This window comes from Flavobacterium cheongpyeongense (assembly GCF_003202435.1).
In the GTDB taxonomy this organism is placed as follows: domain Bacteria; phylum Bacteroidota; class Bacteroidia; order Flavobacteriales; family Flavobacteriaceae; genus Flavobacterium; species Flavobacterium cheongpyeongense.
The window spans coordinates 1-57,671 of sequence record NZ_QJHK01000021.1; the positions used below are offsets into that span (position 1 = coordinate 1).

The window sequence follows — 57,671 nt, forward strand, 5'->3', positions numbered from 1 at the left end:
GGTACCGTTATCGGCAACCGAGAATGTTCTGACACCCGTAAAGGCACCTCCCTGGAAACTATATGTATAGGGTGCAGTTCCTGTAGTTGGTACATCGATCGTAACATCTGAGGACTGCTTAACATTATTAGTAGCATTACATTTAAAAGGCGTTGCTGAAGCTGTAGTAGTTAATGCTGTTGGCTGGGTAATGGTTACATTAACCAAACCTGTACAGCCTTTGCTGTCTTTTACATAAAAAGTATAAGAACCTTGGGATAATCCCGTAAAGGTAGCTGTCGTGCTAAAGCCTGTAGTGGCATTATTACTGTAAGTATAACCACCTGAACCGTCTGCTCCTGTTAAGATAACAGAACCGTTTGATCCGCCATTACAGCTCACATTCACTTGTGAAGCTGTAACCGTTGGATTTGTAATCGTATTGACTGTAGTAGTAGTGGTAACTGTACAGCTATTTGCATCTGTAATTTTGAATGTATAAGTACCTGCTGCTGATGCTGTATAAACGTTAGTAGCCATACCTGTGTATGAAGTACCGCCATTTGTTGAAACCTCATAAGTATAAGACGTTCTGCCTCCCGAAGCTGTAAGAGTAATTTGTGCCTGAGGAGTAGTTGGTGAACAGCTAAGCTCTCTGGTTACAGCTGCACTTGCTGTCAGCTGTGGATAAACAGTAACTGCTGCCGATGGCATTATACAGCCGTTGGCATCCTTAACATGAACTGTATAAGTACCCGCTGAAACACTAAAAACAGGGCTTGACTGGAATGCACCAGTAGTTCCTCCTATTCCATAAGTTAATGGAGCCAAACCTCCTGTACCTGATGCAACAATCTGGAAGGTGCTTCCTGATCCAGTACACTGGTTGCTTACCAAAGCTGTTACTGATGGGAGGCCATCTGATGTGATATTAACTGTTCTTTTTGCCGGACAGCCGTTAGCATCCTTTACATAAACATCCCAAACCAGATTAACACCTGAATTAGTATCAACTGTCAAAACTGAACCTGAAGCATAAGCGGACGTAGGAACTGTAGAAGGACTTACTGCATAAGCATAACTATAAGAAGCGGTACCCCCTGTAGCGGTTACCGTAATTTGTGAATTGTCATTGTTACAGTTTACATTAGTACCAACTGCACTTGTAATAGATAATGAAGAACTTGGCTGAGTAAGTGTAATAGTATATGTTGCCGTACAATTCGTTTTTCTATCTGTTACTGTAATGGTATAACTACCCACAGGCAAGTTATTCACATTAACAGTACTTGCTGTTTGGTTAATATTAGAATCAACAGTTACATTTCCTGAATTTTTAACTACATAATCATAACCACTTGTACTTATACCTGAAACGGTGAACTGAATGTTTCCTGTTCCTTCAAAACATTTAATTGTACTTATCACAGAACCTCCCGCTGTAATAGCAGGTATTCCACTAATTGTATGAGTCTTAGTAAATGTACAATTTGTTTTAGTATCAGTAGCCTGGAAAACATAACTTCCGGCAGCTAAGCCTTGGAAAATTCCTGTAGAATTAGCTGTTGCGTTATATCCAGACGGACCTGAAATAATTTGATAACTAATCGGATTTAATGTTCCTGTTTTTACAACAGTAAGACTTACCTGACCTCCTACTGGAGTAGTTGAACAATCATAACCATTATCAACAATTGTTATATTAGTTATTGGTTCTAATGCTCCAATTACAACGGACAATGGTCCAATTTGACAACCATTAACATCCTTAATATATGCTGTAACAGTTCCTGCAACTGAAGTAGAGTAAGTGTTAGTATTTGTAAAATTGGTAGTTCCATTAAAACTATACTGGTAAGATCCAGAACCTCCTGATGCTACAACTGTAACAACAGCTGGTACGGTTCCTGTACTGCTACATCTTAAATCGGTAGCACTAATTGTTCCTCCAACAGTAGTTGGGTTTATAATAGTAACATTACTTACAGCAGATTCACAACCTTTACTGTCAATAACTTTGATATTATAAGTACCAGCACCTAAACCTGTAAATTGATTTGTTGCTTGGGTAGTATAAGCTGCAGCTGAACTTAGTTTAATCGCATAAGTATAAACCGATGTAAATCCATTTGCAGCGGTCACTGTAATAGTACCATTATTTGCATTATTACAGGTAATATCTGTTTTATTAGTTGTTAAAGTTGGTGTTGTTTTTAGAGAAACCTCAATAGTATTACTTGTTGCAGTACATCCTTTGCTGTCTGTAACTGTAAATACATAATTTCCAGCTTGAGTTGCTGTATAAGGGAAAGATGCAACAGTAGTAGCTGTTCCTCCATTACGGGAAACTGTATAAGTATAAGGTGCTCCATAACCACCAGCCACTGCTGTTGTAATAGAAGCATTAACCAAACATGTTAAATCTTGCACCAAAGTTGCATCTAATTGCAACTGAGGTTCAATAACAATATTCGTAATTGCAGGCGCAGTACAATTATTACTGTCAGTCACTAAAATAGTGTGTGTACCTGGCGTTACATTATTAAATGTATTCGTATTAACTGCAGCATTACTGTCTAATTTATAAGTATAAGGAGGTAACCCTCCGGTTGCCGTAACAACCAAACTAGCAGGATTTGATGGCGTATAACACCAATCTGTACTTGCTGCTAAACTCGCAGATGGAGAAGTTATTGCGCTTATTGTTATAGGTAAAGATTCAGCAGACAAACAATTATTGGTATCTTTTACCATAACTGTGTACGTTCCTGGTGCTACATTCGTAAACGTTTTACTTGACTGGAATGGTTTTACAATTCCTGAAGCATTACTTAGCTGATATTGATAACTTCCTGTACCTCCTGTAACAGTAGTAACAGTTATAGTTGCTGGTGTTGTACAAGTTGGTGCTGTTTTATCAGCCTGAACAAATATTGGCTGAGGTGCTTTAATTTCTGAATCAAATGTAAACTTACATGTTCCTGCAGCATCATATTTTACAATTACCTTATAAGTACCTGCACCTAATCCAGAAACTATTACTGGTGAAGTTGTTGAAGAAATCCAATTTGAGCCATTATCAATAGAATAATAAAATCCTGTCGTAGTATTAAAATTAGCTACATTAATGGTTATACTTCCATCGTTTGAAGTGCTACATTTTGTATCCTGAATTCCAGGAGTTGGTACATTAAAAGCGCCGTTTGAATCAATAACAATTGGGAAACTTTTTTCGTTACCACATGATTTAGGTATCTGACGAACCCAGATATCATCAAGCAGTACATCATTACCACTAAAAGCTGTATTATAAGAGCGAATAACAAAACTAAGATTTTTATAAGTACCCGGATTTAAAGACAATTCTTTATACTCCCATTTTTCATTTCTAGGAACATCCCAAGGATTTGCGGTGTCAGTTGTTGCAACAATAGTACCCCCGCCTGTTACTGGATCTAAATTATCAACCAATTGAATTGTCAATTTGGGATTAGAATATTCGGATCCTGTCGAACTCTTCATTAAATTTTCTGCCCATAATGAAATAAGTACTGGCTGGTTTTCAATAACATCCTTAATTGGTTTACTGTATATAATACCTCCAACCCCGGCTGAACTTCCAATATTTACACATAAAAATCTTCCTAATGCGTCTGTTGGTGTGGTATGATCTTTAGCTACAATCCAAGTACCTCCAAAATTGGTTTTAATAGAACTAGCTACTGCATATTTACCATCATTGATTTGGTAATCAGTAATGGGTCCGCATGTTGCTACTGGCCAACTGGCAGGGTGAGGCGTTGATTCATCCTCGAAACAGTAAACAGGACTAATTCCAGGTGTTGTAGTGTAACCACCTTTTCCAAAATCTTCCTGTAGTAAATTACTATAGGTAGAAACTGTTGAAATATTATATTTAACTTTTACCGTATGTGACCCTGATGGTACATTTAAAAAAGTATTACTAGGTGTATTTGTATTTAATACCCCATCTAAATAGTACTCATAAGTATAGGTTGTTGATCCGGAAGTTGTTGGAGTATTGACTACAACAGTAGCTGTAGCGGTACCATCACAATTAAATACCGGATTAATATTACTATCAATAACCGGATCCTCTGGTTTAGGATCTAAAACAACATTATAAGGAATTTTATAAATACATCCTTTACTGTCTTTTACACGTAAATCATAAGAAACAGTAGAAGATACTACATATTTTTGAGCAGAAGCCTGCCATGTTGCACCACCATCAAAACTATATTGATAAGGAGCTGTTCCTCCTTCAACATTGGTAAACCTGATTAACCCTGTTGGCTGACCTCCTTGTAAAGGCCCACAGCCGGCTAATTCAGCCACACCTGCAGAAGCAGTTATTGCAGAACTTGGTCCTGTTATGATAACAGTTTGTGCAGGATCAGAGCATTCTTTTGTTTCAGTATACGGCCAGTTTGAAATTGGATAAGTAACACTATATTTAACTTTAACGCTATAAGTACCTGGGGTCAAATTTGAAAAAACAGGGCTTGTCTGATAAGTTCCTCCGCCATTTATACTATAACCCATAGTATAACCCGCAGTAGAACTAGTTACATTAATAGTTATTTGTGCCGGATCCCCATAACAGTTAATAGTACTGCCTGACGAAATTGTATAAGTTGGTTTAGGTGTTTTAGGAACATTAATTGTAATTATTTTTTCACAATTATTTGTTCCTACAACTCTAATAGTATAAAGGTCTGGTGTAGTAACCTCAATTTCATTTGAAGTCTGAAAGGTAGATGATCCATTAACAAAATAATAAAAAGAATTACTATAATTTCTATCTTGCGTAGCTGTTATTTTTATGATACCTGTAGTACAATCGGTTAAAGGTCTGCTAATTGCAGCTGTTGCCTTTATCTCACCGGCGGAATCATTTATAGGGATATAGTAATTATTAAAAATACATCCGTCTTCTGTTTTTACTTCTACTCTATAACCTCCTGCATCTAAATTATTAAAAAGATAATCAGCACTCGTAACTGGACCCACTTTTTGAACTGAAGATCCGTTTTTGAAAAGTTCATAGTAATACTGTCCTCTTACTCCAGATGTATTAACCTTTATACTTCCTTTATCTCCATAACATATTGGAGAAGTAGGAATTATTTCTACATCTAACTTTCTGTCTACAATATTAACGGAAACCTCAAATATACATGGATTTGTTGTAACGTTTTTTTGTTTAATATATACGGTGTAATTTCCAGCCGTATTAATTGGAGAAAAAACATTACTATCCTGATAAGTCCCTGTTTTTGTTAAACTATACTCATATCCAGCAGGAACCCCATTAACGGTAATTTTTCCTTTCGTGTTACAATAAATATCATTATAACTTATAGTCGGATTTAATTCATTTTTATAAACATTGAAATAAAACTGATTAAAACAATTATTTTGATACGTAATAGTTAAACGATATTGTCCTTTTGTATCCGCTTTGTAATCAGGTCCTGTGGCTACTTGTGTCCACGAACAGGATGTGCTCTCATTAGCACATTTATCATTTACAACAGCAGTACAACTCGCTTCATTTAGCTTTTCCCACACTATTGTAGTCCCCGTTGCAGATATACCCGTTTTGATGTCTCTAAAATCATTGGCACCACATAAAAACAAGTTAGGCAAAAATTTACCACTATCCGGACATTGGGTAATATTTCCAGCATAGGGAGCCCTTGCATAAGGTAATACCGGATTTTCCATTAATCCGTTTGGAAGTGTTACTGTAAATTTTTCAGCTATTGATAAACAAGGTGCCGGAGCAGTATTTTGAACATAATACACTCCTTCTTTTACAACTGTTAGCGTTTGGCCTGTTGCTATAACAGGAGTTCCTGTTGGACTTGTTGACCAGGAGTAACTGCTGTATCCATTAGCTGCTTTAATTTGAATACTGGTTCCACATAAAATTTCAGTTTTTTCAAACTTACAGTCATCAACGTCTACCAAGAAGTTTGTAGATTGTGGAATACCAATGTTACAGCTTGTATAAGAATCTAAACTTTTATCGCCAAAAGTACTTGTATTATAAGTACCTGAATAATTTGATAAAGCCGTATTCTGAACAATATTAGAACACACATCACTTATTTCACTACAAGATTCTACTACTTTAACTTTAAATCTGATAGTGTATCTTGGATCACTTACTTCAACAAATTGCTTTGGAATAGTAAATGTAATAGTACGGGTTGCTGCATCATAAGTATGAGTCACTTTGTAAGTTACACCACTAATAACAATATCAGCTGGTAAGGAAACAATATCAGCCGGATAATTAAATTTAGTGTTAACAGGTAAAATATCCGTAATCGTAAAATTGGTTGCATTATCATTACCCTGATTCTGAAAACCAATTACATAATTTAACTCCTTGCCTAAAGTAACATCCTTGTTAATCATATTGGTAGGAGGTGTCGTAGAATAATCAAAAACTTCTTTTGTTAATGTTATCTTAGGCTCAATAATATCTACAGCAAAAGTTGCTAAGAAAGCTGCATAACCATCTCCACCAGTAGTATTGGTAAACATTCTAAAAGTTCCATTAGTCGCTCCATTAGGTATAACCGAATTTGAAGGATTTGGAATTGCTAAATAATCAATATCAAAACCTAAGTTATTTTGGTTTGTTGGATTACGATTTGTAACCTGAGCATTATCAACCGTAATTGAAGCATTGAAAAAGTTAGAATTTTCTTCCGGGGTAAGTGTTGTTGGATTAAGTGTATTGGTTATTGGTGTAAATGCACTGTTTGCTGTAACTGCTGCGCCGTTTTTAAATAATAAACCATCTCCGTTTTTACTATAATCTCCATCTAATGCAGCTACTCCAACTTTTGCCAGTACTGGAAGTGGGCTAGGTAAAGTTTGAAATCCACTAATTGGAATATCAACTTTTAATAATAGATTTGCTGCATCCACATTGGTCATTTGGGCACCATCAAAAATCGAAATATATTTACTTGAAACTGTTGGACTTTCATAAATAACAGCTAATGTCCATCCACCAGCACTACCCCCTTGTCTGATACCTGTTGTTGCTCTTAGATTAGCTACAGTATAAGTACCATCAGCATTGGTCAATGCTTGCAACATAGATGTTACATCTTTAAAACAAACGTAAACACCATTGTTGAAATCATTAGTATTGGCTCCCTTAAAAATTACTTCGTTTGGACCAGTTGCCGTTAAAGTTTGATAAGTACCTCCTGGAACCTTAAACTTAACCTGATTCCAATCGTTTCGTGGTGCTGTACCGCAATTAAAACAATTACGATCTGTACTGGCTTCATTAGGATACATCGCTGACCAATACAAACCGGCAAAAACAATCCTTTTACAGCCATTATTAATTAATAAATTGGCACTACTTGAACTTACTGTGCTGTTATCACCATCAATATCTACATAAACAGCATCCAGATCATTATTGTTCCCCGCATCATTAAACGGTAAACGTTTACCATTTGGAGTCAGAATTGTATTTCCGATTAATTTTATATCTCCCTGAACTTTAATGTATTTATTACCTTTTCCATCATCAAGTCTTGCTGAAAACTTTGTTCCAACCTGTGCCTGTCCAATATTAAAAGCAAAAAATAACAAAAACACAAGAATAGCAGTACTCTTGATTTTTATTGCTTTTAAATACTTTACTTCTTTTTTGTGTGAAAAAAGAGCACTTAAATCATTATATTGGTTTTCTGCAAATAATACAAAATTTGTAATCATTGCTAAAACCAACTCTGCAGGTTTAAAAGTAGTAGGGTTTTTCATGGTATTTACTTTTTTTGGGCTTTAGTTTTATAATCTAAGGGGCATTAGAAAATAAAGTTTAGGCGCTATAAAAATATTTATTTGTTAGTCCTTTTTAAAATTAAAAAGGACTGTATTCCTTATTCTATTATTAATTTTCAACTTTTACAATAACCATTCTGCTATTGTAAGGTTTACTTCCTTTTGATTCTAATGCATTCGTGGCTCCGGATAAATCTTCATGCTTTTCATAATAAATATAATATTTACTAGTCGTCACATTATAAAAGAAATTAACATCTGAAAGTCCAGCAGCAACGGCTTTAGTTAAAAATTCATCTCGTTTTTCAACACTGTTGTGAACCGCAATAATTAAATAATAACCGCTATCAGAATTTTTAATATTCTTAATAATCTGCATATTTGACTGATCCTCTCCAAAATCAAAATCGCTTTCTGTCAATGGCGTACTGCTTAATTTTGTCGTTTCTTTTATACGTTTAAGAGCAGCGAGATCCTGTGCATATCTTCCTTCATCATTTTCATAAGCTGCACGTTTAATTCGACGTTTTCTTTCAATTTCCGTTTCAGTCTTAATACGTTCTAAATTTGCAATTAATGCAATATTTTCCTGTTCTGCTTTTAATTGTGCTGCTTTTAATTGATTAATTTTCTCTAAATAAGCTCTATTTAAAGCGTCATTTTTATTAGGAACCTTTTTAAGTCTTTCATTATATAGGTTTGTCAAATTGGTTATAGCATCTTTTTGAGTTCTGTTTGCATCTGCAATTTGAATTTTTAGCGATTCTATCTGAGCATTCTCTGCACTAACACTCTTAAATGGTTTTGGCTCTTTATAAATTCCTTTTTCACTCAAATCATTTTCCTCCTTCATATCATTCAGATCTTTTTGCTTATTAGCTACAGTAACATTAAACTGAGCAATTAAGTCTGTTTGAGCCTTACCTGAATTTTCAACTAGTTGAGTTAAGTTATCAAGCTCTTTAGCAGTTTCGTCTTTTTGATTTGCAGCTGCTAATGCATCTGCATCAGCTTTGGCTTTAGCTTCAGCGGCTAGTTTTGCCTGTAAGGCTTCTGCATCAGCTTTAGCTTTAGCTTCCGCGGCTAATTTTGCCTGTAGGGCTTCTGCATCAGCTTTGGCTTTAGCTTCAGCCGCTAGTTTTGCCTGTAAGGCTTCTGCATCAGCTTTGGCTTTAGCTTCAGCGGCTAGTTTTGCCTGTAAGGCTTCTGCATCAGCTTTAGCTTTGGCTTCTGCTGCTAATTTTATTTTAAGAGCTTCTGCATCGGATTTAGCTTTGGCTTCAGCGGCTAGTTTTGCCTGTAAGGCTTCTGCATCAGCTTTCGCTTTGGCTTCCGCTGCCAGTTTTGCCTGTAGGGCTTCTGCATCAGCTTTGGCTTTGGCTTCAGCGGCTAATTTTGCCTGTAGGGCTTCTGCATCAGCTTTGGCTTTAGCTTCCGCTGCTAATTTTGCCTGTAGTGCTTCTGCATCAGCTTTAGCTTTAGCTTCCGCTGCTAATTTTGCCTGCAAGGCTTCTGCATCAGCTTTAGCTTTGGCTTCTGCGGCTAATTTTGCCTGCAAGGCTTCTGCATCAGCTTTAGCTTTGGCTTCTGCGGCTAATTTTGCCTGCAAGGCTTCTGCATCAGCTTTAGCTTTAGCTTCCGCAGCTAATTTTGCCTGTAAGGCTTCTGCATCAGCTTTAGCTTTGGCTTCAGCGGCTAGTTTTGCCTGTAGGGCTTCTGCATCAGCTTTCGCTTTGGCTTCTGCGGCTAATTTTGCCTGTAGGGCTTCTGCATCAGCTTTCGCTTTGGCTTCTGCTGCTAATTTTGCCTGTAGGGCTTCTGCATCAGCTTTCGCTTTGGCTTCTGCTGCTAATTTTATTTTAAGAGCTTCTGCATCCGCTTTAGCTTTAGCTTCCGCGGCTAATTTTGCCTGTAAGGCTTCTGCATCGGCTTTAGCTTTGGCTTCCGCGGCTAATTTTGCCTGCAAGGCTTCTGCATCAGCTTTAGCTTTGGCTTCTGCTGCTAATTTTATTTTAAGAGCTTCTGCATCGGCTTTAGCTTTGGCTTCCGCGGCTAATTTTGCCTGTAAGGCTTCTGCATCGGCTTTAGCTTTGGCTTCCGCTGCTAATTTTGCCTGTAGGGCTTCTGCATCGGCTTTGGCTTTAGCATCAGCGACTAATTTTGCCTGCAAGGCTTCTGCATCAGCTTTCGCTTTGGCTTCTGCGGCTAATTTTACCTGTAAGGCTTCTGCATCGGCTTTAGCTTTAGCTTCGGCTGCTAGTTTTATTTTAAGAGCTTCTGCATCAGCTTTCGCTTTGGCTTCGGCTGCTAATTTTACCTGTAAGGCTTCTGCATCGGCTTTAGCTTTGGCTTCGGCTGCTAGTTTTATTTTAAGAGCTTCTGCATCAGCTTTCACTTTGGCTTCTGCGGCTAGTTTTGCCTGTAAGGCTTCTGCATCGGCTTTCGCTTTGGTCTCTGCGGCTAGTTTTGCCTGTAAGGCTTCTGCGTCGGCTTTCGCTTTGGCTTCTGCGGCTAATTTTATTTTAAGAACTTCTGCATCCGCTTTCGCTTTGGCTTCCGCGGCTAATTTTGCCTGTAGGGCTTCTGCGTCGGCTTTAGCTTTGGCTTCTGCGGCTATTCTGGCTTGTCTTTCTTCTGCATCCGCTTTTACTTTGGCTTCTGCTGCTAATCTCTCTTTTTCTGCAGCTAATGCGGCTGTTCTTGCTTTAGCATCTGCAGCAGCTTTAGCTTTGATAGCAGCATCTTTTGCGGCTTTTGTTTTAGCCTCTGCAGCTGCTTTAGCTTTGGCTTCGGCTGCTAATCTTGCTTGCAATGCATCTGAATCGGCTTTTGCTTTTGCATCTGCAGCTATAATAGATTCTAAATCGGCAGCCTCTGTTTTTGCTTTTGCTTCAGCTTTACGTTTTGCTTCCTCTGCATCTGCTTTTGCTCTAGCCTCAGCTAACAATTTTGCTTTTGTTGCTTCGGCATCTGCTTTTACTTTTGCATCGGCTGCTAATTGCATTTTTAATGCTTCAGCATCTGCTTTTGCTTTTTCTGCTTCAAGTTTCGCTTTTGCGGCTGCTTCAGCATCTGCCTTAACTTTTTCAGCCGCTGCTAATCTTGCCTGTAATGCTTCTGCATCTGCTTTTGCTTTTGCATCAGCAGCTAATTTTGCTTTTGTTGCACCATCGACTCTCGTAATTGGAGTAGTTGATTTTTTTGCAATTACTTGTTTTGGTTTAGAAGTATCTACTAGAGAACCTTCTTCATCGTCTCCATAATAGTAATTTGTATTTTTAAACTTATAAGCAATGACAAACTCATGGGAGGAGCCCAGATTTGTAAAATTTCCTAAACCCCTTTCATAGTTATATTCTATAGCGATATTAGATGTAATGTTAAGTCCTAAACCTGCTGAAACTCCATGTAAAGTATTATAACCCGCCTGCGCCCAAATTCCTTGTGGAATAGTAAGCATTGCAAGTCCTGAAATTATAGTATTATCCTTTTTAATTTCTGTTTTCACAATACCGGAAAATCTACTTTGATCAAAAAAACCATAGGTATCAATATAACCTGTATACATAGCGTGTAATTGAATCGCTTTTTCGGGATCTTCTTTTATCATTCCTGAAGCAAAATTATACAGAATCAAATTGTTCATAGATAATCCAAAATCAAGAAAGGCGGTTCCGTAATTAATACCCGGATTAACAGCAATTAAAGTATTTGAAGGGAAATCTCCTTCAATGCTGCTATCAGAAATTATTTTTCCTTTATTTAAGGCACTCTGATAAGCACCCACGTTTAATCCAAAAGTTAAATTGCTGTCTTCCTGTAAAACAATATTATGGGCATAATTGAGAACTCCTCCAAAAACAGTCATTAAACCATAATTTTGCTGAAATAAACCAACGGCGTAACCATCATTTTCTTTTAAACGACCTGAATAATTAAAGAGATAAGTATTTGGGGCGTCGTCAAATTGTACATATTGGCGCTTATTATAAAAACTGATCATTGGGTTTTGCTCACGCACAAAACTAAATGTTGGGTTGATTAAATATCTATTAAACTTTAATGAATTTCGGACAGGTAATGAAAACGAAACAACTCCATTCTCATTTGTATCCTGAGAATAGAGTAATTGTGATGTACCGTGTAATAAAGTTAAGAATAGTAAAAATTTCTTCATATTATTTCAGCACTGTTATTGATCCTTTTTTTTCACCTGCATCGCCTTTAATAACATAGTAATATACCGGATTTACATTTTTAATATCTAATCCTGTCTGAGGCCAGTCACCCTGATAATTGACAACATCCAGAACTTTTTCGCCATTAGAACTGATAATTATGACTTTTGTGTTTTCGTTTTTATATTCTTCAGGAATATTCCAATAGGGAACCGAATTATTACCACTCAATTTAATAATATTTGGAATAACTAACGACGGACTCAGATCTCCTATAACCTTAAAACTAAATTCTTTTGTAGAAATACATCCGCCTGACTGAGAAATCTTTACTCTGTAATTTCCTCCAAAAGAAACTAAATAAGTATCAGTAGTAGCTCCTGCAATTGCATTACCATTCAAAAACCACTCGTAAGTTGGACTTGCAGCATCATCAGTTACAGTTACACTGCGGGTTTCACCTTCTTCAAGTTTAAATCCTTCATTTACATCAACATCAATACTTGCATCAAAACTATTGCTTAGCAGGTTGATACTTCCAGATGCTGTACAACCTCCAAAATTAACATCCACAGTATAAAGACCAGCTTCACTGGTTGCATAAGTACGGGTTGTTACACCACTAATTACTACGTTATCTTTTTTCCATACATAGCTGTTTCCAGAAGTTGCCGTTAAAACTGTATTACCTCCATTAGCACAAAAAGGGTTTCCTAAACTTGAAGTGATAGTAGTTGTAGATCCTGAACCTGATATGCTCGTTACATTCACACGATTTGAACTGAAATTATTATCAGAGCATGGACCATAATCAATTTTTGCATAGTAAAGGCCAGGAGTATTTACAGCTAAACTGGCTGCGTTTTGCCCTGAAATAAGAACATCATCTTTATACCAGAGGTATTTTAAATTTGGATAGTTTATTGGGGAAGACTCTTTAATCGAAGGAGTGGGATTGTCAATAGAAAGAGTTAGACTTCCGCCACTGCAAAAAGCTGCATTAGGACCTTGATTATTGATAGAAAAAGGGTCTACGTAATTTTCATAATAAACCGAAAAAGTGTCTTTATTAAGTAAATTTTTAATTCTTTGACTATTAACATTTTTATTACTCCTTATTCTTATACTATAAGTATCTGAACCTTTCAAATCTACAGGAACAGCGAACTTTATTTTTTTTTGTGTAGAAGAAATATCTGTAACTTCTAAATTTGTTGCTAAAATTGGTGTTGTTAAAAAATTACCATTCTCATCTGATAACTCAACAGCAAAAGTTACATCAGCTGGAAAATTGTTGTATGTAAATGTTACATAATACTCATTAAAGGGGCTGCCGTTTACAATGGCCCCTGCGCAAATATTAACAAAATCAAACTTACTGGCTGAAATTGTTGTTTGGGCATTAGACTGGTAAACGGTAAAGAAAAATACTCCTAAAAAAAGTAATGATTTTATCAGAGAAAGAGTAGTTCTTTTCATCATATAGTACGAATTCTTGCTAAGTCTATATCTTCAAAAAACAAAATATCTATAAAGGTTTCAGAAAAATCATATTTATAATTTTCAATAATATCTTTTGCAAGTACTGAATACGTAGCGATATTTTTTGATTGATTTTTAGAAGTGATATCTGTATTTCCTTCATCAGTTCCTACAGCTTCTACAGCAAAGCTATCCTTGGGGATGGATAGCTCCACTATAAACTGTTTAGAAAATTCTAAATTAATTACAGGTGTAATTATTGCCGTTGCTTGGTTTTGATTTTTTAACGATTCAGCTTCACCAATAACCCAATTAGAATTTATATTTTTTTCTATTTTGCTTTGGGAATATAAGCTTAATGTTAAAGGAGAAACCAAAAATACTGTATATATAAAATAATTTTTAATACTTGGTGCCATATTCTTTTTGATCTTTATTTGGGTCCTGTTTTAAGACGTATACATAAATTGTCTGGGACTTAATTAATAAAATTTACGTTTTGAAATAAAAATCTAAATCTATTATCTATTACCACTTGAAGCAGTGATTTTTCCTAATTGAAGTCTGAAATCTGGTTTTTTTGGATTAAAAATATCTATAAAAGTTTCTTTATTGTCACTTTGAGAGTACACGTTAAAAAATACACTATTACCGTACCAGCTCTCTAGATCTTCATTATTAGAATTGAATTCTGTAAAGATATTTCCTTTACATAAGTTGAAAAACATTTCTTCAAATTTAATTTTTTTAAGATTGGCATCGTTAATTTCTGTTTTACTATCTAATAAAACTGCAGGATTAAAACCTGAAATTACGCTACGTTTTATTTCAAGAGAAGCATTTTCAGCAATATAAACAGCTTCTTTTACCAAACCTGACTGAATATCAGCATTTATATTTTCACTGTCATTAAGCATCGTAATATTTGAAGCTATGACTAAAGTTTGCTTTTTAGTAAAATCTGTTTCACTTTTTTTCTCATATGAAGCAACCTCGAAACAACGAGATCCGTCTTTATTACTTGATAAATAAGAAGATCTTACTGCAAGAGAATTGTGTAGACGAAATTGTACTCCCTGAGTAAATTTGTAATCGTCATTAATGGATTTATAAGAAACTAATTTGGTTGCACTTAGGTCTCCTCCAAAAAATCCGAATGAATCTCCTGCAGAATAACTAACCATAATGTTTTCTAGAATTGTTTTGTTTCCAACACCCGCTAGTGTCAGACCGTTGAAAGTACCTAAACCTTTTACTTTTTTACCAGCAAATTCGATTCTCACATATCTCAAAATCCCTGAATTTCCAGCAGGATTATCGCCACCATAATTAGTACGAGAAGGATCAAGATCTAAATTATAAGATCCTACATTTCCAAATTTATTAATTGGAGCATCACCAAGTATTACAATTCCTCCCCAGTCACCAGCTTTTTTCTGACTTCTGTTTGAAGTAAATACGATAGGATCTGTCTCCAAACCGTCTGCTATAATGGATGCACCTTTTGTGACTACCAATGTTCCTTTTGTCTCGAAATCACCTATGATTAATGTTCCCGGTTCAATTGTTAAAACGGCGTTATTAGTTACATAAACATTTCCCTGCAAAACATAAACATTTTTTTTAAGCAATTTTGTGTTAGTTGAGATGTTTCCAGCTAAAATTTGGTTGGCTTCACCATATTCAACTTTGTTAGGCTTAAATTCGGTCCAGTTGTTCAACCAATTGTTGTAGCCCATAATTCCTTTTTCTTGCTGAGCACTCATACTTGCAACTGTCAAAAAAACGCAGATTATTTGAGTAAATTTTTTCATGATAAGGGGGGGGTATTACGGTTAATAATAAATTTGGGATGCGTAAATTATAAAAACTCATCTCGTGTTTCCAAAAAATTAGGATACATCGAAAACGAGTTGTGTTAACACCCTTTTTAAAAAATTTAAAATGAAATTTAATCCATAAATAAACGTTTTAAAAAGGGTACTAAAATATTCCAAAAATTACATTTCGTTCAATTCGTTGAATTCATGTAAAGATTTCAAAGTTCCTTCGTAAAATAAAATTGCTGCTATTAAATTTGCTTTATCAGAATAAGGCATCATTTTTCTTTGAAAATCTACAGTAGTATCTAAAAAAGTACTAGTTCCTAAAGCCTGATTTTCTAAAGATTTCTTATGCTCACTATCGTCCGGTATGCCTAAATCTGCCATTGTAACTCCGGGCTTGGTAACCAGAGCAATGTACGGGAGTGTTTTTACAAGCACCTTAATACGTTCAATATATAACTCTAATAATTCTCCTTTTTGCATTCCACTCAATTCTTTTTGATCGTGATATTTACGAATAAGAGCTGTAGTACTAATGATACTGCGAGGAGCATTTTTAGCCTGGGCAGATATAGCCCCTGTAGTCAATAAAAAAAATACACTAAAAAAAATAATTTTCCCTTTCATAGATTCTTATTAAAAAGTTTGTTTTTGATGAAAACAAAAATATATAAATTAACTTAATCTGCAACTTTAATATTTTTTTTTTTAAAAAATATACTTAAAAAAAACTTAAAATTATTTTTATATACCAGTAAAATATGGGCTTAACACGTGTCAATTCTATTTCATGAAAGTATGTTTTCTGTAAGATTTTATCTAAAATTAAATAAAAAAGTATATTGAACTTGTCAATTATAATCAAAAAAAAAGTTCATTTTTGCATAATATTCAAAAAACTATTAACAAAAAATTCTTAATATCTCCTCGAAATAATATCACTATTAACAAAACTTAGCAGAATATAAATTAACATGTTATGTTAAAAACCGACTCATCTATAAAAATGAAATCAAGAAATTTAAAGTTTGATTTATATTTTTTTTGACTCTCTCATTTTCTTATATCTTTGTTCTATGCAATTTTCAGAAATTTTAGGTCAGGACTATATCAAAAGTCACTTAATTAAAAGTGCTTCTTTAGGAAGAATTCCACATGCACAATTATTTGTTGGGCCAGAAGGAAGTGGCACATTATCAACTGCTATTGCCTATGCACAATACATTTTATGCAATAATACAGGTGATGAAAATGCAAACGGAAATGATTCCTGTAATCTGAAATTTCAGAATATTTCACATCCGGATTTACATTTTATTTATCCTACTGTAACAACAGAAGATGTAAAAACAAAACCAAAAAGTTTAGATTTTATTCAGGACTGGCGAACATTTATTCAGGAAATGCCTTACGGAGGTTTGTTTGACTGGTATAAAATTTTGGGTGTACAGAACAAACAGGGTGAAATTCGCGTTGAAGATGCTCAGGAAGTTTTAAAATCCCTTTCACTAAAATCATACGAAGGCGGCTATAAAATAATGATTATCTGGATGGCTGATAAAATGAATATTGCTGCCTCTAATAAATTATTGAAACTTTTAGAAGAGCCATCAGATAAAACCATTTTTATCCTGATTTCAGAAAATGAAGAAGATATTATTCAAACTATCCGGTCCCGCTGTCAAGTAATTCATTTTAACGGAATTCCAGAAAAAGTAATTGCCGAAGCTCTTATTTTACAAGAAAAAACAGATCAAAATCTGGCCAAAAAAATCGCTCATCAGGCTCAGGGAAATTTTAATAAAGCACTGCATTTGTTAAAAGAAGACGATTCAGAATATCCTTTCGAACAATGGTTTGTCAATTGGGTTCGTGCCGCATTTAGAGCAAAAGGAAATGCTGCAGCTATTCAGGATTTAATTTCATGGAGTGAAGAAATTGCTGCTCTTGGACGTGAAAGCCAGAAAAAATTTATTCAATTTTGCATCGAAATGTTCAGACAGGCACTTTTGCTTAATTATGAAGCTGCGAATCTGGTTTATATCGAACCTAAAGTTGACAAATTTAAGTTAGAAAATTTTGCCCCTTTCGTCAACGGAAACAATATTCATGAAATTTTCAAAGAACTTTCAGATGCCATGTATCATATTGAAAGGAACGGAAATGCAAAAATAATCTTAACAGATTTATCTATAAAACTTACTCGATTAATTCATAAAAAATAGTTTTCAATGAATAATGTTGCCTCTATTTTACTGCTGGCTTTTTTAGCCTTAACCTTTTTACAGTCAGGTTATGAAAAAATTTTTTACTGGAAAGAAAATGTTGCCTGGCTTAAGGAACATTTTTCAAAAACAATTCTAAAAAACCTGGTTCCTCCTGCACTTCTACATCTTTTGATTGTAGAACTAATCTCCGGAATTTTGTGCGTTGTGGGCGCTATTCAATTAGTGACAAATAGTGGTCGTGAATTTGGTTTTTATGGTGCTGTTTTTTCGTGTATTTGTCTGTTAATGATGCTTTTCGGACAACGTTTAGCCAAAGATTACGATGGTGCAAGAACCATTGTTATCTATTTTATACCTGCTGTCATGGCTGTTTTTTGGCTAAATTAAATTTGCAATTATTTAAATTATTTAAAAAAAATGAATTCTAAACATCCAGAAGAATCTCTGACAATATTAACCGATTTAGTTTTACCGAGCGAAACAAATCCTTTAAATAATCTTTTTGGCGGTGAGTTGTTAGCCCGTATGGATCGTGCTGCCAGTATAGCTGCCCGAAGACACTCACGACGGATTGTAGTTACAGCTTCTGTTAACCACGTTGCTTTTAACAGAGCCATTTCGCTGGGGAGCGTTGTTACTGTCGAAGCAAAAGTTTCAAGATCTTTTAAAAGTTCAATGGAAGTTTTTATTGATGTCTGGGTAGAAGACCGCGAATCCGGAAACAGAACCAAAGCCAATGAAGCTATTTACACTTTTGTTGCTGTTGACGATACCGGAAGACCTGTAGAAGTTCCTCCAATTGTTCCGCAAACAGACCTGGAAATACAAAGATTTGATGCTGCTTTGCGTCGTAAACAATTGAGCTTACTACTTGCAGGTAAAATAAAACCATCTGATGCCACAGAATTAAAAGCTTTATTTTTATAGCATAAATTGTCACAATTTGTAACAATTGGAAATAATAATCTTGAAAAAAAAGAAGTATTTTTACAATTTACAAGCCTTTAGAAACCTAATCATGAAGTTATAATTTCCTGATTTACTTTGAGAAGAAAAAATTTTAATAATTTATATGAAAGAAAAAGAAAAGATGAGTTCAGACAAAGATGCCAAATTAAAAGCGTTACAGCTTACACTTGATAAACTAGATAAAACTTACGGAAAAGGAACCGTAATGAAAATGGGGGACAAAGCTATTGTAGAAGTTGAAACAATTTCTTCAGGTTCTCTGGGCGTTGATCTTGCACTAGGTGTAAACGGGTATCCAAAAGGAAGAATTATTGAAATATACGGTCCGGAATCATCCGGTAAAACGACTTTAACCCTTCACGCAATTGCTGAGGCTCAAAAGGCAGGAGGAATTGCTGCTTTTATTGATGCTGAACATGCATTTGACAGAAATTATGCTGAAAAATTAGGAGTAGATATCGAAAATCTGATCATCTCACAGCCGGATAACGGTGAACAGGCTTTAGAAATTGCCGAAAACCTTATTCGTTCAGGAGCTATTGATATTGTGGTTATTGACTCTGTTGCAGCTTTAACACCAAAAAGCGAAATAGAAGGAGAAATGGGAGATTCTAAAATGGGCTTGCATGCACGTTTAATGTCACAGGCTTTGAGAAAACTCACCGGTACAATCAGCAAGACAAACTGTACTGTTTTCTTTATTAATCAATTAAGAGAAAAAATTGGTGTAATGTTTGGAAACCCTGAAACGACAACAGGGGGTAATGCTTTAAAATTTTATGCATCTGTACGTTTGGATATTCGCCGTTCATCTCAAATTAAAGATGGTGAAAACGTAATTGGTAACAGAACAAAGGTTAAAATTGTTAAAAATAAAGTAGCTCCTCCATTTAAAACTGCCGAATTTGACATCATGTACGGTGAAGGAGTATCTAAAACAGGTGAGATTTTAGATTTGGCTGTTGAATTTGATATCGTTAAAAAGGCGGGATCATGGTTTAGCTACGGAGATACAAAATTAGGTCAGGGCCGGGATGCTGTAAAATCTTTAATTAAAGATAATCCTGAATTAGCTGATGAATTAGAAGTAAAAATTAAAGAATATATGAAAGAACTGGCTAACGCTTAAAGCTTTAAAATTCTGTGACTTACATGTTTTTACAAACCCAATAGTTTGAACTATTGGGTTTTTATTTAAAAAAATTAAAACCACGACGCAACCTTTTATAAATTCAATCATCTTGATAGTAAACGTAAATATCGAACGCTATTTTACAGAATACATTCGATACTTTTTAGCATAAATTTGGTTGGTTATTTGCAATAAAAATCTATTAGTATTTATTTTATCACTAATAGATTTTTTTAAGAATTGTTTTTACTCAATCATATCGATCTTAAATGATCTATAAAAATTTAAAGTTAATTTTAGTTTTAAAAAACTCTTTATATATTAACTAATACTATATTTAACCATATAATATTCAATTAGTTAAATTTAATAAAAAGACTAAACTACTGGTAAAATTATTACGCTTAATTTTTACAAAATAATTTAAAAAGAAATTTTTGAATATAAAAGGGGTTTTAATTCAAAAAGAAAACCCGACATAACTTAAAAATTTGTCGGGTTTAATATTATTTACCTTGACCCTTTCTTAAATTCAAGTAATCCTTTGTAAATCAACTGTCTTGTCTGATCCCGAAGCTCTTTTCTATTCTCGCTTGTCAGACCTTTAGTTTCAATAAAAGGGAAAATTTTTCCTCTCATTTTTCCAGGACTTCCACTTAAAAAAGTATATGAAAATCTCTCCTTATTATCAGCAAATACAATTGGAACAATTGGAATCTGATGATCAATTGCTAATCTAAAAGCACCGTCTTTAAACTCATCCAATACAATTGATTCATCATCAGGAACCCCTCCTTCTGGAAAAATACAAATACTATGTCCTTGATTAAGTCTGTCTTGCGCACTCTTAAAAACTTCATTTTTACTTTTTGACGAATTTCTATCTACTAAAATACAGGTTCTTTTGTAGAAAAATCCAAATAACGGAATCTTCGCCAACTCTTTTTTACCAACAAAAACAAAAGGATTTCTAACCACCGCCAACATCAGCATGATATCAGTCATCGAAGTATGATTAGCAACAATCATATAACTTTTGCCCTTTTCCAATTTTTGCAGACGTTCAATTTTGTAATAAAACCCCATCCCGAAAAGGATGAATTTTGCCCAGATACGAGCCATTTTAAAAAAATATGGGTATCCGCTTTCCGTTATAATTGAAGCCACTAAAAATGGCAGCATAATCAATATTGGAATGGCCATCACAATATAAAACCAGATACGCCAAACAATCCAAAAAATAATTTTAATTCCTTTCATGGTTTCAAATGTAAGAAAAGAGAAGTGAATTTAGATTTTAGAACATTAGAATTTTAGAATTTTTAAACTTTTATGAAAATAAAACCTGAAATCTAAGAGAAGTTTTAGAAAAACTTTCTAATTTTTGCAGAAGAAAATAATAAACCTTGCGGGCTTTGCGAAAACTTTGCGAACTTTGCGATTAGAAATAAGAAAAAACTAGAATGGCAAAAATACTGACCGGAGTCCAGAGTACCGGAACCCCACACTTAGGCAATTTATTAGGAGCAATTATTCCTGCAGTCGAATTATCAAATAATCCTGAAAACGACTCCTTTTTGTTTATTGCTGATTTACACTCAGTTACACAAATAAAAGACGGAAAAACATTAAGAGAAAACACTTATAGTACTGCTGCAGCCTGGCTTGCGTGCGGTTTAAATCCTGATAAAGTTACGTTTTACAGACAATCTGATGTGGCACAAACGGCAGAACTGACCTGGTATTTAAGCTGCTTTTTTCCATACCAGCGTTTGACTTTAGCACATTCATTTAAAGATAAATCTGATCGTTTAAGTGATGTCAATGCCGGGCTTTTTACCTACCCGATGTTAATGGCTGCAGATATTTTATTATATGATGCTGAATTTGTTCCAGTTGGAAAAGATCAAAAACAACACATAGAAATCACGCGTGATGTTGCTTCAAGCTTTAATCGTCAAATGGGAGAAACATTTGTACTTCCGGAAGCTATAATTCAGGAAGAAGGCAAATTGATTCCAGGAACTAATGGCGGGAAAATGAGTAAATCTGCCAATAATATTATCAATATTTTCCTTGATGATAAAGTTTTGCGTAAACAAATTATGAGTATCGAAACTGACAGTACTCCGCTTGAAGATCCTAAAAATCCGGATACCTGTAATGCTTTTGCTATTTATTCTTTATTAGCGAATGAGTCTCAAATAGCCGACATGAGAGCTAATTATTTAGGTGGAAATTATGGTTATGGTCACGCTAAACAAGCTCTTTTTGAATTGATTACTGAAAAATTTAAATCTGAAAGAGAAAAATACAATTACTATATTAACAATCTGGAAGAGGTAGATGTACTTTTGAAAAAAGGTGCTGCAAAAGCTTCTGTAGTTGCTGATGGTGTTTTAGCAAAAGTTCGAAATGTTCTTGGATTTGAAAAATAATTAAAAAGTTAAAGCCCGACAGTTTTCAAACATGTTGGGTTTTCTATCCAAAATTGTAATTTCACTTAAAATAAAATGTTAAGAAAAATATTCACAAAATACCTGTTTTTTATCTTAATATCACTTTTTGGATTTGGATTTGTACTGGCTTATCTTTTTGGAGATGAGCAGTCATATGGAATAAACAAAACTGTTGGATGGGCGTATGATATTAGCACTGAAGTTTTTTATACTGCATTAATCTTTACTTTTTCTCAAGTACTTTTTCTTGTAGGATATTTGATAATCTTCTTTCTTGGAAGAAAAACAAATTATCACCTTTCTATAACACATTTTGAAATCATTCTTCTTACATTAATTTTTTACGAAAATTTTATAATTAATATGATTTTTTGTGTGTTCTCGATTATATTATTTTTTATAAATATTTTTAAATCACATAAACAGGAATAAAAAATTGATTCTATAAAGCTATATTGCTTCAAACAATTTCCCCGGCAAAGGCCTGATTACACCCTTAAGCTCCATATTCAATAATATACCGGAGATTTTATAGATTGGAAATTCGCATTGAAGTGCGATAATATCCAGCAATTCTTTTCCGTTTTTTAGCAGGAAATCATAGATTTTTTGTTCTTCAGACTCCAAGTCCACAAACAATTGCTTTTGTACCGATTTAGGCTTGTTTTCAATATCCCAGTTGAGCATATAAACCAAATCGGCAGCATTGGTAATAACATTTGCTTTTTGCATTTTAATCAATTGATTACAGCCCTGACTATATTTGTCTGTAACACGTCCGGGTACTGCGAAAACATCACGATTGTAATCGTTTGCCAGATTTGCAGTGATGAGCGAACCTCCCCTATCTGCTGATTCTATGACAATTGTAGCTTCAGACATGCCTGCAACAATTCTGTTTCGACGAACAAAATTCTCTTTATCGGGATTTGCTGAACTCCAAAATTCGGTAATGAAACCTCCATTTTCCTCCATTTTTGCCATGTACTTTTTGTGGGCTTTAGGATATATCTGGTTTAAACCATGTGCAAGAACACCTATCGTTTGCAAGCCATTTTCTATCGCCAACTGATGTGCCACAATATCAACTCCATACGCAAAACCACTAACAATTATAGGATCAAGAGGTGCCAGATCTTCTATTAGCTTTTTACAGAATTCAATTCCATATGAGGTAATCTGTCGGGTACCTACTATACTGATTATCTTCTTGTTATTAAAATGAATATTCCCAGCAGAGAAAATCAATACTGGACAATCTATGCAATGTTTCAGTCGTTCCGGGTACTTTTCATCTTTAAAAAAAGATACTTTTATATTATTTTTATTGATGAATTCAAGTTCCCGATTTGCTTTTTCAAAAACAGTTTTATCTTTTAAATTCTTCAATAATACTGAACCTACGCCATCTATTGCAGCAATATGATTCGTTTTTGCCTTGAAAATTTCTTCGGGAGTTCCAAAATTAGACAACAATTTTTTAGCCATGATATCCCCTACCCCTTCAACCCTGAGCAAGGCTAATAAATAAAATAAATCTTGTTCTGACATGGCATATAGAATTTAAAGTGGCAGATTAAATAATTAAAACAGTTTTCTTTGAATCGACAAATATATGAATTAGAAGTAAATTCTTTCAAAAATAAACCTCTATCTCTTTTAATTTTAAATATAAAAAAAAAACATTTTATTTAAAATACTGAAAATTAATCATCTGTAATATCAAACAGATTGTTAATAAAAATTGTGAATAAAATTTTGATAACTATATTGGATGTATAACTTTGTTATTATGAAAATCGAAACTTACATCTCGCAGTTATTGTATCGTTATCAGTGTGTAACGGTTCCAGGATTTGGTGCTTTTTTAACCGAAATTCAGTCGGCGCAGCTTAATGAAAGCACAAATTCGTTTTTTCCTCCTAAAAAAATGATTTCTTTTAACAGTCACATCAAAAACAATGATGGTTTACTGGCAAATCATATTGCTAATGCAGAGAAAACATCTTACGGCTTTGCTGTAAGCGCCATTGCTTTTGAAATTTTAAACTGGCAAAAAGTATTAGATGAAGATGGAATTTTAAATCTAAAAAATATTGGTGAAATTCGTTTAAACAGTGATAATAAACTAGTTTTCAAACCAATACAGCAAAATAATTATTTAACCACCTCTTTTGGGTTAAGCCCTTTTGTTTCTCCTTTAGTAAAAAGAGAAAACTTTGAAAAGGAAATTGAAAGAATTGAAAAGAATGAACCAGCTCCACTATATGCTGAACATAAAAGAAAGTCTTCAGGTTCTTATTTAAAATATGCTGCCATTTTTGTTTTGGGATTAGGGATTACAGGAAGTATTGGATATCCGTTATATCAAAAACAAATTGCTGCAGAAACACTTATTGTTGAAGGTACCGTTCAGAAGAAAGTACAAAACAAAATTCAGGAAGCTACCTTTTTGATTCAAAATCCTATGCCGGAAGTAACACTTTCAGTTGATACATCAAAAACAGAGCTCCTTGAAAAAACAATGCCTTATCATATTATAGCAGGAGCTTTCAGAAGTGAGCAAAATGCAAAAAAAGCTTATGATCAATTAATCAAAGACGGTTATAAAGCAAGAATGTTAGGTGTAAACAAACATGGATTATTTCCTGTATTGTACGGAAGCTATACCACAATGGCTGAAGCAGAAAAAGCACAAAAAGAAATTCAAAAAGTAGAAAATCCGGATGCCTGGATTTTAATAGAAAACCTATAAATACATAAAAAAACCTATTCTGCAGAATAGGTTTTTTGTTTATTGTGGAACAATTTTGGCTTCTTGCGAAAGGATAACTTTATTTTCCAGATAAATTGTCAAACTTGCCGGTGCTGCACCCTTTTCTCTCAAGGGAGTAATATAGCATTCGTAAACATATTGGCCTTTTTTAAATTCAAAATGATGATTACCCCCTGTTCCATCCTGAAACCATTTTCCATCAAATAACACTAAATCTGGTTTTTCACTCATACTTTTTTTAATCGACCATGAGGCATATCTGTAATTTTCATTACCCAAATCGTCAATTCTAATTCTAAATTTAGCTGTTTCTAAAATGCATTCAGGCTTTTTAAACTTTGTAATTGAGGCGTGCAGTGTTATTTTCTCACTGCCAATAATTTGTTTTTTTAATTCCTCTTCGAATTTTGACTGATAATTTATAGCAGTCAGTTTCCCGTTTGTATCCATCCAAATTGTACCCTGATTGAGCATTATTCCTCTCCATCCCACTTCTGACCAGTCATTTGCAGTATTAGATTTAATGATTTCATTCTTCAATATATTATCAAAAATTTCATTATACCGTTTTAAGAATTCTGTTTTATTTTTAACTTCGGGAACAGGATACTCTCTTTTAAGCGGATAAGTAATTACATCTGCAACCGCCTCTATTCTGTTGTTTTTTACATTCTCGATAAAAAGTTCTATAAACTTTTTATATTCTGGTTTCAAATTCTGACTTTCGATAAAATTATTTGAAAATACAGCCAGAAATAAACATATAATTTTTATTTTCTTCATAATCTAATTCGCTAATATCCTCTGTTTAACGTGGAACATTTCTCTTAAGAACTTAATTAATGCTTGCTTTAAACATTTTTAATTCAACCCAGGTAAATTCCTCACCATACTTTTCTTTTAAACCGTTCAAAGATTCTTCCTGATAGGATTGAAAAGCTTCTTTTAATGCTAAAATTTTATCATAAGGGAGCACATCAGAAATCTCTATTTTCTTTGCCTGAATTAGCTTAATCAAATGCGTTTCGACAGTTTGAACTGTAAGTGTCCGTAAGCGGGCTATATCTTTAACAGAATGCTTCTGAATCCATAAATCATATGTTTCCTCTACAGTGGTTTTTTTGTTTGTTTTAGGGTTGATTTTGTCGATTTTTGCTGATGTATAACGAACGACCGGTTCATCGTCCTTAAAAATATCGGTAGAGGTCATTTTATAATCTTCACGAATCTTATCAAGCTTATTTATCTTAAAGTTTTTTATTGCTGATGATGAAAGCTTTTCTTTACAGATGGTTTCTCCTGAAACAACAATTTCAATGAGTAATTTAGCTTTCATGAGACGCAAAACGGCTTTCGTCTGCAAATCTTCCAGGATTGCTAATTCTTCGTAATATTCTTTTACTTTTTTAAATTTCTGGATTTCAGCCATTTTCATCAGAAGATCGGTTACTAATTTATCCATTGGATTAAAGAAATAATCATATGCAGCTTCTACTCTTTCCTTAACAAAAAATAAATCGACCGTTTCCTTATTAAAAATCTTATTCAGCTGATTAATAAATTTCTGTGCCGGATCAATAAGCATGTCAATCGCTTCTAATCGTTTTTGCGCCCAAATAGCATGCTTTGATTTTTCTGAAGCGACGGCATTTTCGTTATAACTAAAACGATGATTTCGCCACTCCTGAGCCAGATCTGCCCAATTAAAACTGTTAATCAAATAGTTATGTATAAATTTTTTGGTTTCGAAATGTAAAGATTTTTTGAGAGTATCATCTGTTGCTTTGTTTAGGGCATAATCCATTACATCCTGATCGTTAGAGATCCCGTTCATTTGCATCTGTGAAAGCAGAATAAGACCGTTTAAGGAACGCAAACGCGATAATGCTACATATGCTTGTCCAGGAAGAAAAACTTGCGATACATCGAGTGCTGCTTTATCAAAAGTTAGTCCCTGGCTTTTATGTACCGTAATTGCCCAGGCCAATTTTAAAGGATAATGTGCAAAAGTACCCAAAACTTCCTCTTCTATCTCTTTGGTGAGTTCGTTTACTTTGTACCGAATGTTTTTCCACTCGTATTTTTCAACTTCGATTGTTTTATTTTCTTCAGGAAAATGAACGAAGATTTCTTCAGGGGAAAGGGATTTAATAATACCCATTTTTCCATTAAAATAACGTTTTTCAAAAGATAAATCATTTTTAACGAACATGACCTGTGCACCTACTTTCAGTTTTAGATTTTCTTCTACAGGGAAAATTTTCTCAGGAAAATCACTAACAATAAATGGCTGATAAGTGTATTCATTTCCTGCTAAATCGTTTATTGACTGTTCATTAATAGAATCAGCTTTGGCATTATGTGTGGTTAAAGTAATATAGCCGGGATTATTTTTTAAGTCAAAATCTGGCTTTACATATTGATTCAGGAACTGAACATCCTGCGAAGAAATCTGATTGTTACGCAGATTGTTCAAAACCGAAATAAAATCATCATCGGTCTGACGGTAAATCTTGGATAATTCAATGTATAATGGTGGATACTGCTGAATTACATGTGAATGAAAAAAGAATTTTCCTTTGTAGTAATTTCGTAATGTTCGCCATTCTTCATCACGGATTACGGGTGGCAACTGCAATAAATCACCAATAAAAAGCACCTGAACACCTCCAAAAGCCTTCGAATTTCTGCGAACAGTCTGCATCATAAAGTCAATTGCATCAAGCAGATCAGCGCGAAGCATACTCACTTCATCAATAATAAGCAACTCCATATTTTTGATTACATTACGCTTCAAATTATTCATTTTGAAGTGTCTGCGCAAGGTTTCTTTATTCTCAAATTTCACAGTATCAGTAAACTGTGGATTGACATCGTAAGACGGAATAAAAGCTGAAAAAGGCAACTGAAACATCGAATGAATGGTTACTCCCCCAGCATTTAAGGCTGCAATGCCTGTAGGTGCCACAACTACAGTATTTTTGTGGGTTGTAGCTATAATTTCTCGCAATAGCGTAGTCTTTCCCGTACCAGCTTTTCCGGTAAGAAATATCGATTTTTGCGTTTGATTGATAAATTGTAAAGTGTAAGCAGCTGCTTCTGAAACGTTTTGCATTGGGCGTATATTGAAAACTAAAAGTATCGCATTTTTATAAATAAAAAAACCTAAATCTGTTAATTAGATTTAGGTTTTAAAATAGTCCCTTAATTTTGGTTATTATTTTTTGGTTTCTTCTTTAGTTTCAGCTTTTGGCTCAGCTTTATATTTCTCATTTAAAGCTTTGATAATTTCTTTTGTGATATCGTATTTATCTTCAGCATATAAAACTGTTGCAGCATCACCTGTTCCATAAATATAAGAATATCCGTTTTTCTTGCCGTACTCTTTGATGAATTTTTTCACACCGCTTACAAGAGAGTCCATCTCAACTCCGCTTTCTTGCTGTAACTGCTGTGCTAATTGCTGTTGAGCATAACCTAATTGTTGTTCTCTTTTTTGTAATTCCGCTCCTCTTTGTTGCGCCCAGGCCTGACCATTAGCTTGTGCCTGACTTTGAAAATTAGCAGCATCTTGTTTAAAACGGTTTATCTCAGCTTGCAGTTGTCTCCCTTTTTCTTCTGATTGTGCTTTGTATTTTGCTTCAAGGTCTTTTGCTTCAGTGTACTCTTTCATCAAAACCGAAGTATCTACGTAAGCTGTTTTTACTTCCTTTACTTCAGCTGTTTTTTCACATGAAACAACTAAAACCGAAAGTGCGATAATTACTAATGCTTTTTTCATTTTCTGAATTTCTATTTTTTTATGTATGAAAGACAAAAATATAAAAAAATAAATAGCATCGACATAAAGTTTAAAAAATGGGCTATTTTTATGATATTAGTTTTAATTATCATAGCATAATTCATTATAACCTAACCTTATTAAAACTGACTTTTACAGCGCTTTTTAGAGCTGTTTTCTAAAAAAAGATAACGTTTGTCTTCGGTTATAGGAAAATATTGTCTTAAATAAGCTTAAAACACGTTTTACTTGTTTTTTAGGACATAAATGTGGGATGAATACTCTTTTGTTGACGATGCTTTTAAATTTGATTGTAAACCGATAAAAAATGCTTTTATAAAATTCATTTTTCCGGTTTTGTATTTTTCCGATAATAAACTCACATAAAAAGAATCAAATTTCATCGGAAGCACTTTTTCTAATTTCATGTCCACTTTTTGAAAAAGAGATTTTATGGCTTTTTTTGAAAAATGCCAAAAATGAATGGGTACATCAAAAGCTGCCCAAAATTCTCCGTAATGTTTTGCATCGAAGGATTTGAAATTTGGAACCGCAACAATTAATGTTCCAGTTGGCTTCAATAAACGTTTCAATTCCTGGATTTGAAATTCTAAATTTGGAACGTGTTCCAAAACGTGCCACATCGTAATCACGTCAAAAGAATTATTTTCGAGTTCGCTGATTTCTTCTATAAAAAAAATTCCTTTTTTCTTTGCAATTTCTTTTGCACGATCGCTTGGTTCTACTCCAACAGTTTCCCAGCCATTATTTTTTGCAGTTAATAAAAAATCTCCGGTTCCGGCACCAATGTCTAAAATTTTTCCTTTTTGAGATTGCTCGGAATTAATCAAATTCAGTTTATTTTTTAAAGCGATGTTTTTTACAAAATGATAGGCTTTTTCAAAAACAGAACGTTTGTTGTCTGTATGCGAAATATAATCATCGCTTTCGTAATATCTTCCCAAATTTTCTAAATCAGGCTGCGGAAATGTAATCAGCATATCCAGATTTTCATCATAATACAAATCGAAAATTTCTTTTGAAACAGAATGGTCTTTTACAGTAAGAAAATGTTTTTTGTTTAAAACGTCCATTTTTTAATTCTATTTATTTTTTTGGTTTATTGTATAACAAATCCTAAAAACGAAAATTTTCATTTTTAGGATTTCCTTTTTTATAATTCTTTTTTCTTCCAATTTATTTTGACAGCTGAAATTATTCCTTTTTTCAATTCTGATATCTGAAAAATTTCAATGTCCTTTTTGATAAAAAAAAAGGTGATTTATAATTTTCAGCATTTTGCTTTTTATCATCTTTATGATCGATACACCATCCGTTTAAATCAGCAAAATTGTTTTTTTTCATTCAGCAAAAAAAGTTCCATTACCTTTTCCTTGAAATTGATTTTCGATCATAAATCCGAACCAGTTTTCTTTCTTTCTAAAAAAAGTAAATATCCAGCCTTTTATTTCATTTTTTTGATCAGCTAAAAAATGTTTCTAATCAGATAAACTTTCTAAATACATTTCAAAATGCTAAAAAGTTTTTGAACGAAATTGCAACAGATATTCAGTATTGCGAAGCTAACAGATAATCGTCTTTTCACTTTCAGACAAAATACTTTCTGTACAATATTCATAATTTCAGAAATGGTTTCACGTGGAACATTTTAATTTGTTTCAGATTTCAAGTTTCAGATTTCAAGTTTCAGGTTTCAAGTTTCAAGTTTCAGGTTTAAGTTTAACGTGGAACTTGAAACCTGAAACAAAAATTATCTTCCCATATAAATCAAAAGTACGGAAATATCACTTGGTGAAACTCCACTGATTCTTGATGCCTGAGAAATTGTAATCGGACGAATTTTACTTAATTTTTGTTTCGCTTCGATTGACATGGATTTAATTTTATTGTAATCAAAATTTTCAGGAATTTTTACCTCCTCAAGTCTTGTTAATTTATCTGCGTTGTTTCTTTCTTTTTCGATGTAACCAGAATATTTAACCTGGATTTCTGCTTGTTCTAAAATTTCCTGATCCAGATTATTTTCAGAAACATACTCTTTTACTTTTTCAAATTTCAGCATATCCTCCAAATCAATCTGCGGACGGGAAAACACTTTAAACATTTTATCACCTTGCGTAATTGGAGCTGTTTCTTTCGCTTCTAAAATCGGATTTGTTTCTGCAATCGATACACTTGTTTCTTTAAAAAACTGAACCATCTTTTCAGACTCATTCAATTTCTTTTCCATTCTACGCAAGCGAGCTTCAGAAGCTAAACCAATTTCATACGACATTGGCGTTAATCTGAAATCGGCATTATCTTGTCGCAACAATGTTCTATATTCAGCTCTCGATGTAAACATACGATAAGGCTCTTCTGTCCCTTTGGTAATTAAGTCGTCTATTAAAACTCCAATATAAGCTTCATCTCGTTTTAAAATTAATGGTGCTTTTTCATGCACTTTTAAATGCGCATTTATTCCGGCCATTAAACCTTGCGATGCTGCTTCTTCATATCCTGTTGTTCCGTTTATCTGTCCGGCAAAATACAAGCCTTCTATCAACTTTGTTTCTAAAGTATGTTTCAATTGTGTAGGAGGAAAATAATCATATTCAATTGCATAACCGGGACGAAGGAATTTCACATTCTCAAAACCGGCAACAGAACGCAATGCTTTAAATTGAATATCTTCAGGAAGTGAAGTTGAAAATCCGTTTACATAAACCTCACATGTTTTCCATCCTTCTGGTTCTACAAACAACTGATGTCTTTCTTTATCTGCAAAACGATTTATCTTATCTTCTATTGAAGGGCAATATCTTGGTCCTAAACTTTTGATTCTTCCGTTGAACATTGGAGAACGATCAAATCCTGATCTCAAAATATCGTGAACATCCAAAGACGTGTATGTCATGTGACAAGATCTTTGTTCGGTCAATGGAACGGTCAAATCAGAATACGAAAACTTATCTGGTTTCGCATCTCCTTTTTCTTCATTCATTTTAGAATAATCCAAAGAACGTCCATCAACTCTGGGCGGTGTTCCTGTTTTCATTCTTCCAGATTCAAAACCTGCTGCAACCAAATCTTCGGTAATTCCGAAAGCGGCACTTTCGCCCGCTCTTCCTCCACCGAATTGTTTGTCTCCAATATGAATCAATCCGTTCAAAAAAGTTCCGTTTGTCAGGACAACAGATTTCGAACGAATCTCAACTCCAAGCGAAGTTCTGATTCCTTTTATTTTTCCGTTCTCTATAATCAAACCTTTTACCATCTCTTGGTAAAAATCAAGATTAGGAGTTCCCTCCAACATCATTCTCCATTCTTCAGCAAAACGCATACGGTCACTTTGAACTCTTGGCGACCACATCGCAGGTCCTTTTGATTTATTCAGCATTTTAAACTGGATCGCTGTTCTGTCTGAAACAATTCCGGAGTAACCTCCAAGCGCATCAATCTCACGAACGATCTGTCCTTTTGCAATTCCTCCCATCGCTGGGTTACAAGACATCTGTGCAATGTTCTGCAAACTCATTGTAACCAATAAAGTTTTTGATCCCAAATTTGCAGCCGCAGCTGCAGCTTCAGATCCTGCATGGCCGGCACCGACCACAATAACATCGTATTCTTCTAAAAACATTTTGTTTTATTATTCTCTGGAAACCGGTTAAGTCAGTTCTCAGAATTAACATTCTTTATCTTGTTTCAGGTTTCAAATTTACCCCTGAACTATGTTCCACGTGAAACATATATTTTATCTCCATTATTTACGTTTCATCTATTCGGTAAACCTGAGACATGTTCCACGTGAAACATTTTTATTACTTTCTGATTTACTAACTACGAATTAAAACTGTTTCACGTGGAACAACAAACTAATTAAGTCTTAAACTTGAAACAAACTTTTTTATGTTCCACGTGGAACGAACACAATAAAAACCTAAAATTTAAAAAAACATTCCATATAGAAGTTGATAAACGTAATGGCTTAAAATTTTAAAAACATGTTTCACGTGGAACATATAAGTTCTAAATTTTAAAAGAGATGTTTAAGTTATAGTTCCACGTGGAACATTGCTATCTTTTCATCTTCTTTAGAACGCATCAACTCTGCATCCTTATCTGTTTTATCTTTATATCCGCAATAATGTAATATACCATGAGCTAAAACTCGTTTTAATTCTTCATCAAAAGAAACATTAAAATCCTTTGCATTATCTTCTACTCTTTCTATAGAAATAAAAATATCTCCGTTTAATTCGTTTCCAACTGTATAATCAAAACTAATGATATCTGTCAATGTATCGTGATTCAGATATTCAACATTGATCTTATGAAGATATTCATCATCACAAAAAATGTAATTTATCTCTCCTTCGTTTTTCTTTTCAGAAACAATTACAGCGCTCAACCAATCAGTAAAGGCTTCTTCGTTTTCTAAATTAAAATCTGTTTCGTAATTAAAATTGATCATTTGGTATTAAAATATTCTTGAACCTTTTGGTTAAAATTTGAGCGCAAAGGTAGCGATTGTCTATTTAAAATCTCTACACTATTTAAATAATCCAATAATGAGCTTGGTAACGCATTACTTCTATTAGTGAATTCAGCCTTGTTTGTTTCAGATTGACGCTTCGTATCCTGACCTTGTTGCTGAACTGCATTATTTAATTTTAATAATTCTTGTTGGATATTTAAGATTCTTTGTAGGTTCTCATTCTTAAATCCTTTATTCAAAAGTTGCTTTTCAGATTGTTTCATTTGTTCAATAACAGATCTTCCCTGAGAATCTAATCCTTTTCTAGCTAACTCTTTTTGCAACTCTTCACGAAGTTTTACCTGCTCTTTGTAAATCTCCATTATTTTTTCAGCGTCCCCTTCTCCATCATCACCCTCTTTTCCTTCTGTTTCTCCTTTACCACTTTTACCCTCTTTTCCAGAAGAGCCATTATTACCACTATTTCCCTGGCCTTCTTTTCCATCTTTTCCCTGACCACTTTTTCCTTGTCCTGGTTTTTGACCCTGACCTTGTCCCGGTTTATCTCCTGGTTTATCACCCGGTTTCATTCCGTCTTTCATTTTATCGGCAAGACCTTTTTGCTTTTGAATAATATCCGGCAATTGCATTCCTTGTCCTTGTCCTGGTTTTGGTTTTCCAGCTCCTGGTTTAGACATAGACATTTGCATGTTATTTAATAAATCACTCAAAAAGTCAGCTAATTTATTAGCAGATGAAACAGCATATTGTTGGTGCGAAACTCCTTTTGGAACCTGAACGTCTGTCAAAGATTCAATTGACTTGTCTACATTATATTGTACATTTCCAATTTCCTTAGTTACATCTTCTGCTACTTTTGGGTTACGTAAAGACAAAGCAAACAAACTATCATCGACATGTTTGAACTGTTGTTTTAAATTCTGTTGTACTTTAATGTTCTTCGTATATATAGAAGAACCCAATTTCATGGATTTAAATTGTTTCATTACATTTTCCTGAGATAATGAATAAGCCAGAAGATTATCCAGAATCTGACGAAGCATTGCAACGTCTTCTTCTAATTGTTCTTGTTCTCCACCTTCCATACTGGAGTTCATTTGTTGAGCCATACTCTTCATTTTCTTAGAAGCACTTTTCTGTTTTTGCTTAGCTGAAGAGGTGTTTTTTTTGTTCAATTCATCAGATGCTTTTTGTAAATCATCTTTCAAATCTTTTTCTTTAGAAGCATCAGAAGGAATATCAAAAGGAGATTTTAACGTTTTGTTTTCTTCTTTTAAGTCTTTTAAATCTTCCTGAATTTTATCAAAAGCTTTATTAATTTCTTCCTGCTTGTCCTGAGTGTTTTCTTTTTCTTTATTAGAAAGCTGTTCCTGTTTTTCTGCCAGTTTATTTAATTTCTCAGCAACCTGTCCTGCTTTCTTTTCTACATAAAAACGTTTCGTCAATTCAACTAATTGTTCTAAATTTCTGGATTGGTTTTTACTGATTTGTTTAAACTTTTCCATTTTATCAAACAGTTCCTCGCTATTTAATTTATCGTTTAGGTTCTTCAGTTCGTCTAACAATTTCTGGTTTTTCTCTAAATCTTTATCCGCATTATCTAAACGCTTTTGCAAATCTTCTGCTGTTTTATCCTTTTTATCGTCTTTGAATTTATCTAAATTCTTGTTCATCTTCTCCGCAAACTGCTTCATCATTTCGTCTTGTTGTTTCTGACGCTTGATAAAATCATTGATCTTTTGCTGATCTTTAAATTCTAAATTATCTTTTTCTTTTCCTGTATTCTGGATCTTATCCATTTCAGAAATTTGCTTGGTTTGATTTTTTAATGATTTAGATAAGCCGTTTATGTTTTGATTTTGCTGTTCCAATTCCAAATCATGAACTTCATCTGTTGTAGCAACTCTGTCTGAAAAAACAGAAGACTTAGTACGCTTAAAACCATGTGGTGCATCGTTATCAAAAACTTCAAAATAGTATTCATAAGATACTCCTTCTTCTACAGGTAAATTACTTGGGAAAGAAAAAACGAACTGGTCAAATACTGCCTGCTTTACCGGAATGGTTCCGCGCTTTGCAGTTTGTGGTTTGTTATACTCGTAGAAAACAACCTGCAATTTTGATAAACCGTAGTCATCTCCTAATCTTCCCAATACATAATTTTTATCTAATTTTAAACTGTCCGGAGCTGGTGCAACGGTAATTGTTGGATGCTGATCTTTGATGACAGATAGCTGATAATCCAATTTTTCGTAGTTTTTAACCTTATTATTTGAAGTAAGAATTTGATATTCTGTATTTTGAGCAATATTTTTGCTCAATTTAAACTCATTTTTTGCTTTATTAAACTTTAAAAATGCTTTTTTATCCTTCCAAACAATCTCCTGAGTCGACTGCGTATTCATTTTCCATGTTACCAAAGTACCTTCCGGAACAATTGCATTTCCGGTTCCCTGAATCGTTTCTGATTTCTTTTTTAAATAAGAAGGAAAATTTAAAACCATTTCGAAGTTGGCAATTGATGGAACAGTTATTACTTTTAATTCGTATTCTTCTGAGGAAACTGAATTTCCTTCAAAAGAAAAAGAAACATTTTCAACCGGTTTTTCAATCTTGAATTCGAACTTTCCTGGTTGGGAAGATTCCATAAAATAACTTTCATCACCAATATGAATCATGACATTTTCGGGAACAACCTTTCCTATAGATTCCATTTTTACAACAAAATCTTTGTTCTGTTCAGTTTGTAAATTTGTATTCAGAATGACAAATTTGAAAGGAGCCGGTGGTAAAAATGTAGCATTAAAATGTACTACCCTATTTAAACTTTGAGAAATAATATTGCTGTTTCCAGAAATATAAAACACTGCAAAAAGCAAAATTGGAATAAGTGCTAAGGGTAAATACTTTCTGTTTGAATTAAAATTAATAGCATTCCCAAACGGAATTGGTTGTAATGAATTTGCTTTTTGCTCTATCGATGCCAACATTAATTCTGAACTTTCTGCTGAATTATCAGAAGCGGATAGCTGTAAAAAATTCGTTAGTTTATCACTTACTTCTGTAAAATGGTTTCCGATAATAGTCGAAGCCTGATTATAATCGATTCCTTTTTGAAGTTTGAATAACTTAAATATTGGAAACATAATAAAACGAAACAAAAGAAAAACTTCTACTCCAATAAAAAGCCAGAATAAAAATGTTCTTCCGAGTGGTTTTAACCAAAGGAAATACTCTATAAAAAGCGTAAACAAAAAATACAAAAGTCCGAAACCGGTAAAAAGAAGAATCCCTTTTATGAGTTCGTTGGTATAATATTTTTTAATAAAAGCTTCCAGTTTTGCGTATATGGCAGACGTTGTTTTCAAAATGAATCTGTTTGATTTATAACCCATAAAAGTAGTAATTATAACGATAAGTCTGAAAGTCAAAAGTCGAAAGTCAAAAGTTTAGCAAACAGCTAAAAACCTTTCAGACTTTCGACTTTTGGCTTTTGACTAATATCGTATCTTTGCATCAAAATTTATACAAAATGTCAAAGCAAGTTCGTGTGCGTTTTGCACCAAGCCCAACAGGAGCATTACATATTGGCGGAGTTCGTACTGCCCTATTTAATTATTTATTTGCCAAAAAAAACAATGGTGTTTTTTATTTAAGAATTGAAGATACAGATCAAACCCGTTTTGTTCCTGGTGCCGAAGCTTATATTATGGAAGCATTGGAATGGTTAGGAATTGCTCCTGACGAAACAGTTGGGAAAAATGAAAAATTTGGTCCGTACAGACAAAGTGAACGTAAAGATTTATACCTACAATATGCAGATCAACTAATCAATTCTGGTTGGGCATATTATGCTTTTGATACACCGGAAGCTTTGGATACTTGTAGAAAACAGCACGAAGCTGAAGGAAAAACATTTATTTATAATCATCAAAATCGTGAAAAATTAGATACTTCGTTAGTAATTTCTCTTGAAGAAACTGCTAAAAGAATTGCAAATGGAGAACATTATGTAATCCGTTTTAAAACTCCGGTTGACGAAACTTTACACTTAAAAGATATCATTCGTGGTGATGTAAAATTTGAAACGAATCTTCTTGACGATAAAGTATTATTCAAAAGTGACGGAATGCCAACCTACCATTTGGCCAATATTGTCGACGATCATTTGATGGAAACTTCACATGTTATTCGTGGTGAGGAATGGTTACCCTCTATGCCGCTTCACGTTTTATTGTACAGAGCTTTTGGTTGGGATGCTCCGGAATTTGCTCATTTACCTTTGATTTTAAAACCAAGTGGAAAAGGAAAACTATCAAAACGTGATGGTGAGGTTGGAGGATTTCCTGTGTTTCCTTTAGATTGGAGAGATTTAAAAGGTTTTAAAGGTGAAGGATATTTACCAGAAGCTTTGGTAAACTTTTTATCAATGATTGGTTGGAACGATGGAACTGAAAGAGAATATTTTTCATTAGAAGAATTATGCCAATCTTTTGACTTAAACAGAGTTCATAAAGCAGGCGCAAGATTTGATATTGATAAAGCTAAATCTGTGAATCATTATTATTTATCAAACAAAAGTGATTCGTATTTAGCTGAAACTTTTCAATCTGTTTTAGATGAAAAAGGAATTAAAGCAGATAGAAAAGTTGTTGAAAAAATAATATCATCAATAAAAGAACGTCTGTTTTTAACAACTGACATTTGGGATTTAACTGATTTCTTTTTCCAGGCACCAACATCTTATGATGAAAAAGCAAGCAAAAACTGGAAGGAAGAAACACCAACACTAATGCAGGAATTAATTTCAGTTTTAGAAAATATCGAAGATTTTACTTCAGTAAATATTGAAGCAATTGTAAAAGACTGGTTAACCAAAAATGAAATTGGAATGGGGAAAGTTATGCAGCCTTTCCGTTTGAGTTTGGTTGGCGCTTTGAAGGGCCCTCACCTATTTGACATTGTTGAAATCATAGGAAAAGAAGAAACTATTTCTAGAATTCAGAAAGCAATTGCTACCTTATAAAACTAAAAAGTCCCGATTAAATCGGGACTTTTTTTATGTTAATCTTTAAAAAAGGTTACTTTATAATATTGATTATTATCAGTTTCAAATAACCAAATACCTAATTTAGAAAAATAAGAAGAAAAATATAAATCATTCTTTGATTTAACACTTTTTATGTAATCTGCAATTTTTGGATAATAATTAATAGCTATAATACTTTCAAAGCTAAATTTTACATCTTTAAACCCTTTTAGACTTGTATTTATTCCATAATCATAATTATTCATATTATTTGGATGAGCAAATGTCTCATTAAATTCTATATTTTGTGATTTAATTATTTTTCCAGAAGATTGATCAATAATACTATAATTGAAAAAACTCTTTAAACCACCTATTTTAATATTAAAACAAAGATTGTTATTTAATTGAAATAAGTCAACAAAAACAGAAATCATTACATGTCGACTATTGAAACCAGCATCATCTATTTTATTGATTGATTCCCAAATTTTATTCCCTGATTTATCAAATTTAAAAATATAAAACCCTTTAGGATTTGCCATATCATTCAATTTTCCAAACTCATCTCCATATAATCCATAAATATAAAGATCTCCAGTTTCAGAATCTTTAATATAATTATTAATGGAAAGATCGTCACTAAAATGGAGAAATTTGTTATCATATCCTCCATATGTAAATTCACCTCCACCATTTCTTGAATAAAGAAATACATGATTAGCTATTTTTAAATCATAAACTAGTTCGTCAACTTTTTTTCCATCATTTGAAAATCTTGTTTTATACAGAATAGTATTTGCATAGTCTTTCGAAATAGATTTTCCATCTAAATCAACAGTTTCATCTTTATTAACGACTAAATTAAATCTAAATTTCTCCTTACTTTTGATAAAATTAGGTCCAATAAATTTAATTAAACTAGGTTTTTCTATTTTATACAGTTCTTTTTTTCTTGTAACTATATCTTTAACAGTTAAATAAATATCATCTTTTTCAAAGTCAATATCAAATTCATTTTTTTTATTTTTTAAATAAAATTCATTTTTTGCTGTAAAAAAACCATATCCACTATAAAAACCAGTCATATCTCTTACCTCAGATTTTTCTAATTCAATATATTTATCGTTAATTAAATATTTAGTTTTTGAATTAAATACTCCCGAAGAAATATCAGTTACTAACAAAGCATCTTTATTTACTGAAAACATAGTTCCAATTACTTTCTTATCAGTAAAAAGAACTTTTTTTGAACCATTAGCATCATAAGTATACATACTATTAATCTCATCAGCTTTAACCAAACCACCCCCTTTATTTCCTTTAGATATTACAAATAAATTGCTATCAGAAAGTAAAAAATAACTTAGTGGTTTATTTTTTTTTTCATACTTTTCTTCAATAACAGTTTGAGCAGATAAATAAACAGACGAAAGCAAGGCAATACTAAGTAGTATTTTTTTCATAAATTTTTATATTGTTTTAATTAACGAACCAAAAGTAAAATAAATTTTAACAAAAAAAATCGGTTAAACAAATAAAATTTAAATAAAAAGAAATTTCGTAATTTACACATCCATAAAACTTAAATCAATATTATTATGAGTATTCCATTTATTATCATTTTAGTCTTCGGCTTCTTTATTTTCCTCTCTTCTTTCTTTACTGTGAAACAACAATCGTCTGTTGTAATAGAAAGATTTGGTAAATTTTTAAGCGTCAGAAATTCCGGTTTACAACTTAAAATTCCGATTGTCGACAGAATTGCCGGACGTGTAAATCTAAAAATTCAACAGTTAGATGTTATCATTGAAACGAAAACCAAAGACAATGTTTTTATTAAAATGAAAGTTTCAGTTCAGTTTAAAGTTATTCAGGAAAAAGTTTACGATGCCTTTTATAAATTGGAATATCCACACGATCAAATTACTGCTTATGTATTTGATGTGGTTCGTGCCGAAGTTCCCAAATTAAAACTGGATGACGTTTTTGAAAGAAAAGATGATATCGCCATTGCAGTAAAAAGAGAATTAAATGAAGCCATGACTACTTATGGTTATGATATTATCAATACTTTGGTGACTGATATTGATCCGGATATTCAGGTAAAAAATGCTATGAACAGAATCAACGCTGCCGACAGAGAAAAAACGGCTGCCGAATTTGAAGCAGAAAGTTCAAGAATCAGAATTGTTGCAAAAGCAAAAGCCGAGGCTGAAAGTAAACGTTTACAAGGTCAGGGTATTGCAGATCAGCGTCGTGAAATTGCACGAGGTTTAGTAGAAAGTGTTGAAGTTTTGAACAATGTGGGAATCAATTCTCAGGAAGCTTCTGCCTTAATTGTGGTTACGCAACATTATGATACACTGCAAGCAATTGGAGCTGATGCAAATTCAAATTTAATTTTGTTACCAAATTCTCCACAGGCAGGAAGTGACATGCTGAACAATATGGTCGCTTCATTCTCAGCATCTAACCAAGTTGGGGAAATGATGAAGAAAAACAATAAAAAAGTGGAGAAACCAAAACCAATACAGCCACAATCAGGATACGAAGACGAGGCAACACCAGAAATTAAATAAATATTAAAACTAAAAAGAGGCTTAACTGCCTCTTTTTTTATTTATAAACCAATTGATTATAAAGGGTAAAACCGATTGTAAAATGCTTCCATAAGAATGTGAAAAGTAATCTTTAAACGAAAAAAATATGCCACTCAAAACATTTTGAGGTGTAATACTTTCTTTAGTTTTTTGTAAACTCAAAACCAATTTTTGATAATTAATATCCTTCTGTAATTTCAGAATTTCTAAATCTCTTTCAATTTGAGCGTATGATGAGTATTTTTTTGGTATCATAATTAGTCATTAAAAAAGATTTCTGAAAATTTCTCTAGAATTGGGCCTTCAACAAACTTATCTTTTATAAGGAAAAGTAAAACTGTAAAAACAAGATAGATCCCTCCTACTACTAAAAAACCAAGTGCATTACTTTCAAATAAGGATCCAAAAGCATACGCTGCTGCAAAAGATCCGAAAATTAAAGCCATACTAAAACATAATAAAATCAAGGTAAACTTAAAAATTAAAGTCGTTGATTTCATCGCAACTTTAAAACCCCAAAGTTTATAATATGCCAAATTACTATCAATATAAGCTTTAGTACTTTTCTGAATATTCTCGGTATTTTCTTTTAATTCTTCAAAAGCCATAATTATAGATTGGTTTAAAAAAGAAGCACAAAAAATACTATGATAAGTAAGTTCTGTGCTTTTGTATTACTTTTTATTTTTGATATTTAGCATTTTGCTCTTTTAAATCAGCCAATTTAGATTCCAGAAAAGAAATAACTTCATCTGCTTTCTGGCTTACATTTGAAAGTAAATTATCAAAAGTTCCATCTAAATTTTGTGTAGCACTTGTGAATTTTTCACGCAGAACATCTGAAGTAGCTCCTAAAGAATCTTTTAAGTTATCCGTTGCATCATCTAAACCTTCCTTAATTTTTGCTCTTGTATTGGAACCTTTATCCGGAGCTAATAAAATCCCTATTGCTGCACCCACGGCAGCACCTGCAATAATAGCAGCAATTGTATTTGAATTTTTTGACATGATATTAAAATTTAAGTGTTTAATAAAGATACTCTTTTCTTATATTATAAAATAGTATTTAAATTTCTTTGATTAAAAATCAAAATTGATAAGCCATAAAACCAATTCCGAATTAAGACTCAGAATAAAAAAAGTAAATTTTAAATTTTATAAAAATCTGATTTAATTTTCTAAAGTGTCATTTTTAAAATTATAAATTTCAGATTTGACCTTTGGATAAAAATAGCAACTTTATAAACAATTGTATGTTAATAACCCGTTAAACTGATAAAAAAGACATATAAAATTAAAATAAAGCTCAAAAATAAACAATTATTCAAAAGATGAGTTAAGAGATGGAAGAAGTAAAAAAAGGTCTTAAAATTAAATTATGAAGGTCTTTTTTAGTTTATATTATCTATTTAAAATTAAATAATAATAGATTTTATATATAATAATTAAAATATTTTAAATCAAAAAAAATAATCATTAAAACTGATTTTATAAAATTTTATTTTCAATTTAAAGAAATTTGCTCATTCATCTAAAAGTAGATTTAAAATAACAACTTTATAAACAATCTGTTGTTAATAAGTTATAAAGATAACCAAAAAAAGAGCTAAAATTAAAATAAAGCGTTTATTTTAACTATTTTTAAAAAGATGAATTCTATATCGGAAGAAATAAAAAAACCTTTTAAAATTAATTTATGAAGGTTAATTTTAATATAAAATATTTATTAAAATTATATTTTATATAGAAAATATAAATAATTAAAAAGCACTTATAAAAAGTGCTTTTTAATAGATTATAATGATGTTGTTACTTTGTCATTTCTGAAAGAATTTCAATTTCTCTCTCTGAAGCATTTTTTGGAAGATTTGAATGTAATTTCAAAATTTCCTCTTCAAATTGATTTTTAAATTCTGAAGTTTCTAAATCTCTTAAATTTAAAAGTGCTTTTGATCGAACATAAGTTGATTCACTTCTTAATGACATTGAATATAATTTTTTGATATCCTCATCTTCAAAATCTACAGACTTCAAATGAGAATATTTTAAAATAAACTGAGCAAATAACAACGAAGCTTTATTATTGTTGATGTTCTTTTTTAATGAATTTTGCAATAATGAAAAACTAGAAATAGTTGCGATGCTCTGCCCTATTGCATTTTCAATTGCAATACGCTCCGGTTTTGTTTCAACTTTAAAATATTTGTTGATTTCTTTTAAAGAATTATTGATGCTGTTTTCTTCTTTTTTACCTTTTTCTTCCCAGGCATCTTTTAATCCAACAGTTTTGTTAAATACTAATTTTGAAGGAGTTGAGTCTTTATCAACAGTAAAATAACCCAAACGCTGAAACTGGAATTTATCTTCATTTTGAGCTGTAGCCAAACTTGGTTCAACGAATCCTTTTACAATTTCTAATGAATTTGGATTTACAAAATCTAAGAAATTTTTATCCTTATAACTGTCTGGTGCTTCATCTGTAAACAAACGATCATATAGTCGAACTTCAGCTTCAACTGCATGTTGAATAGAAACCCAATGCAATGTTCCGGATACTTTTCTTTGGCTTGCTTCTGTTCCGCTTCCGCTTAAAGAATCGGTATCATACGTTACATGAATTTCGGTAATATTTCCTGCTGCATCCTTTATAACAGATTCACCTTTAATAATATAAGCATTTTTAAGACGCACTTCTTTTCCTAAAGTCAAACGGAAATATTTAGCTGGAGCTTCTTCTAAGAAGTCCTCTCTTTCGATATATAATTCACTAGAAAAAGGCACTTTTCTGAAACCGGCATTTTCATCTTCCTGATTATTTTCAGCTTCCAGCCATTCCTCTTTTCCTTCCGGATAATTCGTAATGACCAATTTTACAGGATCCAAAACAGCCATTACACGAGGTGCAATTTTGTTTAAATCTTCACGAATACAGAATTCTAAAACGGATACATTGATCAAATTATCACGTTTTGCAATACCAATTGTATTGGCAAAATTACGCAATGAAGCAGCTGTATAACCTCTTCTTCTTAAGCCAGAAATGGTTGACATTCTTGGATCATCCCAACCGTTAACATGCTTTTCTTTAACTAGTTGCTGCAATTTTCGTTTACTCACAACAGTATGCGATAAGTTACGTCTTGCAAACTCTCTTTGCTTTGGACGAATCTGATTTTCATCAATAATCTGATCTAAAAACCAATCGTACAATTCTCGGTGAGGCAAGAATTCAAGCGTACAAAATGAATGTGAAATGGCTTCTAAATAATCACTTTGTCCGTGTGCCCAATCGTACATTGGATATATCTTCCAGGTATCTCCGGTTCTATGATGATGTTTGTGTAAAATCCTGTACATGATAGGATCACGCATCAGCATATTGGTCGATTTCATGTCTATTTTAGCACGAAGAATATGAGTTCCAGCCTCAAATTCACCGTTTTTCATTCTTTGGAATAACTCTAAATTTTCTTCTACAGAACGATTTCTATAAGGGCTATTAACACCTTCTGTAGACGGAGTTCCTTTTTGAATTGCCATATCTTCTGAAGACTGACTGTCTACATAGGCTTTGTCTTTTTTTATTAATTCAACAGCCCAATCATACAATTGTTGAAAGTAATCAGATGCATAACGTTCTTCTGTCCAGTTATAACCCAACCATTCTACATCTCTTTTTATAGCATCCACAAATTCCTGTTCTTCTTTTTCAGGATTTGTATCGTCAAAACGTAAGTTTACAGGTGACTGATAATCAATTCCTAAACCAAAATTTAATGCAATAGAACTGGCATGTCCAATGTGCAAATAACCATTTGGTTCTGGTGGAAAACGAAAACGAAGTTTGGTATTTGACAGACCTGATTTCAGATCTTCTTCTATAATTTGTTCAATAAAATTGAGTGATTTCTCTTCTGATGCCATTATTTATAGTAATTTTAGCAAAGATAAAAAAAAGGTTTCAGGTTTCAGATTTAAAGTTACTTAAGTGGCGTAAAACCTGAAACTTTAAACCTGAAACAAAAAGAAAATGGGAATTATTAAACTAAAAAACATCCGTACTTTTTCGTATCACGGATGTATGATCGAAGAAGGAAAAATTGGTTCTGATTATACTGTTGACTTAAAAATAAAAACAAATTTACAACATTCAGCACAAACTGATGATCTTGCAGATACAGTCGATTATGTACATTTGAACAAAATTGTCACAGAAGAAATGGCAATTCGTTCACATTTATTAGAACATGTGGCCAAAAGAATCAATATTCGAATATTAGCAGAGATAAAAACTGTAGAAAAAACAACAGTTTCAGTTTCTAAGGTTAATCCTCCTATAGGTGGTGATGTTGAATCAGTTACTATAAAAATGACGGAAATTAGAAAGTAATTATTTCCCTTAGAAAACTAATTTTTTAAAATAGTTACTTTTAAAGTTTTGAATTTTAAAGATTTTAGTTACTTTTGCCATCCGTTCAAGCAATGGCGTCGTGGCCGAGCGGCTAGGCTGGGCTCTGCAAAAGCTCCTACTCCGGTTCGAATCCGGACGATGCCTCAAAAAGAGATACAGCAATGTGTCTCTTTTTTTGTGCTTAATTTTTTCTACAATCTTGTCATTTTGACGAAGAAAAAAATCTTCCTTAGAAGCTAAACAAAAATTAGATTTTCGTTGCGGAGTTAACTGCGAGGATTTCTGATTCGTCGAAATGACAAACTAAACGATTACATGTACTTAGTGTCTCCTATAAACTCAATATTTTTTTTAATAATTGATTATTCGCTATAATTTTCGATAATTATCAAGAAATTGTATCGGAATTGAATCTGAAATTATTATTAAAAGGATAAAAATCAGCAAAGTATACCTTTTCAGCAGACTCTATTTATAAGATAAAAAAACCTCTGAAATCAGAGGTTTTAAATTTATATTTTTGAGTTATTAACAACTACTTGTCAATGCTTTCAAAAGCATTTTTTACCATTTCTTTTTCTTTAGGAAACCATCCCTGAACTATTAAGACAAATCCAAAGATCATTAAAACAATACTAATAACTTTTTTAATTTTCAGAATATTATTTGGTGTCATTTTAGATTTTAGTTGTTTGGCTAACAATATTTTAAGACAATCAATTAATAAATAGGTAATAATAACTGAAGTAAAAAAAGTTATCATTCTGGAGTTTTGCATTTCTAATTTTGGTCCCACAGAAATAATAACAGCAAGCCAAAAACCAAGTACTCCAATATTAATAACATTGAGTAAAAAGCCTTTTATAAACAAACTTCCATAGTTTCTTTTGATAATATCCCGATCAATTTCTTCATCATTTATTTTTTCTTCTTTCTTTAATTTTACGAAAGAAATAATACCGTATGCCAGCATAATAATTCCTCCAAAAATAAAAAGAGCAGGTTTATCTTTTAGGCTCTGAATTAATCTGTAACTTCCTAAATAAGCAATGCCAATAAAAAAAATATCACCAAATACTACTCCTAAATCAAAAACTAATGCAGCCCTGAATCCTTTTGTGATACTGGTTTCTAATAGTATAAAAAATACCGGACCTACCATAAAACTCAGGAAAACTCCCCATGGCAGCCCAGCTAAAACATCATTTATCATTAAAATATAATTAGTTTACTTTACTTCTTCGATTTTACCTCCAAAAACTGTTTTCTGATTAATTTGTTTTGGTTTTCCATAAATGTAAATAGAGCCTCCTGCGTTTACTTTTGCTTCTACCAATGTAGATGCATTAACATCTGCTTTTCCTCCCGCAGAAACACTAACAGTAGTTTGAGATGTCTTTAATTTACTAGCTAATAAATATCCACCAGCACCTAATTTTGCATCCTGATTGGAAGCTTTACCAGATAGTGTAATTTCTCCACCAGAAACTGAACTTACATTTAGTTTATCAACATCTAAATCTAAATTAATTTTTCCACCTTCCTGAGCACTTACTTTAAAACTAGTTGCTTTTATAACTTCAGAACTTGTAACAATTGCACCTTCATTCACATCAATAAGTTCAATATGTTTATAATACAAGATAACTTCTAAATCGTTACCTGATAAAAGTTTTGGAAATGGCATTCTTATTTTTAAAATACCATTTTTATTAACAGCTTCTAATTCTGCTTCTCTAGCTCCTTTTATAACAAGTTTATTTTCAGATGACTGAACTAATTTTACATTTAATTTATCGTATACTTTAACGGTATCAAAATCTCCTAATTCTTTCGTAACCTGACCAAAAGACATTTGTACAAATAAAATTACCGCCCCTATAATTAACTTTTTCATTTTCTTTAATTTTAAATTTAACAACTTATTCAGCTCTTCTTAAAAAATGAAAATCCAGCTGTTTTTTAACTAAATCTGCATTTTTTACCTTAACGTAAATTTCATCACCTAATTGCAATATACTGTTTGATGTTGCACCCACCAAGGCATATTGCTTTTCATCAAAAGTATAATAATCATCTTTTATTTCACGAATTCTTACCATTCCTTCGCATTTATTCGAAATGATTTCAACATATATTCCCCATTCTGTAACACCAGAAATAACACTCAGGAATTCTTCGTCCTGATGATCCTGCATGTATTTTACCTGCATGTATTTAATACTGTCTCGTTCTGCATTGGTTGCTAAACTTTCCATATTAGAACAATGCAGTGATTTTGTTTCGTATGCTTCTTCATCTACCGAAGCTCCTCCATCTAAATAAAACTGTAACAAACGATGTACCATTACGTCAGGATAACGACGAATTGGCGAAGTAAAATGGCTGTAATAATCAAAAGCTAAACCATAATGGCCAATATTATCTGTAGAATATTTGGCTTTACTCATACTTCGAATAGCCAGAGTATCAATTAAATTCTGCTCTTTTTTACCGTTTACTTCTTCCATCAAAGCATTTAATGATTTCGAAATATCACCTTTGTTTCTAAAATCAATTTTATATCCAAACTTCGAAATCACTTGCTGCATTGCAATCAGTTTATCTTCATTTGGTTCGTCATGAATTCTGTAAATGAATGTTTTCTTTTGCTTTCCGATGTATTCTGCCACTTTTCTGTTGGCCAGAAGCATAAATTCCTCAATCAGATGATTGGCATCTTTTGAGACCTTAAAATAAACACCTTCCGGTTCTCCTTCTGCATCTAAGTTGAATTTTACTTCTACTTTATCAAAAGAAATAGCACCATTCTGCATTCTTTTCTTTCTTAAAATCTTGGCTAATTCATCTAATTTTAAAGTCGCTTCAACAATTTCATCAGCCACAACATACGATTCTCCGGTAATCGAAATATCAACAGGAATTGTATTGTCTTTTGTTTCAATTATGTACTGTGCTTCTTCGTAAGCAAAACGCTGATCAGAATAAATTACCGTTCGTCCAAACCATTGGTTAATAACCTGTGCGGTAGGTGAAACTTCAAAAACGGCAGAGAAGGTATATTTCTCTTCATGTGGACGAAGTGAACACGCAAAGTTTGATAAAACTTCCGGAAGCATTGGTACTACTCTATCAACTAAATAAACAGAAGTCGCTCGTTGATACGCTTCATCATCAAGAATAGTTCCTTCTTCCAGATAATACGAAACATCGGCAATATGAACTCCAATTTCATAATTTCCATTTTCTAACTTTTTGAAAGACAAGGCATCATCAAAATCTTTGGCATCTTTTGGATCTATCGTATACGTAAGTGTATTACGCATATCACGACGTTTTGCAATTTCAGACTCTTGTATAGAAGTATCTATCTTTTGAGCATACACCTCTACTTCTACCGGAAAGTCTGATGGCAAACCATATTCTGCTAAAATCGCATGAATTTCTGTATTATGTTCTCCGGGTTTTCCTAAAACTTTAATTACAGAACCAAAAGGACTATCTGCTCTTTTTGGCCAGTCCTCAATGGTAACTAAAACAACATCTCCATTCGCTGCCTCTCCCATTTTATCTTTCGGAATAAAAATATCCGTGTACATCTTAGGATTTGCAGTCGAAACAAAAGCAAAATTGGGCTGAATGTCAATAACTCCAACAAACTCTGTTTTATTTCTTTCTACAACTTCAATTACTTCACCTTCAGGTCTTTTTCCTTTTCTACGGTTATAAACATACACTTTGACTTTATCTTTATCGAGTGCACGATTCAAATTATTGGTCGGAATAAAAACATCTTCTGCAAAATCAGGGCAGATAAAATAAGCGGTTTTACGGCTTGTCATATCTATGGTTCCTTCGTAATAATCCTGACTTTCAGCTTTTACTAAATATTTTCCAGGTTCAGATTCAATAATTTTTTTAGAACCAGCCATTATCTTTAAATCTTTTATAATCTGGTTTCTGCTTTTGGTATCATCAAGTTCAAGCTTTGCTGCTATCTGTTTGTAATTAAAGGCTTTATTAGGACTTTTCGATAAAATCTTCAGTATTTTTCCAGAGAAATCTTTTTCATTTTTTATCGGTTTTCTAATTTTCTTACTCATATATCTTTCTTATAAAGTTTAAAATTACAAATAAGATATCAGATAAAAGATTTAAACAATTAGAATTATTAAAATTATAACTTTAGTATCTTTATAAAAAGACCTTTATGGAAAGCTTTCAAACCATCGCCATATTCAATTATGATCACGAAACGGTTATTTTGAAACACTTATTAGAACAAGAAGGAATTCCTTATTTTTTTGAAAATGAAATGACACTTTCCGTTGTACCAATGTATTCTGCAGTGCTTGGAGGCATCAAACTTAAAGTTCATCCCAACGATTTCGAACAAGTTCAGGAAATCTTGGACAATCTTAACAATCCTCTCAAAATCGTTTGAAACAAAAAAAGCTATCATGCAGATAGCTTAAATTATAATTTTTAATAAAATTAATTTACAATAATAGCTTTAGTACCTTTTCCTTTATCTGTAATTATTTCAAAATAATAAATTCCTTTTGAAAGTGAACTAATATTTATTTTATCAGTGTTATCAGTTTTAATGAACTGACCTAAACTATTATAAATATTTATCTTTTTTATAATAAAATTATCTTGTAAATTGACATTAACTATTTCAGAAGCCGGATTAGGATATAAATTAAAATTTGACATTACAAATTGATCAGTATTTAAAAATGGTAATAAGTTAAAAATTCTAATTGCTCCTGCGTTTGCTCCTGTTACATTATCATTATAAGGAGAACCAACAGCTAATTTGGTTCCATCTGATGAAAGTGAAACACCTTCACCATTTCTATCATATTTAGCTTCTCCTTTGATATCAATTCCTAACTTTAACCAGTTTCCTGAATTCTCTTTATACACCATAACAATCCCAGACTCATCACCTTTTTCATCTTTACCAGGAGCGCCTATAGCAATAATAGAACCGTCATTAGATAATGAAATAGCACTTCCAAAGTTAGAGTATTCACCATTTCCCTTTAAACTTATTCCTACTTGGGTCCATATACCGTTTATAAGTCTAAGTAATTTTACATATGATGTTATAATTCGATAATAAGTTATAGGAGCATAATCTATAACAGTATATGGAACGGCAATCGTAGATCCATCAGCAGAAAATGAAAAACCAGAATTAATACCAGTAATTTCATTGCCTAATAATGTCCATGTTCCTGCTATATTTTTAAATACAGAAATAGATTTATTTTTATTTCCAATCGCCATTATCTCTCCATTATTTGCTAATACTACTCTGGATCCAAAGTTATCAGCATCTTGTTTACCATAAAGATCATCTCCAATTTTTGTCCATATATCACCCACATTTTTATAAGCACGAACACAACCTCCTTGCCATTTATTCTGACTATTTCCAGGAGCACCAATAGCAATTGTAGATCCATCTTCAGAAAGTGAAATAGAAGAACCACTATATTCTCCTCCAGCTTTTCCTTTAATGTTTGTTCCAACTTGAGTCCAAATTCCGGCTATATTCTGGTATACCTGGGCAAACCCTGTTTCGTAACCATTTCCAGCACCTTGAGGAGAGCCAACTGCCAATATGCTACCATCTTTAGATAAACTAATACTTTTGCCCTTTTCATCAGGACTATTTCCAATCGAAATTTTACTTCCTAATTCTTCCCAGTTATTCGCTGTATTTATATATACCCTAACTTCTCCTGACCATATAGATTGATCTCCAACAGCTAATATATTGCCATCACCAGAAAGAGATAGACGAGTACCAAAAGAAGAAGCCATACCTGAACTTACAGGATATTTTCCATTAATACTATTGCCAATTTTGGTTTGGCTGTAACTAACTATAGGTAACAAAATTAAAAGTAAAATTTTCTTCATAACAAATTTATATTTCGTGCAAATATATAAACATTTTAACAAGTCAATAATTATTTTTTTTCATTAAATTAAAATACTATTTAGAATAAGTTTCGCAATATTTTAAACTATCTCGATAATCTTCTTAAAATCGTTTAGACCAATCTATTTTTCAATTTCAAATTTTTTTTCTCTTTTCAAATTTCAAAGTTGTTAACATATATTAAATACAACAAAAAGAAAATTTTAAATTTAATTAATTTTTGATGGTTATTATAGTGTGTTAATATGTGGAATAAATTTATTTTTAAAAGTATTGAAATGAAGTTTCTCTTAGTTATTGTGACTTATCAACATAGTTATTTGTAGTTAAAATATTAATTTTTAAGTCTTTTTGAATTTTAATTAACAATGGTTGACAACCAAAATTGAATTCATTTTGTAAATAAGTTGATATGTTGATTTCTGTTGAAAATGGCATTTTTAATATTGATAACTTTTCTAAAAATTACTCAAACTTTATTAGGATTTTTAATTCCGGTTTTGGATTAGGTTTTTTTTTGACACAACCCAAAAAAACTTCTAATTTTCTTTTCGTACTTATTAACAATTTCTGTTAATTTAAAGTTAACTGAATATCAACGAATTACAAACTCCTATTAACATTTCAAAAATTTAATAAAATAAATAAAATTTATTCATTGAAAATCAATATTTTAAGTATTTTTTAAAAATGTTGATAACTGATAAATATTTGAAATTTAGTCCTTTAAAAAGTCTATTTAGCAGAACAATTTTCGGCAGATGTTTGAACATTATTTTTTCTGTACATAAATAAAAAGTGAAAATTAAAGTAATTTATGGAGAACATTTATTTAATGAGTAAATTTGCATCAAGACAACTTAATAGTATTTAAAATGAAAATTTCGATAGGAAACGATCACGCAGGACCGGAGTATAAAAAAGCAATTGTTGCCATGTTAAAAACAAAAGGATATGAAGTAACCAATTACGGAACAGATTCTGAGGATTCTGTAGATTATCCAGATTTTGGTCATCCGGTTGCGACTGATGTATCTGAAGGAAAAGCTGATTTTGGAATTGTAATCTGCGGAAGCGGAAACGGAATTGCAATGACAGTTAACAAGCACCCAAAAGTAAGAGCCGGTTTATGCTGGACAAAAGAAATTGCAGTCTTAATCCGTTTACATAATGATGCTAACATTATTAGTATTCCGGCACGTTTTACCTCAATTCCACAGGCAGTAGAAATGGTTGAAACTTTTCTGAATACAGAATTTGAAGGCGGAAGACATCAAAACCGAATAAATAAAATTGCTTGTCAGTAAATAAGGCAAAAAAATGGGGTGCGAAGCACCAATAAGATAAACAAGCCGGGCAGATTTTAAATTGATCTGGCTTGTTTACTAAAAAAGTATAAATTCAGTCAACGAACTGACTGAATTTATATTTTATCACTTAATTTAAGATAAACTAACATTATCTGGATAAGAAAGATTCCACAAAACTTCACAATAAAAGAGTTTTTACTCGTTTTATGTCTGAAGATTAACATTGCCAAAAACAAACCAATCGAGCCTCCCAAAAGAGCCATAAAAAAAAGAGTGTTTTCAGGAATTCTTCGTTTATTTTTAATGGCTGAATATTTGTCATATCCCGCTATGATAAAGAGGGCAAAATTTATAATTAAAAAATACTGTAATAAAACTTCCATAGGCTTAAAATTAAAACCAAAGATATTATTTTAGCGATATAATTCATTCATTTATACAAATGCTTAATATAGAAATAATTATCTAATTTTCAAATTGACACATTATCTTATTCATAAAATGACTAATATACAATTCATCGCTAAGTCCGTTAACACGGCTCCAATAAACATTCAAAACACAGTAAAACTTTTAGAAGAAGATTGCACGATTCCGTTTATTTCACGTTATCGAAAAGATACAACAGGAAATCTGGACGAAGTTGTAATTGAGCAAATTGCAAAACTTCAAAAAGAATATGAAACAATTGTAAAACGTAAAGAAGCCGTTTTAAAATCGATTGAAGAGCAAAAAGCGCTTACACCAGAATTAAAGCAAAAAGTAGAACAGAGTTTTGATCTACAGGAAATAGAAGATTTTTACCTTCCTTATAAAAAGAAGAAAAAAACAAAAGCCGATGTTGCCCGAGAATTTGGCTTAGAACCTTTGGCAAAAATCATCATGTCTGAAAATGATGTAGATGTTGATTTTATTTCGACGCAATATATCAATGAAAATGTGATAAACGAAGAGGCTGCCATGCAGGGTGCACGTGATATTATTGCCGAATGGATTAACGAAAACATTTATGTTCGTAAACAACTGCGAAGATTATTTCAGCGAAAAGCAACTATCGCAACCAAAGTTGTTAAAAAGAAAGCCGAAGAAGAAGGAGCTCAAAAATTCAGTCAGTATTTTGATTGGGAAGAGCCTTTGACAAAAGCACCTTCGCACCGTTTATTAGCCATGCTTCGTGCAGAAAATGAAGGTTTTGTGAAGATGAAAATTGATGTAGATTTAGACGAAGCCTATGATATCATTGATGAAATTATCATAAAAAAACAAAACAGCACAACAGCCCATTTGCAATTAGCGATTGAAGACAGCTACAAACGTTTACTGAATCCGGCGATTGGAAATGAGACTTTACAGGAAGCAAAAGCAAAAGCTGATGCCAATTCGATTCAGGTTTTTGCCAATAATTTGGGTCAACTATTATTAGCGCCACCGTTGGGCGAAAAACGAATTTTGGCAATAGATCCGGGTTTTAGAAGCGGTTGTAAAGTAGTTTGTCTGGACGAAAAAGGGGATTTATTATACAATGAGACGATTTATCCACATGCGCCTCAAAATGAGGAAGCAATGGCAATAAAGAAAATTCGTTCGATGGTCAATGCGTATCAAATCGACGCAATTTCTATCGGAAACGGAACGGCTTCCCGTGAAACTGAATTTTTTATCAAAAAAATAGCCTTCGACAAACCCATACAGGTTTTTATAGTATCTGAGGCAGGAGCTTCGGTTTACTCAGCTTCAAAAATTGCCAGAGAAGAATTTCCTAATTATGATGTAACCGTTCGTGGTTCGGTTTCTATCGGAAGACGACTTTCAGATCCTTTGGCCGAATTGGTAAAAATCGATCCAAAAGCGATTGGAGTAGGACAGTACCAGCACGATGTTGACCAGACTAAGTTAAAAGAAGAACTGGATGCAACGGTAATTCGTTGCGTAAACTCGGTAGGAATCAACATCAACACCGCAAGTAAACATTTACTAAGTTATGTGAGTGGAATAGGAGAGAAGCTGGCCGAAAATATCGTACAATACCGTTCTGAAAACGGTCCGTTTGAAGACAGAAAACAGTTAAAAAAAGTGCCTCGTTTAGGTGATAAAGCGTATCAGCAAGGTGCAGCGTTTATTAGAATTTCGAATGCTAAAAATCCACTGGATAATTCGGCTGTGCATCCGGAAGCTTATCCGGTTGTAGAGAAAATGGCTAAAGATTTAAAACTTTCGGTAAATGATTTAATTGCCAACAAAGAGAAAACAGCGCTTATTAAGGCCGAAAACTATATTACACCTGAAATAGGTTTACTAACCTTAAAAGACATCATAAAAGAGCTTGAAAAGCCCGGATTAGATCCCAGAAAGTCAGCCAAGGTTTTTGAATTTGATGCCAACGTAAAATCGATTAAAGATTTAAGAATCGGTATGATTTTACCCGGAATTGTCAATAACATTACCAATTTTGGCTGTTTTGTTGATATTGGAATCAAAGAAAGCGGATTGGTTCATATTTCACAATTGAAAGCCGGTTTCGTGAGTGATGTAAATGAAGTGGTAAAATTGCATCAGCATGTTGATGTAAAAGTTACGGAGGTTGATGAGGATAGAAAGAGGATCCAGCTGACGATGGTTTTGTAAACGAAAATCTTCGTATTTTTGTTAGTAATAGAGAAAAAAATGGAAAAGAAAAAAGCAGTTGAACAGATAAATAATGAGCATTCTTATTTCTATTCTTTAGAATTGGATGGGATTAATTGTTTTAAAGATAAACAGACTCTAGATTTATCGGATGAAAATGGTAATTATTCGCCTTGGACAATTATTCTTGGGGATAATGGAACTGGGAAAACCACCTTATTAAAAGTTTTAGATAGAATGCAACCAGATTCTGCAGCAGTGGATCTCAAAAAGTTAAAGATAGATTCTGAAGGTAAAATATTTTTACCTCAATATTTTATTAGTGGGATTGAAGGTACTTTCAGAAATATGTTAAGTGAGTTGAAAGAAAAAAGCATTTCAGTTTCATTAAAATTAATAAACAATGATGAATTTAGAAAAGTTGAGGTTAGTTCAAATATTGATAATTTAGATTCTTTATATGATGAACGTTTCAGTAATTCTTTTCTAATTTCATATGGTGCATCAAGAAGAATGAGTAAATCAACTAGCTTAAAAACAAGCGTTAGTTCTAAATTTACATCTCTATTTGATGATAAGATAGAATTGATTAATGCAGAAGAATGGTTATTACAGAAGGAAACTTTATCAGATTTAGCCGAGCCACAATCGAAAATTAAATTTAAAAGAGATTTAGAATTGGTAAAAAACTTATTAAAAGATGTTTTACCAGACGTAAGTAATATTGGAATTAAGCCAGTAAATGAGCAAAATCCAAACCTCTTAATAGAAGTTCAAACTTCTTATGGATTAGTTAATTTAAGAGATTTAAGTTTTGGATACCAAACTTTAACTGCATTAATTGTTGATATTGCTGCAAATATGATGGATAAATATTTAAATTCTGAAAATCCATTGGCAGAACCCGTCATCATTTTAATTGATGAAATCGATTTACATTTACATCCAAAATGGCAACGAACTGTAATTGATAAGTTGTCATACCATTTTCCACAAGCCCAATTTATAGTTACGGCACATAGTCCTTTAATCGTTCAGGCAGCACAAGATAGAGACGCTAATATTGTTGTTTGTAAAAAAGAAGGTGATAGAGTTATTATTGATAATGATCCTGAAAGCGTAAAAGGATGGAGAATAGATCAAATTTTAACCTCTGATTTATTTGAATTGAGCAGTTCAAAATCAATTGATTTTGAAGAAATAAGAAATGAGAAAACGAGTATTCTTTTAAAAAGTGAATTGACGGATTCTGATAAAGAAAGATTAGATTTTATAAATATAAAACTCAATAATGTTCCCGTTTTTTCATCTAAAGAAGGAATCAATGCTGAAGAATTGATTAAAAAAGCTGCTGAACTATTAAAAAAATAGTTGCCATTATGATAAAGATAACTAAGGATGTAGCTCCTGAAAAATTAATAAAAAATGGTTCAGCTCAAACTATAATTGATTTAAAAGAATATTCGAATAATAAAGCAAAATATGATTCGGGAGTATCAAAATTTGAAGCATTAAATACAATATATAATTCTGATAGTGTTCGGGAAACTTTAGAAAGTGTTCAGAAAAATAAATGCTGTTACTGTGAAACAAAAAGTACCAGAAGCAATAGTGATGTGGAACATTTTAGACCAAAAGCGGCTTACTCTTCAGATTTTAAAGGAAAAAGTATGTATCCTGGTTATTTTTGGTTGGCTTATGATTGGGATAACCTGTTTTTAGCTTGTCAGGTATGTAATCAGATTTTTAAAAATGATTTTTTCCCAATTGAAATAGAGCATACAAGAGCTCAATTAAATGATTTTAAAATTGATAATGAAGTTTCCTTATTTGTTCACCCTTCCAAAGATGAGCCAGAAGACGAAATAGAATATAGGGAAAGTTTACCATTTGGAAAAACTGAAAAAGGAAAAAAAACTATAGCTTATCTTGGTTTTGGTTCACTTGAGCATGGAAAAGAGTTCGGTATTGAATATTCTAAAAAACATAAAATCAGAATTAATAGACTTTTTGAAGAAAGAGAAATATTTTACAGAGAGAAAGCTCAAATCTATAAAACAATAAAATTATTAGAAGCTAAAGAGTTAGATTCAGAAGGAACTCAAGTTTTAAATGAACTTAAAAATATAATTCATAATGCGCAGGAAGTCCATTCAGAATGGTCATCTATGATTAAATGTGCAGTTAGAAATGGATTCAATGAATTTAGTAATTTGTAAAAGACAAACTCCTAAATTTTTACAATTGTAGCTTGGAAATTCTCTTTTTAAAATACATTCTCCCCAATACCATATATTTGTAAGAAATCATTAAATCCCCAAATCATGAAAAAAACAATTTTAATTACAATTGCAGTTCTATTTTCGACTCTTGGTCATGCGAAATTTATTAAAGCCGTGTTGTATATGGAAGACGGAACCAAAAAAACAGGTCTTGCCGAAATGGTCGAAAATGGCGATTCTAAAGTAATTTTTAAAACTGATGAAGCGGCTAAAAAGGAAAAAATTGCCAGTAAGGATGTTAAAAAAATTGAATACACAGATGGCGAAAATGAGTTTCTGGCAGAAAGATTTTATTT

At 32.6% G+C, this 57,671-nt stretch carries 40 protein-coding genes and 1 tRNA gene (1 of these 41 running past the window's edge); 16 read left to right on the plus strand and 25 right to left on the minus strand.

Annotated features, from left to right (window positions below; all coding sequences use genetic code 11):
- From DMB65_RS18495 to DMB65_RS18520, 6 genes are all read right to left on the minus strand, one after another.
- A partial coding sequence (locus DMB65_RS18495) for a beta strand repeat-containing protein (protein WP_110308116.1) occupies positions 1-7,803 on the minus strand: 7,803 nt, incomplete at its 3' end.
- Positions 7,804-7,933: 130 nt separating this feature from the next.
- Positions 7,934-12,001, minus strand: coding sequence for a PorP/SprF family type IX secretion system membrane protein (locus DMB65_RS22595; protein ID WP_110308117.1), 4,068 nt, complete (start codon positions 11,999-12,001; stop codon positions 7,934-7,936).
- Position 12,002: 1 nt separating this feature from the next.
- Positions 12,003-13,484 (minus strand): gliding motility protein SprC, encoded by a 1,482-nt coding sequence (gene sprC, locus DMB65_RS18505; protein ID WP_110308118.1) that lies wholly within the window; start codon positions 13,482-13,484, stop codon positions 12,003-12,005.
- Positions 13,481-13,903, minus strand: a complete 423-nt coding sequence (locus DMB65_RS18510) for a hypothetical protein (protein WP_110308119.1) — start codon at positions 13,901-13,903, stop codon at positions 13,481-13,483. The genes sprC and DMB65_RS18510 overlap by 4 nt, the downstream gene beginning before the upstream one ends.
- 102 nt (positions 13,904-14,005) lie before the next feature.
- Positions 14,006-15,298: a hypothetical protein gene (locus DMB65_RS18515; protein WP_110308120.1), complete on the minus strand. Its 1,293-nt coding sequence runs from the start codon at positions 15,296-15,298 to the stop codon at positions 14,006-14,008.
- 186 nt (positions 15,299-15,484) lie between these two features.
- Positions 15,485-15,937 (minus strand): hypothetical protein, encoded by a 453-nt coding sequence (locus tag DMB65_RS18520; protein ID WP_110308121.1) that lies wholly within the window; start codon positions 15,935-15,937, stop codon positions 15,485-15,487.
- Between the two features lie 449 nt (positions 15,938-16,386).
- On the opposite strand from DMB65_RS18520, the gene DMB65_RS18525 reads away from it, so the two are divergent.
- From DMB65_RS18525 to recA, 4 genes are all read left to right on the plus strand, one after another.
- Positions 16,387-17,535, plus strand: coding sequence for a DNA polymerase III subunit (locus tag DMB65_RS18525; RefSeq protein WP_110308122.1), 1,149 nt, complete (start codon positions 16,387-16,389; stop codon positions 17,533-17,535).
- Positions 17,536-17,541: 6 nt separating this feature from the next.
- The gene (locus tag DMB65_RS18530; RefSeq protein ID WP_110308123.1) at positions 17,542-17,925 is read left to right on the plus strand and encodes a DoxX family protein; all 384 of its coding nucleotides are present in this window, start codon (positions 17,542-17,544) and stop codon (positions 17,923-17,925) included.
- A 30-nt stretch (positions 17,926-17,955) separates the two neighbouring features.
- Positions 17,956-18,465, plus strand: a complete 510-nt coding sequence (locus tag DMB65_RS18535) for an acyl-CoA thioesterase (protein WP_110308124.1) — start codon at positions 17,956-17,958, stop codon at positions 18,463-18,465.
- Between the two features lie 163 nt (positions 18,466-18,628).
- Positions 18,629-19,636 (plus strand): recombinase RecA, encoded by a 1,008-nt coding sequence (recA, locus tag DMB65_RS18540; RefSeq protein WP_110308167.1) that lies wholly within the window; start codon positions 18,629-18,631, stop codon positions 19,634-19,636.
- Positions 19,637-20,149: 513 nt separating this feature from the next.
- Here recA and DMB65_RS18545 read toward each other — a convergent pair.
- Positions 20,150-20,899, minus strand: a complete 750-nt coding sequence (locus DMB65_RS18545; RefSeq protein WP_110308125.1) for a lysophospholipid acyltransferase family protein — start codon at positions 20,897-20,899, stop codon at positions 20,150-20,152.
- 203 nt (positions 20,900-21,102) lie between these two features.
- Between DMB65_RS18545 and trpS the strand changes: the two genes are divergently transcribed.
- A complete protein-coding gene (gene trpS, locus DMB65_RS18550; protein ID WP_110308126.1) occupies positions 21,103-22,077 on the plus strand; it encodes a tryptophan--tRNA ligase in 975 nt (324 codons plus the stop codon).
- Between the two features lie 471 nt (positions 22,078-22,548).
- Here the strand turns inward: trpS and dprA are convergent, their stop codons facing one another.
- Positions 22,549-23,649 carry a DNA-processing protein DprA gene (gene dprA, locus DMB65_RS18560; protein WP_110308128.1) on the minus strand — a complete coding sequence of 367 codons (1,101 nt, stop codon included), beginning with the start codon at positions 23,647-23,649 and terminating at the stop codon, positions 22,549-22,551.
- A 241-nt stretch (positions 23,650-23,890) separates the two neighbouring features.
- Between dprA and DMB65_RS18565 the strand changes: the two genes are divergently transcribed.
- A complete protein-coding gene (locus tag DMB65_RS18565; protein WP_110308129.1) occupies positions 23,891-24,853 on the plus strand; it encodes an HU domain-containing protein in 963 nt (320 codons plus the stop codon).
- A gap of 39 nt (positions 24,854-24,892) precedes the next feature.
- Here the strand turns inward: DMB65_RS18565 and DMB65_RS18570 are convergent, their stop codons facing one another.
- The 7 genes from DMB65_RS18570 to DMB65_RS18600 all read right to left on the minus strand — a co-directional run bounded on the left by DMB65_RS18570 (position 24,893) and on the right by DMB65_RS18600 (position 36,524).
- On the minus strand, positions 24,893-25,657 hold the full coding sequence (locus DMB65_RS18570; protein ID WP_110308130.1) for a hypothetical protein: 765 nt from the start codon (positions 25,655-25,657) through the stop codon (positions 24,893-24,895).
- A 52-nt stretch (positions 25,658-25,709) separates the two neighbouring features.
- A complete protein-coding gene (locus DMB65_RS18575; protein WP_110308131.1) occupies positions 25,710-27,989 on the minus strand; it encodes a helix-turn-helix domain-containing protein in 2,280 nt (759 codons plus the stop codon).
- 102 nt (positions 27,990-28,091) lie between these two features.
- Entirely contained in the window at positions 28,092-28,655 is a 564-nt protein-coding gene (locus tag DMB65_RS18580) for an OmpH family outer membrane protein (protein ID WP_110308132.1), read from the minus strand.
- Between the two features lie 245 nt (positions 28,656-28,900).
- Positions 28,901-29,749, minus strand: coding sequence for a class I SAM-dependent methyltransferase (locus DMB65_RS18585; RefSeq protein ID WP_110308133.1), 849 nt, complete (start codon positions 29,747-29,749; stop codon positions 28,901-28,903).
- Between the two features lie 677 nt (positions 29,750-30,426).
- Positions 30,427-32,298: a tRNA uridine-5-carboxymethylaminomethyl(34) synthesis enzyme MnmG gene (gene mnmG, locus DMB65_RS18590; protein ID WP_110308134.1), complete on the minus strand. Its 1,872-nt coding sequence runs from the start codon at positions 32,296-32,298 to the stop codon at positions 30,427-30,429.
- A 414-nt stretch (positions 32,299-32,712) separates the two neighbouring features.
- Entirely contained in the window at positions 32,713-33,132 is a 420-nt protein-coding gene (ybeY, locus tag DMB65_RS18595; RefSeq protein WP_110308135.1) for an rRNA maturation RNase YbeY, read from the minus strand.
- Positions 33,129-36,524 (minus strand): DUF4175 family protein, encoded by a 3,396-nt coding sequence (locus DMB65_RS18600; protein WP_110308168.1) that lies wholly within the window; start codon positions 36,522-36,524, stop codon positions 33,129-33,131. The genes ybeY and DMB65_RS18600 overlap by 4 nt, the downstream gene beginning before the upstream one ends.
- 164 nt (positions 36,525-36,688) lie before the next feature.
- Here DMB65_RS18600 and gltX point away from each other — a divergent pair, with 164 nt between their 5' ends.
- On the plus strand, positions 36,689-38,182 hold the full coding sequence (gene gltX / locus DMB65_RS18605) for a glutamate--tRNA ligase (protein ID WP_110308136.1): 1,494 nt from the start codon (positions 36,689-36,691) through the stop codon (positions 38,180-38,182).
- Between the two features lie 38 nt (positions 38,183-38,220).
- Here gltX and DMB65_RS18610 read toward each other — a convergent pair whose 3' ends face one another.
- Positions 38,221-39,651 (minus strand): hypothetical protein, encoded by a 1,431-nt coding sequence (locus tag DMB65_RS18610; RefSeq protein WP_110308137.1) that lies wholly within the window; start codon positions 39,649-39,651, stop codon positions 38,221-38,223.
- Positions 39,652-39,786: 135 nt separating this feature from the next.
- Between DMB65_RS18610 and DMB65_RS18615 the strand changes: the two genes are divergently transcribed.
- Positions 39,787-40,767, plus strand: coding sequence for an SPFH domain-containing protein (locus DMB65_RS18615; protein WP_110308138.1), 981 nt, complete (start codon positions 39,787-39,789; stop codon positions 40,765-40,767).
- A gap of 21 nt (positions 40,768-40,788) precedes the next feature.
- Here DMB65_RS18615 and DMB65_RS18620 read toward each other — a convergent pair whose 3' ends face one another.
- From DMB65_RS18620 to DMB65_RS18635, 4 genes are all read right to left on the minus strand, one after another.
- The gene (locus DMB65_RS18620; protein ID WP_110308139.1) at positions 40,789-41,043 is read right to left on the minus strand and encodes a DUF6327 family protein; all 255 of its coding nucleotides are present in this window, start codon (positions 41,041-41,043) and stop codon (positions 40,789-40,791) included.
- Between the two features lie 2 nt (positions 41,044-41,045).
- A complete protein-coding gene (locus DMB65_RS18625) occupies positions 41,046-41,396 on the minus strand; it encodes a competence protein (RefSeq protein WP_110308140.1) in 351 nt (116 codons plus the stop codon).
- Positions 41,397-41,469: 73 nt separating this feature from the next.
- Positions 41,470-41,796, minus strand: coding sequence for a YtxH domain-containing protein (locus DMB65_RS18630; protein ID WP_110308141.1), 327 nt, complete (start codon positions 41,794-41,796; stop codon positions 41,470-41,472).
- An 801-nt stretch (positions 41,797-42,597) separates the two neighbouring features.
- Positions 42,598-44,712 carry a glutamine--tRNA ligase/YqeY domain fusion protein gene (locus DMB65_RS18635; RefSeq protein ID WP_110308142.1) on the minus strand — a complete coding sequence of 705 codons (2,115 nt, stop codon included), beginning with the start codon at positions 44,710-44,712 and terminating at the stop codon, positions 42,598-42,600.
- A gap of 106 nt (positions 44,713-44,818) precedes the next feature.
- Here DMB65_RS18635 and folB point away from each other — a divergent pair, with 106 nt between their 5' ends.
- Entirely contained in the window at positions 44,819-45,178 is a 360-nt protein-coding gene (gene folB / locus DMB65_RS18640; RefSeq protein ID WP_110308143.1) for a dihydroneopterin aldolase, read from the plus strand.
- 94 nt (positions 45,179-45,272) lie between these two features.
- Positions 45,273-45,343: transfer RNA gene (locus DMB65_RS22220), tRNA-Cys, on the plus strand.
- A gap of 391 nt (positions 45,344-45,734) precedes the next feature.
- Here the strand turns inward: DMB65_RS22220 and DMB65_RS18645 are convergent.
- From DMB65_RS18645 to rnr, 3 genes are read right to left on the minus strand one after another with little or no spacing between them, the layout of a single operon-like run.
- A complete protein-coding gene (locus DMB65_RS18645) occupies positions 45,735-46,412 on the minus strand; it encodes a LysE family translocator (RefSeq protein ID WP_110308144.1) in 678 nt (225 codons plus the stop codon).
- Positions 46,413-46,427: 15 nt separating this feature from the next.
- On the minus strand, positions 46,428-47,096 hold the full coding sequence (locus tag DMB65_RS18650) for a head GIN domain-containing protein (protein ID WP_110308169.1): 669 nt from the start codon (positions 47,094-47,096) through the stop codon (positions 46,428-46,430).
- A 25-nt stretch (positions 47,097-47,121) separates the two neighbouring features.
- Positions 47,122-49,302 carry a ribonuclease R gene (rnr, locus tag DMB65_RS18655; protein WP_110308145.1) on the minus strand — a complete coding sequence of 727 codons (2,181 nt, stop codon included), beginning with the start codon at positions 49,300-49,302 and terminating at the stop codon, positions 47,122-47,124.
- Between the two features lie 107 nt (positions 49,303-49,409).
- Between rnr and DMB65_RS18660 the strand changes: the two genes are divergently transcribed.
- Positions 49,410-49,643, plus strand: a complete 234-nt coding sequence (locus DMB65_RS18660) for a putative signal transducing protein (protein WP_110308146.1) — start codon at positions 49,410-49,412, stop codon at positions 49,641-49,643.
- Between the two features lie 50 nt (positions 49,644-49,693).
- On the opposite strand, the gene DMB65_RS18665 is transcribed toward DMB65_RS18660, so the two are convergent.
- On the minus strand, positions 49,694-51,136 hold the full coding sequence (locus DMB65_RS18665) for a T9SS type A sorting domain-containing protein (RefSeq protein WP_110308147.1): 1,443 nt from the start codon (positions 51,134-51,136) through the stop codon (positions 49,694-49,696).
- An 897-nt stretch (positions 51,137-52,033) separates the two neighbouring features.
- On the opposite strand from DMB65_RS18665, the gene rpiB reads away from it, so the two are divergent.
- Positions 52,034-52,465 (plus strand): ribose 5-phosphate isomerase B, encoded by a 432-nt coding sequence (gene rpiB / locus DMB65_RS18670; protein WP_110308148.1) that lies wholly within the window; start codon positions 52,034-52,036, stop codon positions 52,463-52,465.
- Positions 52,466-52,581: 116 nt separating this feature from the next.
- Here the strand turns inward: rpiB and DMB65_RS18675 are convergent, their stop codons facing one another.
- Positions 52,582-52,851, minus strand: a complete 270-nt coding sequence (locus tag DMB65_RS18675) for a DUF1294 domain-containing protein (RefSeq protein WP_110308149.1) — start codon at positions 52,849-52,851, stop codon at positions 52,582-52,584.
- Between the two features lie 118 nt (positions 52,852-52,969).
- Here DMB65_RS18675 and DMB65_RS18680 point away from each other — a divergent pair, with 118 nt between their 5' ends.
- The 4 genes from DMB65_RS18680 to DMB65_RS18695 form a co-directional block, all read left to right on the plus strand.
- Positions 52,970-55,093, plus strand: a complete 2,124-nt coding sequence (locus DMB65_RS18680) for a Tex family protein (protein WP_110308150.1) — start codon at positions 52,970-52,972, stop codon at positions 55,091-55,093.
- A gap of 39 nt (positions 55,094-55,132) precedes the next feature.
- Positions 55,133-56,464, plus strand: a complete 1,332-nt coding sequence (locus tag DMB65_RS18685; protein WP_110308151.1) for an AAA family ATPase — start codon at positions 55,133-55,135, stop codon at positions 56,462-56,464.
- Positions 56,465-56,472: 8 nt separating this feature from the next.
- Positions 56,473-57,312 carry an HNH endonuclease family protein gene (locus DMB65_RS18690; RefSeq protein ID WP_110308152.1) on the plus strand — a complete coding sequence of 280 codons (840 nt, stop codon included), beginning with the start codon at positions 56,473-56,475 and terminating at the stop codon, positions 57,310-57,312.
- A 105-nt stretch (positions 57,313-57,417) separates the two neighbouring features.
- On the plus strand, positions 57,418-57,671 hold the start of the coding sequence (locus DMB65_RS18695) for a hypothetical protein (protein ID WP_110308153.1). The gene runs 391 nt beyond the window's last position; 254 of the gene's 645 nt are visible here — the first part of the coding sequence; it begins with the start codon at positions 57,418-57,420; its stop codon lies beyond the right edge, outside the window.

What these genes read in the sequence shown, in the direction of transcription:
- DMB65_RS22595 (WP_110308117.1), bottom strand. Translation starts at nt 12,001, where the DNA reads ATGAAGAAATTTTTACTATTCTTAACTTTATTACACGGTACATCACAA.
- sprC (WP_110308118.1), bottom strand. Translation starts at nt 13,484, where the DNA reads ATGATGAAAAGAACTACTCTTTCTCTGATAAAATCATTACTTTTTTTA.
- DMB65_RS18510 (WP_110308119.1), bottom strand. Translation starts at nt 13,903, where the DNA reads ATGGCACCAAGTATTAAAAATTATTTTATATATACAGTATTTTTGGTT.
- DMB65_RS18515 (WP_110308120.1), bottom strand. Translation starts at nt 15,298, where the DNA reads ATGAAAAAATTTACTCAAATAATCTGCGTTTTTTTGACAGTTGCAAGT.
- DMB65_RS18520 (WP_110308121.1), bottom strand. Translation starts at nt 15,937, where the DNA reads ATGAAAGGGAAAATTATTTTTTTTAGTGTATTTTTTTTATTGACTACA.
- DMB65_RS18525 (WP_110308122.1), top strand. Translation starts at nt 16,387, where the DNA reads ATGCAATTTTCAGAAATTTTAGGTCAGGACTATATCAAAAGTCACTTA.
- DMB65_RS18530 (WP_110308123.1), top strand. Translation starts at nt 17,542, where the DNA reads ATGAATAATGTTGCCTCTATTTTACTGCTGGCTTTTTTAGCCTTAACC.
- DMB65_RS18535 (WP_110308124.1), top strand. Translation starts at nt 17,956, where the DNA reads ATGAATTCTAAACATCCAGAAGAATCTCTGACAATATTAACCGATTTA.
- recA (WP_110308167.1), top strand. Translation starts at nt 18,629, where the DNA reads ATGAGTTCAGACAAAGATGCCAAATTAAAAGCGTTACAGCTTACACTT.
- DMB65_RS18545 (WP_110308125.1), bottom strand. Translation starts at nt 20,899, where the DNA reads ATGAAAGGAATTAAAATTATTTTTTGGATTGTTTGGCGTATCTGGTTT.
- trpS (WP_110308126.1), top strand. Translation starts at nt 21,103, where the DNA reads ATGGCAAAAATACTGACCGGAGTCCAGAGTACCGGAACCCCACACTTA.
- dprA (WP_110308128.1), bottom strand. Translation starts at nt 23,649, where the DNA reads ATGTCAGAACAAGATTTATTTTATTTATTAGCCTTGCTCAGGGTTGAA.
- DMB65_RS18565 (WP_110308129.1), top strand. Translation starts at nt 23,891, where the DNA reads ATGAAAATCGAAACTTACATCTCGCAGTTATTGTATCGTTATCAGTGT.
- DMB65_RS18570 (WP_110308130.1), bottom strand. Translation starts at nt 25,657, where the DNA reads ATGAAGAAAATAAAAATTATATGTTTATTTCTGGCTGTATTTTCAAAT.
- DMB65_RS18575 (WP_110308131.1), bottom strand. Translation starts at nt 27,989, where the DNA reads ATGCAAAACGTTTCAGAAGCAGCTGCTTACACTTTACAATTTATCAAT.
- DMB65_RS18580 (WP_110308132.1), bottom strand. Translation starts at nt 28,655, where the DNA reads ATGAAAAAAGCATTAGTAATTATCGCACTTTCGGTTTTAGTTGTTTCA.
- DMB65_RS18585 (WP_110308133.1), bottom strand. Translation starts at nt 29,749, where the DNA reads ATGGACGTTTTAAACAAAAAACATTTTCTTACTGTAAAAGACCATTCT.
- mnmG (WP_110308134.1), bottom strand. Translation starts at nt 32,298, where the DNA reads ATGTTTTTAGAAGAATACGATGTTATTGTGGTCGGTGCCGGCCATGCA.
- ybeY (WP_110308135.1), bottom strand. Translation starts at nt 33,132, where the DNA reads ATGATCAATTTTAATTACGAAACAGATTTTAATTTAGAAAACGAAGAA.
- gltX (WP_110308136.1), top strand. Translation starts at nt 36,689, where the DNA reads ATGTCAAAGCAAGTTCGTGTGCGTTTTGCACCAAGCCCAACAGGAGCA.
- DMB65_RS18610 (WP_110308137.1), bottom strand. Translation starts at nt 39,651, where the DNA reads ATGAAAAAAATACTACTTAGTATTGCCTTGCTTTCGTCTGTTTATTTA.
- DMB65_RS18615 (WP_110308138.1), top strand. Translation starts at nt 39,787, where the DNA reads ATGAGTATTCCATTTATTATCATTTTAGTCTTCGGCTTCTTTATTTTC.
- DMB65_RS18620 (WP_110308139.1), bottom strand. Translation starts at nt 41,043, where the DNA reads ATGATACCAAAAAAATACTCATCATACGCTCAAATTGAAAGAGATTTA.
- DMB65_RS18625 (WP_110308140.1), bottom strand. Translation starts at nt 41,396, where the DNA reads ATGGCTTTTGAAGAATTAAAAGAAAATACCGAGAATATTCAGAAAAGT.
- DMB65_RS18630 (WP_110308141.1), bottom strand. Translation starts at nt 41,796, where the DNA reads ATGTCAAAAAATTCAAATACAATTGCTGCTATTATTGCAGGTGCTGCC.
- DMB65_RS18635 (WP_110308142.1), bottom strand. Translation starts at nt 44,712, where the DNA reads ATGGCATCAGAAGAGAAATCACTCAATTTTATTGAACAAATTATAGAA.
- folB (WP_110308143.1), top strand. Translation starts at nt 44,819, where the DNA reads ATGGGAATTATTAAACTAAAAAACATCCGTACTTTTTCGTATCACGGA.
- DMB65_RS18645 (WP_110308144.1), bottom strand. Translation starts at nt 46,412, where the DNA reads ATGATAAATGATGTTTTAGCTGGGCTGCCATGGGGAGTTTTCCTGAGT.
- DMB65_RS18650 (WP_110308169.1), bottom strand. Translation starts at nt 47,096, where the DNA reads ATGAAAAAGTTAATTATAGGGGCGGTAATTTTATTTGTACAAATGTCT.
- rnr (WP_110308145.1), bottom strand. Translation starts at nt 49,302, where the DNA reads ATGAGTAAGAAAATTAGAAAACCGATAAAAAATGAAAAAGATTTCTCT.
- DMB65_RS18660 (WP_110308146.1), top strand. Translation starts at nt 49,410, where the DNA reads ATGGAAAGCTTTCAAACCATCGCCATATTCAATTATGATCACGAAACG.
- DMB65_RS18665 (WP_110308147.1), bottom strand. Translation starts at nt 51,136, where the DNA reads ATGAAGAAAATTTTACTTTTAATTTTGTTACCTATAGTTAGTTACAGC.
- rpiB (WP_110308148.1), top strand. Translation starts at nt 52,034, where the DNA reads ATGAAAATTTCGATAGGAAACGATCACGCAGGACCGGAGTATAAAAAA.
- DMB65_RS18675 (WP_110308149.1), bottom strand. Translation starts at nt 52,851, where the DNA reads ATGGAAGTTTTATTACAGTATTTTTTAATTATAAATTTTGCCCTCTTT.
- DMB65_RS18680 (WP_110308150.1), top strand. Translation starts at nt 52,970, where the DNA reads ATGACTAATATACAATTCATCGCTAAGTCCGTTAACACGGCTCCAATA.
- DMB65_RS18685 (WP_110308151.1), top strand. Translation starts at nt 55,133, where the DNA reads ATGGAAAAGAAAAAAGCAGTTGAACAGATAAATAATGAGCATTCTTAT.
- DMB65_RS18690 (WP_110308152.1), top strand. Translation starts at nt 56,473, where the DNA reads ATGATAAAGATAACTAAGGATGTAGCTCCTGAAAAATTAATAAAAAAT.